This window comes from Microbacterium sp. TWP3-1-2b2, from assembly GCF_049896145.1.
In the GTDB taxonomy this organism is placed as follows: Bacteria; Actinomycetota; Actinomycetes; order Actinomycetales; family Microbacteriaceae; genus Microbacterium.
In genome coordinates, this window is sequence record NZ_JAFCTS010000001.1 from 2,343,158 (window position 1) to 2,397,712 (window position 54,555).

Below are 54,555 nucleotides of genomic sequence, written 5' to 3' on the forward strand. Positions count from 1 at the left end.
CGCCGAGGCTCCTCGCACTGCTGATCTGCAAGCCGCGGGATTTCACCGCCGACGAGCTCGACGCGATGCTGCGCGAGACTCGACCGCCGAAGGTCAACGAGTGGTTCGTCAGCTACATCGCCAAGAAGTCGCCTCTCGCGGAGGAGATGCGGATGCGGTGGTTCGATGATCCGGATCCGACGGTCGCTGCCGCTGCGTGGTCGCTGACCAGCGAGCGGGTGGCGAAGAACCCTGATGGACTCGACCTCGATGATCTGCTCGACCGCATCGAACGCGACATGAAGGATGCACCGGCACGTCTGCAGTGGTCGATGAACGAGACGCTCGCGCAGATCGGCATCTACCATCCGCATCTGCGCGCCCGCGCACTGCAGATCGGGGAGCGGCTGCAGGTGCTGGCCGACTATCCGACCGCTCCCGGTTGCACCTCCCCCTTCGCCCCGATCTGGATCGGCGAGATCGTCAGGCGCCGCGAAGGCTGATCCGCCTCACCGGGTCGAGCATCCGACGACGCGTCAGCCGTCGGAATCGTCGGTGCGAGGACCGGTCTCGAATCGCGTCAGCTTATGGGTGCCGTCGCACCACGGTTTGATCGCTGACGCGCCGCACCGGCACAGCGCCACCGTGCGGCGGGGGTTGTGGATGACCTCGCCGTCTTCTCCCACGATCTCGACCGTACCCCGGACGAGAAGCGGTCCGTCGGTGCACGCCGTGATCTGCACATCATCCGCCGCAGGCACGATCTGGGTCGCCCCGCGCTCAGACATCTTCATCGGCCTCGACACGCAGTGAACTCCTGCCGGCTTCGAACGCCGCCCTGATGTGGTCGCCGACACGGTCATCCACCATGAGGCACGCCGCAGCGCCGAAGAAGATGTCCGGGATCAGCTCTGGACGATCCTCACCGAGCGATCCGGCGAGATCTCGTGCCGCGATCTGTTCGTGCACAGCATCCGCTTCGACATGCTCGTCGAAGTACTCCGTCACGTCATCGCCGAAACCGAGCCGGCGGAAGCCCTCCGCATACGAGCGGTTCGGCAACGAGGAGGTCATCTCGAAGGCCGCGAGGTGCCCGACGATCGCGCCGAGCAGCCTCCGGTTGATGCCGAACATCGACATCGCGTTCTGAGAGGCGAGCGTCACGGCAGGAACGCGGTCGAGGTAGGCGCCGTAGCGGGAATCCAGTCCGAGCCCTCGCAGGGTCCGGGCGAAGATCTCGGCATGCATGCGCTCAGGGCGTCCTGCGCCGTACTCGTCGGATTGGATCTCCACGAGGGCCACTTTGGCCCGGCCGGTCAGGCGCGGAATCGCCCAGGAATGCGGGTCCGCCTCTCGCAGCGTGTAGATGCTGCGCTGGACGGCGAACTCCTTCGCCTGTTCCAGCGTGGCGTGCTTCGCGATGTGTCGTGCGAGCGAGGGTCCAGGAGTGGGTGCGGTGAGACGGAACAGCTCGGCGGCGATCTTCTCGCCGTCTGCCGGCGGAAGCTCGGGGACGACGACATCTCGACGCAGCTCCCGCTCGAACGCCCGCTCGATCGAGCGCCGCACACCGAGCAGCTCAGCGTTCCACTCCCATTCCGCGTCGATCCAGTCCAGCGAACCGTACGAGCAGGCGTACAGCAGGAACAGGGCGAGCTGGATGTCGTCGTCCGAAGAGACGCGGTCGGTCTCGGCCAGCACCCGCTCGGCGACATCGGCGAGTGCGCCATCCGTTGGCGAGTCCGGGTCACCGAGCTGGAGCATCTCCAGCACTCCTGCGCTGAGCGGACCTCGTGCGAGCATCGTCGCAGCGGACGTCGGGTGTTCGTCGATGACAGTCATGGAGCCCCTTCATGAATGACGACAGGCGCGGCCTGTGCCTACACCGACTCTGCCACGAGCCCGGTGAAATCGAACAGGGGTTGACGACGCCCTCGTCGGTGGCTAAACGCCTCGTTCCGGCAGCACAAGATGCGTGAGTACGCTCGAAGCATGAGCACGCACATCGCCGCTGATCCCGGTCAGATCGCCCCCATCGTCCTGTTCCCCGGCGACCCGCTTCGGGCGAAGTGGATCGCCGAGAACTTCCTCGAAGGCGCTTCGCTGTATTCCGAGACCCGCGGGATGCTGGGGTTCACCGGCACCTGGGAAGGACGCCGCATCTCGGTGCAGGGGTCGGGCATGGGACAGCCGTCGATGGCGATCTACGCCACGGAGCTGTTCAAGGAGTACGACGTGCAGACGATCGTGCGCGTCGGCTCATGCGGTGCGCTGACCGAGCGCCTTTCCGTACGCGACATCATCATCGCGAGTGGCGCGTGCACCGACTCCGGAATCAACCGCGTCAGGTTCAACGGACTCGACTACGCACCCGTCGCCGACTTCTCTCTGCTGCGCGCAGCGGTCGAGGCGAGCGAGGCCATGCCGCTGGACGCCGCCGTGCACGTCGGACTGCTCTTCTCGAGCGATCAGTTCTACAGCACCAGACCAGAGCTGACGGAACCGTTCGTCGCCCATGGTGCTCTCGGCGTCGAGATGGAGACGAGCGGGCTCTACACCCTGGCGGCGTACCACGGCCGTCGCGCGCTCAGCATCTGCACCGTCTCCGACCACATCGTCACCGGCGAGGAGACGACAGCGCAGGAGCGCGAGCAGACCTTCGGCGACATGATCGAGATCGCGCTGCGCGCGGCGACCTCCTGAGGCAGGGGCGGATGCCGCGGCATCCGCTCGTCCGTCGATCGCACTTGCTCGGTAGGCTGAATCGGATATGACAGGCGTGACGGCGACACCTCGCAGTGTGATCAGGACGCCCGGCATCATCGCGTTGATGTCGATGTCTGCGCTCGGCTTCGCCGGATTCGGCGCGCTCGTGTCGACCGTACCGCTGTGGGCGGTGCGCGGTGGCGCAGACGAAGTCGGCGGCGGACTCGTGAACGCCGTCATGATGGCCGCCACCGTCGCAGTGCAGACGACGGTTCCCGCGGCGTTGCGCCGCTTCGGCTGGACGCCCACGCTCGTGGCAGGGGTGGCCCTCCTCGGCGCCCCGTCGCTGTTGCTGCTCATGACCGATGCTCTGCCGGCGATCCTCGCGATCTCCGCCGCACGCGGTGCCGGCTTCGCGGTGATCACCGTGTGCGGATCATCGGCGGTGGCGATGCTGGTGGAGCCGGCCCGCCGTGGACGCGCCATCGGCCTCTACGGCCTGTCGATCTCCGCCCCGCAGATCCTGCTCGTGCCGACATCGGTGTGGGTCGCCGACAACGTGGGCTTCTGGGTCGTGTTCACCATCGGTGCGGCGCCGTTGATCGCCACAATCCCTGCCTTCCTGCTCGCGCGGCGCCTCGACCGCATGCCGCATGCGCCGGCCGCCGATCACCTTCCACACAGGACGAGCGCACGCGTGTGGCTGGCGCTGATCGCGCCGAGCGTCGTGCTGCTCACGATCACCGCTCCGGGCGGTGCGCTGCTGACCTTCGTGCCGCAGTTTCCCGAGGTCGGTGGATACGCGGTCGCCGGACTCTTCGCGCTCACGGCGTGCGCTGCCGTCGCCCGCTGGCTCATCGGTGGATTGGCAGACCGGTTCGGGCACCTGCCGTTCCAGCCGCCGATGCTTCTCCTCGGGGTGGCGGGGCTCGCGTTGTGCGTGTGGTCGATGGCCGGTGGAGGCGGAGCGGCTCTGGTCGGCGGGATGGCCGTCACCGGTGTCGCCTACGGCAGCCTCCAGAACGTCACACTGATCGAGTCGTTCGCCGCAGTGGGGCCACGCCATCGCGATGTCGCCAGCGCGGTGTGGAACATCGGCTTCGACTGCGGCACAGGTATCGGCGCGCTGGCGGTGGGCTTCATCGCAGCCAGGACGAGCTTCGGCGTCGCGCTGTCCACGACGTCGGCGGTCTGCCTCGTCGTCGCCGTCGCGGTTCTGGTGCGCATCCTGGTCGGCCGAGGTCGTCGTGCCGCTCGCCGCCACCCCTCAGCGCACGGGTGACAACTGCCCCGCCCCGAGCGTCTCACCTGCAGTCTTCCCGCATGACTCCGGAGAATTTTCGCCGATCGGCTCGGATCCGGCTCGGCAGAGGTCGAAACCGGCCGATTCTCCGGAGTTGTGCGGCGCCCGGACACACGTCGGGCCGGGGTGAGGGATGATCGAAGGACCATGACTTCCTCCGCGCGCCTCGATCCGACCTCCCTGCGCGACGCCGAGGGCGCTGTCGATCCGGATGCCGTGTACATGGCGTTCGTCGAATGGGCGGAGGCCACCGGCATCCAGCTCTACCCGGCACAGGACGAGGCGATCATCGAGATCGTCTCGGGGCAGAATCTGATCCTGTCGACTCCGACCGGCACCGGGAAGTCGCTCGTCGCGGTCGGCGCGCACTTCGCCGCACTCGCGGAGGGTCGGCGCAGTTACTACACCGCCCCGATCAAGGCTCTCGTGAGTGAGAAGTTCTTCGCGCTCGTCGACACGTTCGGTCCCGAGAACGTCGGCATGATCACGGGCGATTCATCGGTGAACGCGGACGCTCCGATCATCTGCTGCACGGCTGAGATCCTCGCCAATCTCGCGCTGCGTCAGGGGCCTGCCGCCGACGTCGGCCAGGTCGTGATGGACGAGTTCCACTTCTACGCCGACCCTGATCGAGGGTGGGCGTGGCAGGTGCCGCTGCTGACGCTTCCGCAGGCGCAGTTCATCCTGATGTCGGCGACGCTCGGCGATGTCACCGCGCTGGCCAGCGACCTGACCCGCCGAACCGGCCGCGAGACAGCGACAGTCACGGGCGTCGAACGACCGGTGCCGCTGCACTTCTATTACGAGCTGACGCCGATCCACGAGACGGTCGAAGACCTGCTCACCACGGGCCAGGCACCGATCTATGTCGTGCATTTCTCGCAGGCCGCAGCCATGGAGCGCGCGCAGGCGCTGTCGAGCACGAAGATCGCGACACGCGAACAGCGCGATCAGATCGCAGAGCTGATCGGCGAGTTCCGCTTCACGACCGCGTTCGGCAGGACGCTGTCGAAGTTCCTGCGTGCCGGCATCGGCGTGCATCACGCCGGCATGCTGCCGAAGTATCGACGCCTGGTCGAACAGCTCGCACAACGCGGGATGCTTCGCGTGATCTGCGGCACTGACACGCTCGGCGTCGGCATCAACGTGCCGATCCGCACGGTACTGCTCACCGCGCTGACGAAGTTCGACGGCACTCGCATGCGACAGCTCAACGCCCGTGAGTTCCACCAGATCGCCGGCCGCGCAGGCCGCGCGGGATTCGACACCGCCGGCACCGTGGTCGCCCAGGCACCGGAGCATGAGACCGAGAACGCCGCTCTGATCCGCAAGGCCGGCGACGACCCGAAGAAGAAGCGCAAGATCATCCGCAAGAAGGCACCGGACGGCTTCGTGTCGTGGGGCGAGCCGTCGTTTCGCAAGCTGATCGATGCGGAGCCGGAGACGTTGACCTCCCACATGCAGATCACGAGCGCGATGATGCTCAACGTGATCGGCCGCGGCGGCGACGTGTTCGGCAATATGCGCGCACTGGTATATGACAACCACGAACCTCGGGCAAGGCAGCGGATGCTGGCGCTGCGGGCGCTGGGAATCTATCGCACGCTGCGCGAATCGGGGATCGTCGAACAGGCCGCGGACGGCACGATCACCCTCACCGTGGATCTGCAGCCGAACTTCGCACTCAACCAGCCGCTCTCACCGTTCGCACTGGCAGCTTTCGAGCTGCTCGACCCGGCGGCCTCGACCTTCGCCCTCGACATGATCTCGATCGTGGAGTCGACGCTCGACGATCCACGCGCCGTGCTGAGTCAGCAGGAATTCCTCGCCCGAGGCGAGGCTGTCGCGGAGATGAAGCGAGAGGGCATCGAGTACGACGAGCGCATGGAGCTGCTCGAGCAGATCACCTATCCGAAGCCGCTGGAAGAGCTGCTGGGTGCCGCCTTCGACACGTACAGCGCGGCGCAGCCATGGATCCGCGACTTCGAACTGCATCCGAAGGCCGTCGTGCGCGACATGTACGAGCGGGCCATGTCGTTCGGGGAATATGTCGCGTACTACAAGATCGCCAGGTCGGAAGGGGTGGTGCTGCGATACCTGTCCGACGCGTATCGGGCAGCATCGCAGACGATCCCGGAGGACCTGAAGAACGAGGATCTCCGCGACCTCATCGAGTGGCTGGGTGAGCTCGTCCGCCAGGTCGATTCGAGCCTGCTCGACGAGTGGGAGGAACTGCGGGCTGGAACCGACAACGGCATGGTCGATCTCGACGCACTGAAGGCCGCCGAGCACCTGGAAGAGCCGATCGTGCCACCGGCGCCGAAGCGTCTCACGAGCAACGTGCGCGCGTTCCGCATCCTGGTGCGCAACGAGCTGTTCCGCCGTGTGCAGCTCGCCGCCCGCGAGGACGTGGATGCTCTTGCCGCGCTCGATCCCGCATTCGGCGAGGAGGGCTGGAACGTCGCACTCGATGCCTACTTCGCCGAGCATGACGACATCCTCACCGGCTCCGATGCACGAAGCTCGAAGCTGCTCCTCCTCACTGAGGGAGGGGTGACCTGGACTGCACGTCAGATCATCGACGACCCGGCCGGTGACCACGACTGGGGCATCTCTGCGACGATCGACCTCGCGGCATCCGATGAAGCGGGCGAAGCCGTCGTGACCGTCACCGGCGTTGACCGCCTCTAGGCGCTCGACCGATCGATCCGCGAGATGACGTGGAGCGGCGGGTCGATGGGATTGTCCGGCTCCATGTCTCCTTCGCCCACCCGCCGAAAGCCGGCCTTCTCCAAGGCGCGCCACGACGCGATGTTGCCTGCCGCCACCGGCACGATGATCGCGGGGCAGTCCGGATAGCTCGACCAGGTGTCGGTGACGAGGGCGCGGATGATCGCTGTACCGAGCCCTCGCCCTGTCTGAGACGGGTCAGCGATGAAGTAGTCGATCGTCACTGCGCCCGGCGGCACGTCGACGATCGCGCTGAGCTCTTGGAAGTCCTGGGCGTAGTCCGCGATGCGCGAGCGCTGCGCCAGCCCCACCGCCTCCCCGCCCACCGACACGAGCAGATCCTCCCCCGCTTCCTCTCCGCGGGTACCAGGCCCGAAGTCGCGTGCCACACCCTCAGGAGTGAAATCGTGATGCCAGTACCGGTGCACGTGCGGCCGGGACAGCCAGTCGGAGAGCAGAGGGAAATCTGCCGCGACGATCGGACGCCACGCGATCGACGCCGCCATCCACGCAGCGGTGCCGCTCACGACGGAGGCCGGTCGGACTCGACCGCTGTCTGCTGGTAGAGCGCGAGCCGCCACACGCCGGTGCGGCGTACGTACGTGCTGGCCATCAAGGCGACGAACGGCTCCGCTCCCGCACGAAACGCCCGCCCGGTGTACAGCAGCGTCGACGCGCCGTCCGCCAAGGCGAGCAGCCGCGGCTCGATGATCTCGTATCGCTCCCACGGGGGCGCGTCCGCCAAAGACGCGATCACCTCGGAGCGATCCATCGACAACCCAGACGCCAGCAGCATGGTGCCGTCTTCGATCATGAGCCCGCCGTAGAAGTCGCTCCCCGAACCGTCGCAGAGCGAATCCCACCCCTGGTGCTCGAGTTCCCACAGCTCCTCGATCTGCTCAGTCATGTCGCTATGCTCGCCCGAGACGCGGCAATGGGCAACCCCCGATATCGTCCCGTCCGGATCTCAGCCTTGCATCCGCGGGTCGTCGGTCGGATCGGCGAACGGAACAGGACACATCCCGCCGACGGCATCCGGTCGCAGTTCGTAGTGCCATGACTCGTTGCCGTAGGTCTGGCACAGCCCGTACTCCGCGCCGTGCTGGGCGAGCCAGTCGGTCGCCGTGAGCGGACCGATGTCGACGGCATCGCCCGACACGTGCGCTGAGGTGTGCGCAGTCGCCACCCAGCGGGCGGCCTCCTCTTCCGAGCCGTAGTCGTCGACCGCCGCCTTCAGCAGGGACGACTGGTACTCGGCAGATCGCCAGCCACTGTTGACGTCGAACTCGACACCGCCCTGCGCAGCATCCGTGGCCGCCCGACGCAGCGCATCGAGCAGGGCGGGGTTCAGCCGCGTGATGGCCGGCTTCTGCTCATCGAAGACCGACAACGCCTCGCCTGTGGCGATGTACCCGTGCTCAGTTGTCAGAACCGAGCCGGTCTGCGCCGGCGTTCCGAACGCCACCGACTGCCCGGCCCCTGCGGCGATCTCCGCGATCGAACGGGATCCGTTCGCCACCACGAGCACCAGCGCGACGACCAGCGCGATGAGGGCGACGATGAGAGCTGCGACAGCGCGACGCTGCTGGCGGCGGACCCTCGGCGACGGACCGGACGGCGGGACGATCACATGCGTGGTTCTCATGCCTCCAGCGAACTCGGCGGGCGGTTGCGAGGCCGTATGCGATTCCTCATATGCTCCCGATATGCGCGGGTGCGTAGGATCTGAGCACATGAAATCTCCGCATATGAAACCCCGGCACATGAGAGCAGAGCTGTGCGTGTTCTGATCGTCGAGGACGAGCCGTACCTCGCGGAAGCCGTGCGAGATGGATTGCGCCTTGAGGCGATCGCCGCCGACATCGCTGGCGACGGCGGCACAGCGCTGGAGCTGCTGGGGATCAACTCGTACGACCTCGCCGTGCTCGATCGCGACATCCCCGGCCCTTCCGGCGACGAGGTCGCTCGGTGGATCGTCGACTCAGGCAGCGGCATCCCGATTCTCATGCTCACCGCCGCAGACCGTCTCGACGACAAGGAGTCGGGATTCGAACTGGGTGCGGACGACTACCTCACCAAGCCGTTCGAGATGCGCGAGCTCGTGCTGCGTCTTCGTGCGCTCGACCGGCGCCGCACGCATGTCCGCCCTCCGGTGCAAGAGGTCGCCGGCATCCGTCTCGACCCGTTCCGTCGGGAGGTGTTCCGGGATGGCCGCTACGTCGCGCTGACGCGGAAGCAGTTCGCGGTTCTCGAAGTGCTCGTGAGCGCCTCGGGCGGAGTGGTCAGCGCCGAAGAGCTGCTGGAGCGCGCGTGGGACGAGAACGCCGATCCGTTCACGAACGCCGTGCGCATCACGGTCTCGTCGTTACGCAAGCGGCTGGGCGAACCATGGCTGATCCTGACCGTGCCGGGTGTGGGGTATCGGATCGACACGGGAGCCGTCGATGTCTAGGCGCAGAGGCATGAGCGCTCGGCTCAAGCTGACGCTGAGCTACGCCGGATTCCTCATGATCGCGGGTGTGCTGCTGCTGGTCGTCGTCAATCTGTTCCTGCTGCGATACGTACCGGATGCTCAGATCAACGCGGACATGCGCGTGCCCAACCGCTCCGATCTGGAACGCGCGTTCGTCCCTCGGACGATCGCCGTGCTCGTCTTCCTGCTCGTGCTCGGCCTGGTCGGGGGCTGGTTCCTCGCCGGGCGGATGCTGGCGCCACTGACCCGCCTCAATGAGGCTGCGCGCCTGGCGGCAGAAGGTTCGCTCTCGCACCGTGTCGACATGCCCGGCGCGAGGGACGAGTTCCGCGACCTGGCGGATGTGTTCGACACGATGCTCGCCAGACTCGAGGCGCACGTCGAGGAGCAACGGCGCTTCGCCGCCAACGCCTCGCACGAGCTGCGCACCCCGCTGGCGATATCTCAGGCGATGCTCGACGTGGCCAGAGACGACCCCGATCGCGACGTCGATGTGCTCATCGACCGTCTGCAGAATGTCAACGCGCGAGCGATCGCCCTGACCGAAGCACTTCTGCTGCTGGCCCGCGCGGATCGCGGCACCTTCGAACGCGAGCGGGTGGAGTTGTCGCTCCTGGCCGAAGAGGCCGTGGAGAGCCTGCATCCGTTGGCCGATCGACGCGGCGTGTCACTCGACATCCGCGGAACGACGGCCTTCGTCAATGGATCGGCGACACTGCTGCAGCAGCTCTTCGTGAACCTGGTCCACAACGCGGTCGTGCACAACATCACGACGGGAGGGAGCGTCGAGGTGCGCACCGAGATGACTCAGCAGGGCGCGGTGGCAGTGATCGAGAACACCGGTGAGGTCGTGCCCTCCCACCTCCTCGCCACGCTTCGCGAGCCGTTCCAGCGCGGCGCCGGACGATCCCGCGGCAAGGATGCCGCCCACGCGGGTGCCGGTCTCGGGCTCGCGATCGCCGACGGGATCGCACGGGCCCACGGCGGGACGCTGGAGTTGGAGCCGCGCAGCGGCGGCGGGTTGATCGTCACGGTGCGGCTGCCCGTCGAGTGAGGAGCTACACGATGGCCCGCAGCATCCGCGCCGCCACCTCACCCAGCGCCCGCCGCACCTCTTCGCCTTCGAGCACCTCGAACTCGATCCCGCTCATGCCGATGTAGAGCGCGAACTCCTCCGGCGAGCGCGACCCCGCGGTGAGGATGCTTGTGTCGTCGCCTTCGGCCTCGACCGACGCGATCGTGGCGTCGAAGCGGCGTGACACGACATCGGCCGACGCGTGCATGCGCAACCGGGCACGGTACGGATAGGGCGCGGTCGTGATGCTCCGCGTTGTGAACTCTCGCAGAGCGTCATCGGGGATGTCGCGCCGCGGGAACTCCTCGCGCAACTGGACGGGCCGGCGGATGCGGTCGACTCGCAGGGTGCGCCACGCCTCGTGCTCCGGCACCCAGGCGATCAGGTACCAGCGCTCTGCGGTGTGCACGATCCGGTGCGGCTCGAGCACGCGCTGCACCTCGGCGCCGTCATGGCGTGTGTAATCGACGCGCAGCCGCATCCGCCCGGCGATCGCCGACGCCGCAGCCGTCACGACCCCTAGGTCGATGTCCGGCCGCGCATCGCCTACGAGCGGCACCATCGCCTGTTCGACCTCGCTGATCTGCCGCCTCGTCGCCGGTGACAGCGACTGCTCGAGCTTCGCGAGCGCTCTCGCTGCGGCATCCTCCATCCCTGTCACCACACTGCCGGCCGCTGCCCGCAGGCCGACGGCGATCGCGACGGACTCATCCGGCGCGAGCACGAGCGGAGGTACCTCGGCCCCGACGCCGAGCCGGTAGCCGCCGTGCCGCCCGCGGGTGGCGTCGATGCCGTAGCCGAGCTCACGCAGGTCGTCAATGTCGCGGCGCAGCGTGCGGTCGCTGACTTCGAGGCGATCGCGCAGTTCGGCTCCGCTCCACTCCCGTCGCACCTGGAGCAGGGAGAGGAGTGCGAGGGTACGTCCGGTCGTGCGGGTCATGGCTCCAGCTTCGTTCGCTATCAGGACACATTATGGCCGTTTAGATCGAGAGGATGAAGTCATGAACACGAATGAGCAGGTCCGCCCCTTCCGCATCGAGATCGCGGATTCCGCGCTCGCCGACCTCCGCAGCCGGCTCATGAACGCCCGGTTCGCGTCTCCGCTTCCGGTCGACGACCGCAGCACCGGCATCCCTTCCTCCGAGCTGCAGACGCTCATCGCCCACTGGGCAGAGCATGACTGGCGTGCGACCGAGGCGCGCTTGAACACCCTGCCGCAGATCCTCACGAACATCGACGGGCAGAACATCCATGCCGTTCACGTGCGTTCGCCGCATCCTGGTGCGACGCCCTTACTGCTGATGCACGGCTGGCCCGGGTCGTTCCTCGAGTTCGAGAAGCTGATCGGGCCCTTGACCGATCCTGTTGCACACGGCGGCGACGCATCCGATGCATTCGATGTCGTCATCCCCTCGCATCCGGGATTCGGATTCTCGATGCCGCTGGTCGGTCGCGATTGGAAGCGCAGCGACATCGCCGTGGTGATGCTCGAGCTGATGACCAGGCTCGGATATGAGCGCTTCGCCGTGCAGGGCGGCGACATGGGTGCAGGGGTCGCTCCGGAAATGGGGCGCCTGGCACCCGAGCGCGTGATCGGCGTGCATGCGAACGGCTCGCTCGGTTCTTTCGTCGGCCAGATCGACGACGAGACCGCAGCGCGTTTGACCCCGATCGAGCAGGATCGCATGCGCCGCGTCGGCGAGTTCATGCAGAAGGAGTTCGGCTACATCGCGATTCAGTCGACGCGGCCGGCGTTGATCGGCGCGATGACCGCAGACAGCCCTGTGGCCCAGTTCGCGTGGATCCACGACAAGTTGCAGGAGTGGACGCATCCCGCGGATGTGCCGGTCGCCGACCTCATCGGCGAGCAGTTCCTGTTCGACAACGCCGCGCTGTACTGGTTCACCGCGACCGGCGGGTCGGCGGCCTATGTCGGGTATGCGCAGGATGCCGGCTGGGGCGCCGAACCCGAGAGCTCAGGGGTTCCGACCGCCGTGATCGTGTTCGCGCACGATGTCGGTCTTCGCTTCGCTGAGGAGAAGGCGAACAACATCGTCCGCTGGACGGACGTCGAGGGCCGCGGCGGACACTTCGCCGCGCTCGAGGAGCCCGATCTGCTTTTGGCCGACGTGCGGGAATTCTTCCGCGAGCTGCGCTGAGCGCGGCTCCGGTAGGCCGTCTCGGGCACGGCTCGAGCGCGGACACGCCTCGGGCACGGGCTCGGCCGCGCCGCTTCGGGCGGAGAACACGCTCATGGGCGGAGGAATCCTCGAGAATCCTCCGCCCATCGCGGTGAAGTCCGCCCCACGCGGTGGGGCTACCGAGCATCGGATGCGCGTTCGGCGATCGCCTGCCACTCCAGGAACAGCGGGTCCAGGTGCCGCGGCAGCAGCGCATAGGACTCGCGCACCGGTCGGTACGCGAGCACCCATTCCGGCTCGGGCGCAAAACTGTCAGCACCGTGGACTGTCGCGGCGACCGATTCGCTCCACGATGCGTGCACCCCCGCGCCCACGAACGCGGAGATCGCCGCGCCCATGCCCGCGGCATCCGTCAGCCTGTTGCGGCGTACCGGTCTTTCGAACACGGCGGCGAGGATGCGCATCATCAGATCTGCGCGCGAGCCCCCGCCGGACACGATCACGCTCTCGAAGCGGTGGCCGAGGGCGGCCTCCATCGCGTCGACGTGCCCGCGCATGGTGAGGGCGATGCCCTCCAGGATGGCGCGATGGACGTGGAATCGCCCCTGACGGCCGTCGAATCCCAACAGTGCCCCTCGGCGGTGCGCCGCACCGCCAGGCGCGAGCCAGTCGAGCACAGCGAACAGCCCGTCGCTGCCGGGCGCGATGCTGCTCGCCTCCACGTTGAGCTCGTCGTCGGTGATCCCCTGACCGCCGTCGAGAAGATCCCGCCACCAGCTGACCGTCCACATGCCCCGACGGATGCCGTCGCTCTCGTACAGGTACCGACCCGGCTCCGCCGCGAAGTTCGTCCAATAGCGGTCATCGGTCGCGTTCGCATCGCGCCCCACTGTCATCGCCGCGACGTATGTACCGAGCGAGAGGAGAGCCGTGCCCTCGTCGCGCAGACCTGACCCGAGGGCCTCGACGGCCTTGTCGTTCGCGGTTGCGTACACGGCCAGCCCGACGGGAAGACCGGTCGCCGCAGCCGCATCAGAGGTGACCTGTCCGAGCAGTTCGCCAGGAAGCACGAGGTCGAACAGCTGCTCCGCGCGCATGCCCGTGCGTTCGTAAGCGACCGGATCGTCGGACCACCGCCACCGCTTCTGATCTACCGGCCACATCCCCTGCTGATTGCCTACACTGTCGCGCCGCTCGCCGGTCAGCCGATGAGTCAGGTATCCGGACGAGGTCGTCACGTACCGCACGCGCTCATCCTGCTCGTGCGGCCGCGACACGCGCTCATCCATCCAGCTGAGCACCGGCTCGACGAGCGCACCGGCGGCGTCGAGCAGCGCACGGCAGAAGCGGATCGTGCACAGGCCCACTCCGACGATGTGGCGGCGATCCCCCTCGAATCGTCCGAGAGCCTCGCGGCAGGCCTCGACGATCGAGTCCCAGAGATCGTCGTCGGGATGCACCACATGACCGGGCGACGGAGACTCGGTCGGTCTCAGCCTCCGCTGCGCCGAGGCGTGGATCGTTCCGGTCTCGTCGACGACGAGCACCTTCGTCGATTGCGATCCGCCGTCGATCGCGACGACGTAGCGGGGTTCGCTCACGCCTCGAGCGGGATGATGGTGCCCGCGTTCATCACGCCGTTCGGATCGAACGCCTGCTTGAGCCGCTCCAGCATCGGGTACGCCGAACCGTGCTCCTGGCGTGTCCAGGGTGTGCGGTACTTGCCGATGCCGTGGTGATGCACCATCGAACCTCCCAGTCGCAGCGCTTCTTCCACGATGATCGCATTGAGCGGCACGTGATAGAGGTCGATCTCCTGCCGCGGCTCGCAATCGATGTCGTAGTCGTACACGAAATAGAGGTTGGTCCCGGTCTGATAGCTGTGCGAGGAGTGCGCCCCGAGCATCGTGAGGTGATCGGCACGCGGGTACTCCGAGCGGATGCGGTCGATCACCGCGTGATAGAGGCTGCTCACTCCCGACCAGTTGATCGACACCTCGGTGGTGTAACCGAGATGAGAGTCGCGGAGCATCGTCTCCTTCTCGGCGTCGATCTTGTCCTGACCCCAGTTGAGGCCCTGGAACCACTTCTCGATGTGCGCGGAGTCCACCCGCTGATGCGGTCGATCGGCGAACACCGCCTCTATGCCCGTGGCTGTCGCGGCGGCCAGCGGCTCCGGCCCTTCGGCAGTGAGCACGACGACCGACTTGCCCTCGGAGAAGTGCGCGAAGTGCTGGTTCGCGTCTTCGGGCGAGTACACCCGGCAGACCGAGGGCCGGTATCCGGCGGTGACGAGCTCTCGCAGCGCCTCGACGCTGACTTCGAACTCATCGACGAGGAAGCCGAAGAAGCGGGTGTTCTCCGGGTGGTACGGGAAGATCTTCACGGTCACCTCGGTGATCACGCACAGCGCGCCCTCGTTTCCGATGATGATGTGACGGATGTCTGGACCGGCAGCGCGACGCGGCACGTTCTTGATCCGCGTCACAGTGCCGTCGGGGAACACGGCTTCGAGACCGACGACCATGTCCTCGATCGCACCGTAGAGCGTCGAGAACTGGCCGATCGACCGGGTCGCGACCAGCCCGCCGTACTGCGCGAGCGGCTTGGACTGCGGCGAGTGGCCCGTGGTCAGGCCGCGCTCGCGGAGTTCGTCCTCGAGCTGCTGCAACGGCACGCCGCACTGCACTGTGACCGTCATGTCGGTCTCGTTCACGTCGAGGACGCTGTTCATCCGCGAGCCGTCGAGGACGATCGTGTCGTCGATGACCGTCTCGAGTCCGCCCTCGGTCGCCGTACGACCCGTCCGCGGCACGACGTTGACCAGGTTGTCGTTCGCGAAGCGCAGGACCGAGGCGACCTCTTCGGTGCTGCGGGGATAGGCGATGATCGCAGGGATCGGGCCGTCGAAGATGCCGTGCACGGACTGGTACTTCTTGAAGCGGTCGACGCTGGCGAGCTCGAGCTCGCGAGGGTCTGTGTCGACCGCATCGGCGCCGAGGAGCGCGGTGACGCGCGTGACGATCTCGTCGCGACTGAGGGCGGATCGTGATGCCGACATGGGAATGGCCTTCGCTTTCAGGAGTGGTGGTTCGAATCAGTGAGGTCAGTGAGGTCAGTGAGGTCTGTGAGCGATCGGTCAGCGGACGAGGTAGCCGCCGTCGACGACGAGCACGTGCCCGTTGACGTAGTCCGAGGCGCGGCTCGCGAGGAACACCGTCGCCCCCATGAGATCGGCCGGGTCGCCCCACCGTTCGGCGGGGATGTGCTCGAGGATCCGGCGACTCGCTTCGGGATCGGAACGAGTCGCCGCCGTGATCGCCGTCGCGAAATACCCGGGGGCGATCGCATTGACCTGGATGCCGTCGGCGGCGAGCTCGTCGCAGTACGCCTTCGTGAAGCCGACGATCCCCGCTTTCGTCGCGGCGTACGCGGGCGACTGCTTCCCTCCCAGGAACGCGAACAGGGAGGCGATGTTGATGATCTTCCCGCGGCCCTGGCTGCGCATGACCCGGCTCGCCTCGTGCGCGAGTTCGAACGGCGCCGTGAGATTGACCGCGATCATGGGGTCCCACTTGTCGCGATCGAACGCGTCGACATCGTCGAGCAGCGCGATGCCCGCCGAGTTCACGAGCACGTCGAGTGATCCGAAGCGCTCGGCGCACGCGGCGACGACCTCGGCTGGCACACCGCGCCGGGCGATGTCCGCCTCCAGGAAGGCGTACTCGCGCCCTTCGGCTTCGACGAGCCGGCGCGTGGTGCCGTCGTCGTCCGCGAGACCGGCCACGAACACGTTCGCGCCCGCCTTGGCCAGAGCCAGGCTGAATGCCCGCCCCAATCCGGTGTTACCGCCGGTGACCACGGCGGTCTGTCCCTGAAGGGAGAACAGGTCCAGGGAGAAATCGGTGATGTCCATGCTCACCTGCCCTCCGGTGCGAAGGGGTCGGCGATGTTCACGTATCGCGTCTCGAGGTACTCATCGATCCCCTCGAGCCCGCCCTCGCGGCCGAGGCCGGACTGCTTGACGCCGCCGAACGGCGCAGCCGGGTTCGAGACGACACCGGCGTTGATGCCGAACATGCCGGTCTCGAGGCGCTCCGCGAGGCGAAGACCCCTGTTGAGATCAGATGTGTACGCGAAGGAGACGAGTCCGAACGGCGTGCGGTTGGCGATCTCGACCGCCTCTTCCTCCGTGTCGAACACCACGATCGGTGCGACGGGGCCGAAGATCTCCTCGTCGAGGATCGCCGCATCCGCAGGTACGTCCGCGAGCACGGTCGGCTCGTAGAAGTACCCGGCCCCCGGAACCGCCCGTCCGCCGAGAGCGAGCGTTGCCCCGTCGGTCACCGCGCCGTCCACGAGCTCCGCGACCTTGCTCCGCGTCGCCTCGTCGACGAGAGGACCCATCGTGGTTTCGGCATCCGTTCCGCGACCGATCCGGAAACCGGCGATGCGCTCGGTGAACAGGCGCGTGAACTCGGCGGCGACTCCCCGCTGCACGAGGAAGCGGTTGGCCGCGACGCACGCCTCTCCGCCGTTGCGCATCTTGGCCAGTACTGCGCCGTCGACGGCCTTGGAGAGGTCGGCATCGTCGAAGATGAGGAACGGCGCGTTACCGCCGAGCTCCATCGAGACCCGCAGCACCTGCTCAGCGGAATCGGCGATCAGGCGCCTGCCCACCTCGGTGGACCCGGTGAAGGAGAGCTTCCTCAGCCGAGGGTCGCGGATGAGCGGACCGGTGACGGCACCTGCACTCGTGGTCGGGATGACGGTGAGCACGCCGTCGGGCAGTCCCGCTTCTCGCAGCACCTCGGCGAACAGCAGCGCCGTCAGCGGTGTGAGCGCCGCGGGCTTGAGCACCATCGTGCAGCCGGCGGCGATCGCCGGTGCGATCTTGCGCGTGGCCATCGCCAGCGGGAAGTTCCACGGCGTGATGAACAGCGACGGTCCGACCGGGGTCTTCATCACCAGCAGGCGGCTCTTCCCGTCCGGTGCCATCGCGAACCGGCCCGAGATCCGCGGTGCCTCCTCGGAGAACCAGCGCAGGAACTCCGCACCATAGGCGACCTCTCCGCGGGATTCCGCAAGCGGCTTGCCCATCTCCAGGGTCATCAGCAGAGCAAAGTCCTCTGCCCGGGCGGTGACGAGCTCGAAGGCGCGACGCAGGATCTCGCCCCGCTCACGCGGAGGAGTCGCCGCCCAGCTCTCCTGCGCGGCTGCCGCCGCGGCGAGTGCACGCTGGCCGTCCTCCGGACGGGCGTCGGCGACCTCGACGAGCACCTCGCCCGTCGAGGGATCGGTGACGGCGAACCGGCCGCCGCCCTCCGCGTCGGTCCATCCGTCTCCGAGAAGCAGCTGCGTCGGCACGCGCTCGAGCAGTTGCCGCTCGCGAGTGTCCATACTGAGATCCGTACCGGTCATGCCTGCTCCTCCGATCCGGCGAGCGCGAACTCGGGCGCGAGTCGGAGCTCGCTGTGGATGAGGTCCTCGTACAACCGGAACGGCGTCATCTCCCCTGCCTTGTCGCCGTAGGACGCCCGCGCCCGCCGGTAGACCTGCTCGACCAACGAGGAGAGCTCGACGGGGACGCCGACCGACCTCGCCAGATCGATCGACAGGCCCAGATCCTTGCAGGCGAGGGCGATGGCGAAGCCTTCGTCGTAGTCGCCGTTCTCCAGGATGGAGAGTACGTCGCGCTCCACGAAGGTGCTGTTCGCCGGGCTGGCGATGAGGGAGTCGCGCAGCACACCCAAGTCGACCCCCGCACGAACGCCGACAGCCAGCACCTCTGCGGTGGCGACCAGGTGCGAGAACCAGAGCTGGTTGATCATCAGCTTCACGGCGTAGCCGGCACCATGGCCGCCGACGTGAAGGATCCGCTCAGGGTCACCCATGGCCTCCAGCACGGGACGGACCCGTTCGACATCCGCGGCTTCCCCGCCGACGAAGATCTGCAGCATGCCCGATGCCGCTCCCTTGGCCATGCCGCTCACCGGGGCGTCGAGGATGCGCAGTCCGCGCGCACTCTCCTCGACGCGCACCCGGTCGGCCACCTCCGGCACCGATGTGGACATGTCGATCCACGTGGCACCGTCGGCGATGCCCTCCAGCATCCCGCCCGGACCGCTCACGACGTCGGTCACGTGGCGCGGCGTGGGCAGCATCGTGATGATGATGTCGCTGGCGGCAGCAACCTCGGCGGCCGTCGCAGCCCACGTGGCACCGCCTTCGACGAGCGCTTCCGCCGCTTCCGGCCGGACGTCGGTGACGACGAGGCGGTATCCCGCCTTCTGCAGGTTCGAGGACATGCCCGAGCCCATGCTGCCGAGGCCGATGAAGCCGACCGTCGGGGTAGTGACCATGCTTATCAGATCTCCAAGTAACTCAGTCGGCCGGGGCCGTGTAGAAGGGATTGCGAGGTGCCGACCGTGCGTCGAGAACCTCTTCGGTGCGCGGCAGACCCTGTGAGCCGTTGCGCAGGGCGGTGCGGGTTGCTTCGCGGTTGTTGCGGTACACGGCATCCGCGTCATCCGCTCCTGGATTCACCCAGACGGCGGTGATCACGACGTTCTCATCGACGGCATCCGCGGGGAGCGTGCCCTCCGCGACGGCGTCCGCGACGCCCGCCGCGACACCGGCCTGCGCCGGCCCCCAGATGTGGTTGCCGTGCTCGTCGTTCGCCGGTGCGGCCTTGGTGACGAACAGCGTGAGGGGTTTGACTGGCAGTGAGGTACGCAGCACCGCGACGAACGGCACGTGCCCCGGGCTCGGAGTCGCGAGAGCGGTGGCCCAGGCGGTGCCGGCGGGCCCCGAGCGAGGGCCGTAGACGCTGTTGATGTGCGCGGCGTTGACCCCCTCGCCGATGAAGCTCTCGCCGAGCTGAAGGACGTCGGTCATCAGATCAGCTCCTGCTCTTCGAGCCAGTCGATCGCCACGTCTTCGGGGTCTTCACCCTCGACGTCGACGAGGGCGTTGAGCTTCTGCATCTCCTCGGTGGTGAGAAGCGGGGCGATCTCGGCGATGATGTCGGCGATCTCCGGGTAGTCGTCGAGGACCTCCTGACGGATCGTGAAACCGCCCTGGTACGAGGGGAAGAACTCCTCGTCGTCCTCCATCACGACCAGGTCGAGAGCGGGGATCCGGCCGTCGGTCTGGAACACCTCGCCGAAGTTGCAGTCGTCACCCTTCTGCGTGGCGGTGTAGATGACACCGGTGTCGAGCATCGTGACGTTCGAGTCAGGGATGTCGATCCCGTAGGCCGTCTTGAGTCCGGGCCAGCCGTCGTCTCGCGTGGAGAACTCGCTCTCGATGCAGAACGTCTGATCCTCGGCCGGTAGCGCGGCGACGTCGCTCATCGTCTTCACGCCGAGCTCCTCGGCCTTGTCGGCGCGGACGGCGAAGGCGTAGGTGTTGTTGAGGGGAGCGGGGTCCAGCCAGACGATGTCCTTCTCGGCATCCGCTTCCTTGACGGCGTCGAACTGGGCCTCCGCGCCCTTCACCGGCGTGGTGTTGCCGTTGTAGGTGATCCACGAGGTGCCGGTGTACTCCCAGTACCCGATGAAGTCGCCGTTCTCCAGCGCCTGGCGCACATTGGCCGAGCCCACCAGTTTCACGTTCGCTTCGAGGTCGGCGCCATGAGCGTTGAGCAGCTCGGTGGTGATGTACGCGAGGATGTACTGCTCCGAGAAGTCCTTCGAGCCGACCTGGCCGGTCAGCCCCTCGAGCTCGTCGCCGGCGCTGGCGGTGCTGGCAGAGCCGGAACATCCGGAGAGGAGGAGCGCACCCGCGGCGAGCGCGGTGACTCCGGTGATGAGGTGTTTCTTCATGATTGCTCCTTGGTGTGTGAAGAGAACGTGCGTGCGGATGACGGAACGGGCTACAGCCCGCGCGGGCGGACTGCTTCCTCGACGAGACCAGCGATCCAGTCGATGAGGACGGCGATGGCGGCGACCAGCACGGCGCCGACGAGCAGCACGGGGAATCGCTGCAGCTTCAGGCCGTTGACGATCATGTCGCCGAGGCCGCCGGCGTTGATGAAGGTGGCGATGGTCGCGACGCCGACGCAGAAGACGAGGGCGGTGCGGAGTCCGGCGAGGATCACGGGCGATGCGAGTGGAAGCTCGATGCGGCGCAGCACCTGCCCCGAGGTCATACCCATCCCGCGCGCTGCTTCCTTGACTCCGGCGTCGACCTGCTCGAGGCCGACGAGCGTGTTGCGCAGCACGGGGAGGAACGAGTACGCGACGAGCGCGACGAGGGCGGTGGCGAATCCGGTCTGCCACACGATCGCCAGCAGGATCACGACGCCGACCGCCGGCGTCGCCTGGCCGATGTTCGCGAGTCCCAGTGCGATGGCGTGCACGATCTTCGAGCGACTGCGATAGACGCCGATACCGGCGGGGATCGCGAGGACGGCGACGAGCGCGGAGGCCGCCGCGGTGAGAAGCAGGTGCTCGCCCACTCGAGACAGGATGTAATCGGGATTGAGGGTGCGCTGCTCGATCGAATCCAGCGGGATCGTCGCGACCCACACGAGCGTGAGCACGAGGACGGCGCCGACGACGAGCGGTGCGGCGGATATGCGTGCGACAGAGCCGAACCGACCACGGCGGGCGACGACCGGAGTCATCTGAGTCGCGGAGACGACGGTCATCTCAGCGCATCCCCTCGACGGCGGAGGCACCCGGTGCGTCCGTGAGCACCGCGGAGATCCCCGCGTTGTCGATGGATCCGCGCACTCGACCGTCGGCATCAACCACGTTCACGACCGGCGCGCCGGTGACCATGAGCAGATCGAGCGCGTCGCGCAGTGAGACGTCGAGATCGATCTGCGGGGCTCCGTCGGATGCCGGGCGCAGCTGCGCGTCGGCCAGGGGGATGAGCGCGAGTCGCTTCAGAGCCGCGCCATGACCGATGAAGGAGGCCACATAGTCGTTCGCCGGGTTGGCGAGGATGTGCGCCGGGGTGTCGAACTGCTCGATGTGCGAGCGATCGCTGAGCACGGCGATGCGGTCTCCGAGCTTGATCGCCTCGTCGAAGTCGTGCGTGACGAAGATGATCGTCTTGCCGATGTCTGCCTGCAGACGAAGGAACTCGGCCTGCAGCTTCTCACGCGTGATCGGGTCGGTCGCGCCGAACGGCTCGTCCATGAGCATGACGGGCGGGTCTGCGGCGAGAGCACGGGCGACGCCGGCGCGCTGCTGCTGACCGCCCGAGAGCTGCTTCGGGTAGCGCTTGGCGAACTGCCCCGGATCGAGCTGCACAGTCTGCAGAAGCTCGTCGACGCGCTCGGCCGTCTTCGACTTCGACCAGCCGAGCAGACGGGGCACGACGCCGATGTTCTCGGCGATCGTCAGGTGAGGGAAGAGCCCGATCTGCTGGATGACGTAGCCGATGTGGCGACGGAGCTGATTGGGATTCATCGACAGGATGTCGGTGCCGTCGATGCGGATGGAGCCGCCGGTCGGTTCGATGATGCGGTTGATCATCTTCATCGTCGTCGTCTTGCCGCACCCGCTGGGCCCGACGAACATGACGAGCTCGCCCGGGGCGATCTGCATCGAGAAGTCTTCGACGGCCGGAGCATCCTGGCCGGGGTAGACCTTGCTGACTCCGCGGAGCTCTATGCCGACTCCGCGCTGCTTCTGCGCGATCGCGGAGAGGAAACCGGTGTCGGTGGACACCTTCTGTGTGTCAGTGGTGAGATCAGGCACGAAGACCCCTAGAGGTTGTGTATCGGGAGATGAGAACGAACGCTCCGTCGACGAGGAGCGCGAGGACGATGACTCCGACGGTGCCGGCGAGGGCGTAGTTCAACGCGTTCTTCGAACCGAGCGACGAGAGTCCTTTGAAGATGTACTGGCCGAGGCCGGGGCCGGCGACGTAGGCCGCGATCGCGGCGATGCCGAGCGAGAGCTGTGCGGCGACGCGAGTGCCGGTGAGAATCACAGGCCAGGCGAGAGGCAGCTGGGTGGTCAGCAGCACCCTGGGCCTGCTCATTCCCATGGCCGTCGCCGACTCGAGGATGTGCGCGGGGATCTCGCGGAGCCCGACCACCGTGTTGCGGATGATCGGCAGCAGTGAGTAGAAGACGAGGGCGACGATCGTCGGCCCCCAGCCGAGACCGAGGATCGGGCTGAGCAGCGCGAGCAGTGCGAGCGACGGGATCGTGATCGCGACGGATGCCGAGGTGATCGCTATCGCCCGCGGCGTCGCACGGTCCCAGACGAGCAGGCCGAGAACCACCCCGATGACGAGTGCGATGGCGAGCGAGATCACAACGACGAGCAGATGCTCGGCTGCCAGCTGAAGGATGTCTTCCCAGCGGCGTTCGAGGAACTTCGTGACGTTGTCGAGATCGAATCCTGACACGGACTTTCGCTCCTTTCTCAACGGTGAGGGGATCGCCCGAGTGACGATGACATCAGATTAGGGAACCGATGACATTCCCACAACGCATGTTGACCATATGGCAACTGCGACCTATTCTGTGGGGATGACTCCCCCACAGAGCACCGCCCGCCGCAACTCTTCGGGGCTGGGCAGGGACATCGAGATCATCGAGCTGCTGGGCAGCGATGAAGCCGTCGCTGAGGGCGGTCTGGGCGTGATGCGGATCTCACAGCTCACCGGGCGCGACAAGGCGGTGATCTCTCGGACGATGTCGACGCTCGCCGACGCCGAGCTCGTGGTCCGAGAGGAGACGACGATGAACTACCGACTCGGCAGCCGCCTGTTCGCGATCGCCGCTCGCACCACCGAGGCGTCGCTGGTCTCCCGCGCCCGCCCGCATCTTCGCAACATCGCGCAGTCGACGCGCGAGACCACCCACCTGTGCGTGCTCCGCGGCGGGAACGTGCTGACCGTGCTGAGCGAACTCAGCCCGCACGAGTTCCGCACGACAGGGTGGGAGGGCGTCACGACTGCGGCGTGGCGCACCCCATCAGGCCGCGTGCTCATCAGCGACTGGGATCGCGCCTCGCTCACGCGCTGGTACCAGGAGCACGGCCGCGATCAGCCCCTCGTCGGCCCACTGAACCCGGCGATGGCGGCAGCGGGATTCGCCGTGCTGGAGACACCGCCGGAGAACAAGGCGATCGTCAGCGACCTCGATTCTCTTCTCGTGGAGCTGCAGAGGATCCGGGATCGCGGTTACGCCACGCTCGATGAGGAGCTCGAGCTCGGCGTCGTCGGGGCGTCCGCGCCGATCACGGACTTCACCGGTCACATCGTCGCCGCCATCAATGTGAGCGCCCCCAAATCACGCATCGGCGGACAGCTCGATCGGCTCGGAGCGTACGTCGCACAGGCCGCGCGCGAGCTCTCGAGCTCGTTGGGATCGCCTACGGCGCAGGGCTGAGTGCACTTAGCTCTTTCACTCGGAGAGCACCTCAGCTCAGGAATCTCGCGACGAGGCGCTCTGACCCGTCCCGCTCCAGAAGCACGACCTGGCCATTGAGTATCCGCGGGCATGTGCCGGCGGTGAGCGCTTCGACGCCGACGCGCAGCAGGGTTCCGTGCGCCACGACGATGCTGTTCCCCTCCAGCTGCTCGATGCGGGTCAGCACCCGCCGAGCCCGCTCGATCGTCTCTGACAGCGGCTCGGCATCCGGGTAGTCGGAGTCAGGCCAGCGCTCGCGCGCCTCGCTCACCGCCATCCCCTCCGCCGTACCGTAGTCGCGTTCGATCAGGCGTTCATCGGTCATGACCTCGGCGTGCGCGAGCTTCAGCCTGATCAGCGCCGCGGTCTCGGCCGCACGGCTCAGTGGGGAGGAGAAGATGCGGTCCCAGGCGGCACGGGAGAGCAACTCGGCGGCGCTCTCCGCCTGCGCCCGACCGTGCGCGTCCAGAGGGATGTCGGCTCGCCCCTGCATGCGCCGCGCCAGGTTCCATGCAGTGCGCCCGTGTCGGACGAGAGCGACAGTCATGCGCGCGCGAACGATGTCGAACGCTCGGATGCCGCGGCATCCGGTGCTTCGTCTCGTGGCGGCGTCTCACCGAGACCTTCTTCGGGGTAGACCAGTGCCTCGCGCACCGCGACGCGCATCCGATCCCCGACCCGCGGACGCGTTCCGTGCGTGCGTGCACGCACGGCGACGCCGCTCCACTCGACCATGAGATCGCTTCCTTCAGGCGTGAACAGAGACGACCGCACGACCGCGTCTCCGCCATCGTCGGACGTGACCTCGATCGCCGAAGGCAGCAGCGATGCGAGCGCCCGCCCCGATGCGGGCATGCCGCCGGCGCGGGGAATCCGGAGCGGATGCTCGTCGGCGCGGAACCCGTCCGCGTCGACGACACCGGGGATGAGCGTGGCATCCGAGAGGAATCGCGCCACGAAACCGCTCGTGGGCCGCGACACCAGTTCGTGCGGTGTGCCGACCTGGCGTATCCGTCCCTCGTCGAGCACAGCGACACGGTCGGCGAGGCCGAGCGCCTCGGAGCGATCGTGCGTGACGTGCACCACCGTGAGCCCGAGCTCACGTGTCAGGGCATGCAGCTCCAGTCGCAGGTGATCGCGCAGCGGCTCGTCCAGGGCGGAGAGTGCCTCGTCGAGCAGCAGCACGCGTGGACGGGCGACCAGAGCTCTCGCGAGCGCCACGCGCTGGCGCTGCCCGCCCGAGAGTGTCGCCGGGTCTCGTCGCGCGTAGCCCGCGAGTCCGACGAGTTCGAGCATCGATGCGACGCGGGAGGAGCGCTCCGCCTTCGCCACTCCGGCACGGCGCAGCGGATATTCGACGTTGCGTCCGACGTTCCAGTGCGGCCAGACGGCATGCTGCTGGAAGACCATCCCGAGCTCCCGCTGCTCTGGCGGGACGAATTCCTTTCCTTCCGCCACCGTGCGGTCGCCGATCACCACTCGGCCGGTCGTGGGCGAGAGAAAGCCCGCGATCGTGCGCAGCAGCGTGGTCTTGCCGGAGCCGGAGGGCCCGACCAGCGCGATGAACTCACCATCGTCGACGTGCATGTCGATCGATTCCAGACCGACCGCCCCTGATGGGTAGCGGACCGATACCGATTCGAGATTCACGGATGCCATGACGGCTTCCTTTCAGAGAGTGCGGAGGGTTCAGGAGGGGCGGCGGGTGGCCAGCCCGATGACGGCGATGCCGAGAACGGCCACGACGAGAGACCAGGCCGCGGCGGTGCTGAACGCCCCGGCCTGCTGGAAGTTGAAGATCGCCACCCCGAGTGTCTGCGATCCGGGCGAGAGCAGCAGCACCGACAGCGTGAGCTCGCGCACCGCGGTGGCCGCGACGACGACCGCGCCGGAGATGGCAGCAGGAAGCGCCATCCGCGACGAGATGTCGATCAACGCACGAAGCCGACCTGCCCCGGAGATGCGCGCCGCTTCTTCTGCACTGGTCGGTGTGCTCGACAGCGGCGCCGTGACCGACTGCACGACCAGCGCCGTGAAGGAGGTGATGTAGGCGGCGAGGATCAGCCAGGGCGTGTTGAACAGCCCGATGCGCGGCGCGAGGATCAGCCACGCGACGGCGATCACGATGCCGGGCACGGCCTGCGGCAGCATCGCCACGGCATTCAGTCCCCTGGCGGCGCGTGCCGACGAGCGCGTGGTGAGCACACCGATCGCCAGGCCGAGCACGCCGCACACGACGGCGGCGAGTGCGGCCAGCATCACCGAGTTGGCCGCACCGGACAGTGCGGTCGACGACGACAGCGCCTTTGCGAAGTTGTCGAGTGTGAGGTTCTGCCACGTCAACGGCACGCCTGGGGCGCGCAGCAGCGACTGGGTGAGCAGCGCGAGAAGCGGCAGCAGTGTGATGGCCAGAACGATCGTCCACATCGCGATCCCCAGCGGCGTGCGCGCACGCCCGAGCGGGAGGGGCTGCGGGGGCGATGACGAGGCGTCGAGTTCCCACCCGCGGCGTCCGATCGTCGCATTCAGCAGCAGTGCGCCGACGGCGATGACCAGCAGGACCACGCCGATGGTCGCGACCACTGCGAGCGGTTCCTCCACGATTCCCGACTGCAGGTACCGGTACACGAGAGTCGCCAGCGTCACGTAGCGTTCGGGAAGTCCGATGATCGACGGGATGCCGAAATCGGCGAGGTTGCTCACTGCGATGAGCAGGAACGACGACAGCAGCGCAGGACGCAGCAGCGGCACGGTGACCGAGAACAGCGCTCGTGCCGGCCCTGCGCCGGACATGCGCGCGGCCTGCTCGAGGTCTGACGGGATGCGGCGCAGCGCTGCCGAGACGATGAGCATGGCGAGCGGGTAGCTGTGCACGGTGAGGAGGATGATGACCCCGTCCGCACCGTAGATCGACCACAGCGGACCGCCGAACATCCCCCGCCACCAGACATTGAGCGGACTCGACGGCCCCGCGATGCCGAGCCACGCGATCGCGCCGACGAACGGCGGCATGAGCAGCGGGGTGAGCGCGATCAGGCGCAGCACCCGGCGGTGACGGAGATCCGTGCGCTCGAGCACGATCGCGAACGACGCCCCTACCGCCACGGCGGCGAGCGCGGACGCCGTGGCCGAGACGAGACTGTTGACCGCGGCCTCGACGACGTCGCCCTGCACGAGCACGCCGAGCTGCGAACCGCCGGCCGTGAGCGCGACGATGGCGCCGATGGGCACGAGCACCACCGCCGCGCAGACGATCCACAGGGCGACGGTCAGCGCGTCGACGCCGTCGAGGCTCCGGGGCCGGCGAACCGCCGACCCCGGGGCCTGAACGAGAGCACTCACTACTGGAACAGCTCCCGGAAGGTCTCCACCGCACCGGCCTGCGTCGACCGGATGGTCTCGAGGTCGGGTGCGAGGATGGCGATGTCATCCAGTTCAGGGGCACCTTCCGGGGTGCCGACGTCCGAGCGCACCGGGAGGTAGGACTGCTCGACGGCGAGCTTCTGGCCATCGGCGCTGACCAGGAAGTCGACGAACGCCTCGGATGCCTCGACGTTCTCCGAGTCCGCGAAGATGCCGACCGGCTGCGAGACGAACGGCACGCCCTCGCTCGGGTACGACACCGCGATCGGCGACCCCTGCTCTGCGAGCTCGCGCACCAGGTAGTCCACGACGATGCCCACAGGCTGCGTGCCGGTGGCCACTGCCTGCGAGACCGGGCCGTTGCTGTCGGCGATCACGGGGCGGTTCGCCGCCAGTGCCGTGAGCCACTCTTCGCCGAGCTGGGGCTCGTCCAACCACACCGCGGCGTTGTACGCGGCCGCTCCCGAGACATCCGGGTTCGGCATCACGAGCCGGTCGGCGTACTCGGCGTCGGTCAGGTCGGCCCAGGACTCGGGGGCGTCATCGACCATGTCGGTGTTGTACGCGATGACCGTGGGGATGATGCGCGTGCCGACGTAGAAGCCTTCGGGGTCGACGACAGCGGGGTCGAGGGCGTCGACGTCTGCGGGCGTGTACTCCCGCAGCAGGTCGTCGGCCGCGTAGTTCTCGAAGGTGGGCGCATCCGCGGCGAGGAAGACGTCGGCCTGGATCTTGCCGGTCTCCTGCTCGGTCGCGACACGAGTGGTGAGGTCACCGGTGCCGGCGCGGAACACCTCGACCGTGATCTCCGGGTGCACCTCGTTGAAGGCTGCGACGAGCTCGTCCGCCTTCTCCTGCGGCTCGGACGTGTAGAGGGTGATGGTGGTCGGCTCGAGCGCATCGGCGGTCTCGGCGGGGCTCTCACCCGCCTCCGATGATGCGGCTGCGCAGCCGGTGAGGGTGATGGCTGCGATGCCGAAAGCGGCGACAGCTGTGGTGAGGCGTGAGCGGGACATGGCTTCCTAACTGTTCTGATGTGCGGGTACAGGAACGGAGGATGAGAAGAGGGGCGAGGGCGATTCGAGGCTCACGCTGGTGGCCGTCATGCCTTCGGAGAGCAGATGCACGATCGAGAACATCGCGCGGTCGTGTCCGCTGATGAGGTCGGGGCGCGCATCCATCACCTGGTGGTACGCGAGCGACGGGCCGACGGTGACAGGGATGCCGCGCAGATGCGCCGCAAGGGGATGGTGGAAGTGCCCGGCCAGGATGGCGCGGGTGTCCGAGCCCTCGATGACGTCGAGGAATGCGTCCGCATCCCGCAGGCCGGCCTTCGCGAGGGTCGGCAGCGGAGAGCCGAGCGGCGGGTGATGCAGGGCGATGATCGTGCCGTCGCGGTGCGGGTCTGCCAGTTCGCCCGCCAGCCACTCCCGCTGCGCGCCGCCGAGCGCACCCGAGGACGTGTCGAGGAGGATGATGCGCAGGCCGGCGACGAGCACCGTACGGTGATGGCCGTCATGGTGTCCGCGGAGGATGCGCGCAGCATCCGGTTCGTCGTGATTGCCGAGCACGGTGAGCACCGGCGTCTGAACGGTCTGTTCGAGCTCTGCAAGCGCGTCGCGCACCGCGCCGTACGCCGCGGAGTTGCCCCGCTGGATGAGGTCGCCCGTGACGATGACCGCCTCAGGGGTGATCCGCGCACGGCGGGCGTACTGCCCGACGGCCTGCAGCCGTTCGAGACCATCGACGGCGTCGTAGAGCAGACCGTGGTCGGTGGCGTGCACGTCGCTGATGTGCAGCACCGTGAGGCGTCCGCTGGCCCGGCTCACGCGGCAGCCTCTCGCTTGCGCCTCAGTGCGTGATACTGAACATCCGTCAGCCCGTTTTCGGCGAGGTACGCGACAGCTCCGCCGAGTTCGTCGATCACGGCGAGCGCGTGCTCGATCGCCTCGCGGGGGCTGGCCAGGTGAAGGCGAAGCGTCTCATCGCGCTGATCCGCGGGAAGAGCTCGGGCGAGCGCCAGAGCGTGGGGCTCGCGAACCGGCCTGACGTCGGGTTCGGACAGCACGTAGTCCGCCACGACCTGCTCGGCGGAGTCTCCGGCGGCGACGCGTGCGAGAGCCACGACCAGGCCGGTGCGGTCCTTGCCTGCCGTGCAGTGCACGAGAGCGGCACCATCGGCGTCCGCGATGAATCCGACCGCTGTGGCCAGTGCGGCGCCGCGCTCGCGCAGCAGTGTCTCGTAGACGTCCTCCAGCCGGCCGGTCTGCGGCGGCTCGACTCCGTAGATGCCCACCGAACGCACCGGGATGCCGTGCTCGGCGACGCCGATCTCACTCGGCTCACGCAGGTCGATGATGACGCTCACACCCAGTGCACGAAGTGCCGAGACACCCTCGGCACTGAGCGCCTCCGGGGCACCGGTGCGGATGAGCCACGGTGCCGATGCACTGGTCGCGCGGGCATTGAACAGCCCGTCGATTCCGATCGTCCGCATTTCCGCCCGCCTGTTACGTGTGTTTCATTCCGTTTGGAATTTCATTACACAGGCAGGCTGACCCGTCCCAGTGACAGGCAGATGACCGTAAGGCGACCGGCAGGAGAACGATCGGTGCGCTCGGCGCAGAGGCCTGGTCAGTCCTCGCTCAGGGCATCGGCGACGACATGGCGCATCTCTGCGACGTCGGCCTGCCCGGCGTCCCTCGCGAGTGCACCGTGCAGTGCGTGCAGCACGACGGTGTGTCCGAGTCGAGTCAGATACGGGTCCAGGTCGTGGGCGGAACCGACCGGCCCCGTCGCGATCACGATGTCAGCGGCTCGCCCGAGCGGCGAGCGCATGTAACTCGTGATGAGTGCGACCGTGGCGCCGCGCTCGGAGGCCGCCGTGCACGCGCGCAGCGTCTGCACGTTCGCTCCCGAGTAGCTCAGCGCCAGGCACAGATCGTCGGAGGTGAGCGAGTGCACAGCGAACTGCTGCGCGAGCGCGTCGATCGGCGCCTCGACGGGACGCCCCAGTCCGCTCAGACGCATCGCGAGATCCTGCAGCGGCGGTCCGGAGAACCCGTTGCCGACGAGCACGACACGTCGAGCCTTCCGCAACGCCTCGACCGCGGCCTCGATGCGCTCCGGCTCCACGCTCTCCTGCGCGAGGCGCAGCGCATCCACCGCGTCGTCGAAGGTGCTCGTCCCGGCGGCATCCGCCTGATCCCTTGGCACGAGGGGCGCGGAGCGGGCGAGCTCGAGGCGCAGGTGCTGGAAGCCGCGGAACCCGAGGCTCTGGCACGCGCGGATCACCGTTGCGGTCGAGGTGCCCGCCGCCGAAGCCAGTTCGGCGGCGGACCAGTCGACGACATCGTCCGGGCGTTCCATGATGACGGCGGCGACACGCCCCTCGCTCGGCCCGAGTGCGGATGCCGCGGCCCGCACCCGTGCGTGGACGCTGACATCCGGGCGGACGATGGTCATCGGCGGATCCTCACCTGGGCGCGACGCGTCACGGGCGCGCCGTCGGGGCATAGCGTACCCGCCCCGGTCGACAGGATCGTTACCCGGACGAAGGCGTCAGGCGACCTTGGTGCCGCGAGTCGCGGCGAGTTCCTGCCCGTAGACGCGCGCCGACTTCTCGGCTTCGTCCTTCAGCTCGTTCGCGACATCGGTGAAAGCATCCATCGCGGGGTTGACGCCGACGAGCGTGAACGGACGCTGCACGACACGCAGGTCGAGACCCCAGACATCCTCGAGCACGCGGCGCAGCCAACCGGTGGAGTGATCCCAGCCCTCCTTGGGCGTTCCCGGCGCGTAGTTGCCGCCGAGCACCGTGACGAGCGTTGCGGGCTTTCCGTTCAGCGCGGTGCCTTCTGGATCGATGCGAGGGTCGGTGTAGGCGAGGTCGAACCAGGTCTTGAAGTGCTGCGAGACGCCGTAGTTGTACAGCGGCACGGCGAACAGGAGCGCGTCGGCGTCGATCAGCTCGTCGGCGAAGGTCGCCGCGAGGGCGCGTGCCTCATTCTGCTGCTCGCTGCGCTGATCCTCTGCCACGAACTTCGATGTGACGGCATCCGCCCACACCGTCGCGGGGACGGGGTCGGCCGCCAGGTCGCGCCTGGTCACGATCGAGTCGGGGTGGGATGCCGTCCACTCGGCCTCAACGAGGTCGGCGAGCGAGCGGCTGGCGGACGTCGCAGGGAGGATGCTGGCGTCCAGACGGAACAGGGACATGCGTGACCTTTCGTTTTCGGAGTCACTAGGTTTTTCTTAGCGACTCGGGTTAACGTAGCACATGTATGATGGGGGCATGGCCGAGGCCGCAACAGCGATCCATCTGTGTGACACCGCTGTCACACTGGCGTTCAGCGTGCTCGGAAAACGCTGGAACGGCATGATCGTGTCGTCGCTCGGCGGGGGCCGTGCCACCTTCGTGACGCTGCGCCGTGCAGTCACCGGCATCAGCGACACCGTGCTCTCCGACCGCCTCGCGGAGCTCGCTCACACAGGACTCGTCGCCCGCACCGTCGACGCCGGGCCACCGATCACGGTCTCTTATGCACTGACCGAGAGCGGCCAGAGTCTGCTGCCGATCCTCAGCCAGCTCGGCGAGTGGGCCTCGGCGAATCTCGAGGTTCCAGCGCACTGAGTCTGAACTCAGGCGCACCCGCACGACGACGGCACACCTGCACCACGAATCCGCGCATCCGGTCGTGCATCTGCACTCCGGTCGTGCGTCTGCGCTCGGCGCCAGGCCTCACCAGGGGTTCGGCTTGTAATCCTTCAGGAACACCCCGTGAACATCGACGCCGGCCTCGCCCTGCACGATCGGGTCGTACACGCGCGCAGCGCCGTCGACGAGGTCGAGCGGGGCGTGGAAGCCCTCTTCAGCGAGGCGCACCTTGGTGTGGTGCGGGCGCTCATCCGTGATCCATCCTGTGTCGACCGCGGTCATCAGGATGCCGTCGGTCTCGAGCATCTCGCCGGCACTGGTGCGCGTGAGCATGTTGAGTGCGGCCTTGGCCATGTTCGTGTGCGGGTGTCCTGGCCCCTTGTAACGGCGCGAGAACTGCCCTTCCATCGCCGAGACGTTCACGACGTACTTCCTGTGCGCCGACGACGACGCCATCGACGCGCGAAGGCGACTGATCAGCAGGAACGGCGCGGTGGTGTTCGCCAGCTGCACCTCGAGCATCTCAAGCGGATCGACCTGCTCGATCGACTGCACCCAACTGTTGACGCGATTGATGTCCGGCACGAGTCCGCCGGCGTCGATCGCACTGCCGTCCGCGTGCTTCTCCAGCGACGACGACCCCGGTGCCATCGCGAGCCTGGCGAGGTCTTCTGCGGTGAGCGCCTGCCCGCCCTGCTCTGCGACCGTGCCGCCGAGGGCAGCGACCGAGAGCAACGGATTGGAGTCGACGGATGCCTGCAGCGCCTGCGGATGCGGATCGACCGTGTGCCCGAACGTCTCCATCTCGGGCAGCGGGCCGTCCGGCAGCGGCTGCATCTCGGCATCCGCCAGCAGAGAATATGCACCCGGCGAGCGCCTGACCGTCTGCGCGGCGTTGTTGATGAGGATGTCGAGCGGGCCCTGGGCAGCGACCGAATCGGCGAGCGCGATCACCTGGGCGGGGTCGCGCAGGTCGATACCGACGACGCGCAGACGGTGCAGCCAGTCGACCGAATCCGGCAGAGACGAGAACCGGCGCACGGCGTCGCGGGGGAAGCGCGTCGTGATGGTCGTGTGGGCGCCGTCTCGGAGCAGCCGCAGCGCGATGTGCATGCCGATCTTCGCGCGGCCGCCGGTGAGCAGCGCGCGCTTGCCGGTCAGGTCGGTGCGGGCGTTGCGCTTGCCGTGGCTGAAACGCGCGCAGTCGGGGCAGAGCTGGTGATAGAACGCGTCGACGAGCGTGTACGGCTGCTTGCAGATGTAGCAGTTGCGCGGCTTGAGCAGCTCGCCCGCGATCGGGGCATCCACCGTCGTCTTCAGATCATTGCCGCGGGTCTCGTCGTCGATGCGATCAGGCGCGCCGGTCGCGGTGTTCGCGACCACTGCCTTGTCGGCCGCGGCGATCGCGTCGCGGATCTCCTTGCGGCGCACACGCTTGACCGCCTTGAACATCGCGGCGGTCGCCCGACGGACGGCGACATAGTCCGGATGCTCTTCGCTGATCTTGTCCATCGAGGCGAGAACGCGCAGCGTGGTCTCGAGGTCTGCCGGGTCGAGGCCGTCGCCGAAGTCAGGGGTGTCGGCAGCGGGCGCATCGGTCATTGGGCTGATTTTACGCGAGCGGGCTGGGAGACCGCCGCCCCGTGACAGTGTCTCCACCCCGGCGTATCGTCGCGGTATGGACCACAGCGCATACGGCATCATCCCGGCCTACCTTCTCGCCCGTCTGGCCGAGTCAGGGCGCTTCCCCCGGGCGGCGGACGCTGCGCGCCAGACCCTGCTGGCCGGTCGTCCGACATTCCGCGCCCGCATCAACCTGTCGATCGACGAGCAGGGCGATCTCGTCGCCGAGCTGTCGGATGCCCCGAACCGCACGATCAGCGACGCGCAGAACACCGAGACGCTGCCGGGGGTCGTCGTGCGTTCGGAGGATGGCCCGGCTGTCGACGACGTCTCGGTGAATGAGGCGTTCGACGGACTCGGAGCGACGTTCGAGCTGCTGCTCGGCGCCTACGGCCGCAACTCACTCGACGGGGCCGGCGCCGCGCTGGATGCCACGGTGCACTACGGCGTCGACTACGACAACGCGTTCTGGGACGGCGAGCGCATGGTCTTCGGAGACGGCGACGGCGAAGTGTTCCGCGGCTTCACCGGCTCGATCACGGTCATCGGCCATGAGCTCGCCCACGGCGTGATCCAGCACACCGCCGGGCTCGAGTATCAGGGCCAGCCCGGGGCATTGAACGAGTCGATCGCCGATGTGTTCGGTGCTCTCACCGAGCAGTACAGCGAAGGCCAGAGCGCCGATCAGGCGACCTGGCTGATCGGCGCCGGCATCTTCACCGACGAGGTGCAGGGCACGGCTCTGCGGTCGATGCTCGAACCCGGCACCGCCTACGACGATGATGAGCTCGGCAAGGATCCGCAGCCGGCGCACATGAGCGATTTCGTGCAGACCACGGAGGACAACGGCGGAGTGCACATCAACTCCGGCATTCCGAACCGCGCGTTCGCCCTCACCGCGACCACGCTCGGCGGCAATGCGTGGGAGCGCGCCGGTCTCACGTGGTACCGCGCGCTGACCGGGGGCCTGGCGAGCACAGCGAACTTCCGAGAGTTCGCGGATGCCACGATCGCTGCCGCGGTCGACGATGAAGTGGCCACAGCCACTCGCGCGGCGTGGACCACCGTGGGAGTCTTGGGGGATGAGCGACGCAGCCCAGCCGAGTGAGCAGGATGACGACGAATCCGCCGTCCTCATCATCGTCGTCCGCAGCGGCGGCATCTCCGGCATGAGCCGGCGGTGGAAGGTCGAACCTGCACGCGATCAGGCGTCGCACTGGATCGCGCTGATCGAACGCTGCCCCTGGACCGATCCAGGGCCATCGCAGCAGGGCGCAGATCGCTATGTCTGGAGCATCCGCGCCCGCACACCCGAGGCCAAGCACGAGCGGGAGGTTCCGGAAGCCGCGCTCGACGGCCCGTGGCGTGAACTGGTCGACGCGGTCCGCGCAGCCACGACCACGACGCTCAACGACCGGATCGTTCCTCCAGCGTGACCCGCGTGACCGGCAGTGCCTCCGGGTGCTCCTGCTGCAGCCACGTCATGATCTTCTCTCGCACGAGGCAGCGCAGATCCCACTGATCATCGGAGTTCGCCGCTGAGATCATGAACCGCAGCGTGACATGGCCGCCTTCGGATCCGGTCACCAGCACGTTCGCCGAGCGCCGGTCCCATGCATCCGACGCCTCGACGATCTCCATGAACTTCTCGCGCACGGCATCCACCGGCACTCGCCAATCGAGGTCCATGTAGACGGTGCCCAGGATCTTCTCGGACCGCCTCGTCCAGCTCTCGACGGGCTGCGACGTGAAGTACGTGCACGGCAGGATCAGGCGCCGCTCATCCCAGACGTAGACGACGACGTACGACAGGTTGATCTCGCCGATGCGGCCCCACTCGTCCTCGATGACGACGACGTCTCCGACCCTGATCGCATCAGTGAAGGCGATCTGCACTCCGGCGATGAGGTTGCCGAGCGTCGACTGCGCGGCGAGTCCGGCGATGATGCTGACGACGCCGGCCGAGGCCAGGATGCTGGTGCCCACCGCCCTGACTTCGGGGAACGAGAACAGCACCGCGCCGATCGCGAGGATCGAGATCAGGACGACGACGAGACGGTTCAGGACTGTGAGCTGCGTCTGGCGCCGTCGCGCCTCCGGGCTCGTGGCGTCGCGTCTGCTGTCGTACTGCATGAGCCGTTCCATGCCGAACGTCACGACCGTCGACAGCAGCCAGGCGCCGACCAGCACGACGGCGATCAGCAGGACGCGCTGCAGCACCGGCCACCACGACAGGGTTGAGGGAGCGGTCACGGCGAGCGCGATCCACACCGCGATCAGGAACGCCAGAATCATCCCTGGCGCTCGGATGCGGCGCTCGAGATCACCGATCCACGCCGAGCGTCCACGGGCGCGACCAGCCACGAACCGGACGCTGATGACGATCGCCGCCACGATGGCGATGGCCACGAGCAGGGCGACGATCGCCTGCACCCACGAGGCCCAATCCACGTTCAGACCGACGAGAGCGTTCAGGCCGTAGAGAGAAGGCATCATTCCACCCTAGACAAGGACGCCTGCCAGCGAGAAGCCCCTTGTTTCTGTGGCATCGGCGGCGCACGCTGGATTCGATGAGGCAGATCGTGCGCCGCGTCGGATAAGCGAACCCTCGCAGCAAAGGAGCTGTCATGTCGCAGAAGGTCATCCCGAATATCTGGTTCGATCAGAACGCCGATGAGGCCGGCACGTTCTACACCGACGTCTTCCCGGGAGCAACGGCGACGGTCGGCGCACGCTATCCCGACGATGTCCCCGATTGGCAGGCGGATTTCGCCGGCAAGACCCTGACCGTCGACCTCGTGATCGACGGCTATCTGCTCACGTTCATCAATGCCGGCGACGAGTTCCGTCCGAATGCCTCCGTGTCGTTCATGCTGAACTTCGATCCGCTGCGCTTCGACGGCGATCGGGACGCCGCGCGTGCCAGACTCGACGAGACCTGGGCGAAGCTCTCAGACGGGGGCACCGTGCGGATGGAGCTGGGCGAGTACCCGTTCAGCCCTTGCTACGGCTGGGTGGAGGATCGGTACGGCGTCAACTGGCAGCTGCTGCTCGCGAACCCGGAGGGGGATCCGCGGCCGTTCCTGATCCCGCAGCTGATGTTCTGCGGCCCAGTGCAGAACAAGGCGCGCGAGGCTGCGGAGTTCTACGCGTCGTTGTTCCCCGACGGCGAGGTCGGATTCATCGCCGAGTACCCGACGCAGACGGGTCCGGCGGATGCCGGCAGCGTGATGTTCGGGGAGTTCCTCCTCGCCGGGCAGTGGTTCTCGATGATGGACTCGGCCGTCGAGCAGGACATCACCTTCGACTGCGGGGTATCGCTCGAGGTGCGCGTCGCCGATCAGGAAGAACTCGACCGCTACTGGAATGCGTTGACGAGCGCGCCGGAGGCGGAGGTATGCGGTTGGCTCGCCGACCGGTACGGGCTGAGCTGGCAGATCGTTCCGGAGAACATGGGCGAACTCATGCAGCGCCCTGGCGCGTACGGGAAGATGATGGGGATGAAGAAGCTCATCATCGCCGACTTCTGAGGATCACATGGGACTTTTCACACAGAAACCAGACGACCCCGGGCCCTGGGCATCGCTGCCGGGCGAACCCCTGGATCAGGATGCCGCCGACACTCTCGACGGCGCCGCCGCTGTCGATCCGCTCGAGGTCGGAATGGGCGCGCAGACCACGTCGATCGTGTTCCCTGTCGCCCCGGTTCTGGAGGAGGGCGCCGAGCAGACGGATGGCGAGCCGGAGTCCTGAGCGTCAGCTGATCGACTCCGGCCGAGCTCCCAAGCCGACGAACCTCCCGGTCAGGTGCGTGAGCCGGGGGTGATCGCGCAGCACCCGCAGCGGGAGCGGCAGCGGCTCGCCCGGTTCGCGTGACGCGATCAGTGGCCCCTGCAGCCGTCGCTGCACGAACTGGGTGACCCGTACCGGCCAGGTGCGGCGGCGCTGCACCCGGCGCAGGTCCTTCTCCTTCGGAGTGCGCTCGCGCAGCACGGGACCGAGGATGCGGGCAGCGGCGACGGCATCCTGAATCGCCAGGTTGATGCCGACGCCTCCGGCGGGCGACATGGCATGCGCGGAGTCGCCGATGCACAGCATGCCGTCGGTGTACCAGCGGCGCAGCCGCTCCAGCTTCACCCGCAGAAGGTGCACGTCGTCCGCCGTGACTGTGGCGACGGCATCCACCATGCGCGGTGAGATGCGCGCTATGCGCTCCCGCATGTCGGCGAGGTCAGGATCCGAGCCTGTCCAGCTGCCGGCAGGGATGACATGCGCGATCTGGAAGAAGTCCCCACGGTCGATCGTGATGATCATGCCCGCACCCGCCTGCACGAACGGGTATGTCTCGCCGACGCGTTTCGTCAGTCGGAACCACAGCACGTCCATCGCCGCTGCCTGGCCGACCGGAGCGAGTCCTGCTGCCGCCCGCACCTCCGAGTCGCGCCCCGACGCATCGACGACGAGCCGTGCCCGCACTGTGACATCTCCGTCTGGTCCTGCGCCTGTGACGCCGACGACTCGCCCCTCTTCGCGAAGCAGGTCCGTGACTCGCGTCGAACGGAGCAGGCGGAATCCCGGATGCTGTGACGCGGTGTCCGCGAGCAGGTCGAGGAAGTCCCACTGCGGCATGAACGTCATGGCCTTCCGACGCGTCGGAAGCCGGGTGAAGTCGGCGAGGGTGAGTTCGGTGCCCTGCCAGCTGAGGCGCACGCGGGGCATGTCGTCGTGCGGACGGGCGAGGAACTCGTCGAGCAGCCCCAGGTCTGAGAGCAGCTCCTGAGTGGAGGGATGGATGGTGTCGCCCCGGAAGTCGCGCAGGAAGTCGGCGTGCTTCTCGGCGACGGTGACCTGGAACCCCTGACGCAGAAGGAGCAGCGCCAACATGAGTCCGGCTGGGCCGCCGCCGACGATGACGCAGTCGGTGTCGATGTGGATGCTCATGGATTCCACGATCCCGCTGAGCATGCCAGGATGCGAGCATGGTCAATAGCCGACCCGGCCGTCCCCGAGGGGATGCCACTGCGCGTCAGCGACTGCTGGATGCCGCACACCAGCACTTCGAGGCGGGTGACCTGACCTCGATGTCTGCTCGGGCACTTGCTGCCGAGGTGGGCGTGAGTCACACCCTGGTCAATTATCACTTCGGTTCGCGGAACGCCCTGATCGCCGCCGCCGTCTCGCTGCGAGCAGCCCCGCATCAGGTGGTCGCAGCGGCGACGGACGAGCACGGGCACATCGATCTCGCCCGACTCGTGCACGGACTCGTCATGGTGTGGGAGCATCCGGACAACGGCGCGCGGCTCGTGGAGTTCGCTCGCCGTCTCGCGACCGGCGATGAACGCTCGCCGGCGCTGATGTCGTATCTGCAGAACACCGTGTTCGCGGCGCTGGCCGCGGAATTCGGGCAGGAGCGCGCCCGACGCATGGCGACTGCGATCGTCGGAGTGATCTTCGCGCGATACGTTCTGCATCTGCCGGCCCTGACCGCGCTCACGCCCGCTCAGGTCGCGACGCACCTGTTGTCGATGCTGCGGTAGCGCCTACACTGTCCCCGGAATCGACACGAGGGGGAACCATGCCGACTGCTGATGAGGCGACGCGACTGCTGGCGCTCGCGCAGACCGCCCACGCACGCGGAGATGCACTGCTGCAGTTGCAGCTCGATGTCAGCCTGCTCACGGGTCAGACATCGACATGGGGCTCGGCCGGCAACACGATGTCCGGCGACGAGAGCATCGGATACTTCCTCGGCGAGGTCGAGAAGATCGGTTGGCGGCTGGAGCACACCGGCTTCACGTTCGTCGAGAGCGGTGCGACGACATCGGCGCGGATGTTCGGCACGGGCGAGGGCGTCGTCAACCACGGCGCGGTCGCCGGTTACTACGTGTTCCGTCACGCGTGAGTCGCGCCATCCCATCGCCCGAAGCGTCACGGCAGAATGAGATCGTGACCGACTCCGATCCCGACGCCCACGTCCTCGGACCTGGATTGTTGGCGACGCCCTTCACCGCCGATGAGATCCGCGCCGCGTGCGGCAACGGCAAGACGATCCGGCTCCTGATCGAAGAGCCGAGTGGGACTCGCAGTTTCCGCGTGAACCGCTTCCGCGAGACGGATGCCGATGGCGCCACGCTCGATCGCTGGAGTTCCGGCTCGGACGGGGTCGTCCAGGGCGAGATCTCCAGTGCACGGGTGACGTGGCGTGATCTGCAGGCGCACGCCGCGTTCCCGGCGGATCGTGCCGTGCTGTCGAGCGAGACATTGTCGTTGCCGATCGGCCGGCTCGACTGTCTTCGCTATGACGTGCGCGAAAGACCGGAGGCGGCCCCTGCGACTTTCTGGTTCTCGACGAGGCACCCCGGTATGCCCGTGCGGTACGAAGCGCCGGCGGAAGGCGGCGTGCAGCGCACGACGATCGTCGCGATCGAATGGCAGTAGTCATCGCCGTTACGCTCGAAGGATGACGATCATCGCCGCCGCAGACGGCTCCGCCCTGGGCAACCCCGGACCGAACGGCTGGGCCTGGTACATCGACGACGCGAACTGGGCTGCAGGCGGATCGCCGCACGGCACCAACAATCAGGGTGAGCTGCAGGCCGTGCTCGAACTGCTGCGCGCCACCGCGGGCACCGACGAGCCGCTGCTGATCATGTGCGACAGCAAGTACGTCATCGATTCGATCACCAAGTGGATGCCGGGCTGGAAGCGTCGCGGATGGCGCAAGGCCGACGGCGCTCCTGTGCTCAACCGCGATCTGATGGAGTCGCTGGATGAGGCGATGCGCGGCCGCGACGTGAGGTTCGAATGGGTCAAGGGCCATGCCGGCCACGACCTCAACGAGGCCGCGGACGAGCGGGCGAACAGCGCGGCAAAGGCATATCAGGCGAAGCAGGAGCCGCGCCGGGGCCCCGGTTTCACGATGGGCACGGACGCTGGAGCCGCCGTCGCGGCGTCAGCCGCAGTGGCCGCCTCCGCGCCTGCCGCCACCCCGGCTGCGGCGGTGCGGGAGTCGCGAGTCGCCACGGCGCCTGCCGCGGCGCCGCTGTGGGCCGACGCATCCGATCTGCTCGACGGTCTCATCGACTCCTCCGATGTCGCGCCGGTCGAGGTCAGCCTCGCGCTGTCACCCGCCGAGCTGACGCGTCTTCGCAGCCGCGCCGAGGCGCAGGGGGTCTCGCTGGAAGAAGCGCTGCGCCGGCTGATCTGACGGTCGCCGAGTGCGGGTCAGACCTCGGCGGTCAGCCACGCCACCACGACGTCGCCGATCATGGAACGGAAGTGCTCGCGGCGGTCCTCGGCGAGGAGGTCCCGGTCGAAGAGGTACCCGAAGGTGTGCTGGTTGGCGACCTGGAAGAAGCAATACGAGCTGATCACCAGGTGCACGTCGAGCGCGTCGACATCCGCCCGTACGCTCCCCTCGGCGCGCCCACGCTCGAGCACGGTCTCGAGCACGGCGACAGCCGGCTGGTTCACGGTGCGGAGGCCATCGAGGCGCTTGATGAACTCTCCGTGGTGGATGTTCTCGATGGACACCAGGCGGATGAACTCGGTGTGATTGCGATGGTGATCGTAGGTGAGCTCGGCGATCTGCCGCAGCGCCTCCACCGGTGCCAGATCACCCGCGTGGATCGACTGCTCCTTCTCGCGGATGCCGCGGTACGCGTTCTCGAGCACGGCGAGATAGAGCTGCTCCTTGCCGCCGAAGTAGTAGTAGATCATCCGCTTCGTCGTCTTGGTGCGTTCGGCGATCTCGTCGACGCGCGTGCCGGCGTACCCGGATTCGGCGAAGGCCTCGGTGGCGACCTCGAGCAACTCGGCGCGCGTGCGCTCTGCGTCGCGCTTTCGCACGACTGGCTCGGTCACGCTGTTCGTCATCGTCTCTCGTTCCCCTCGCCGGTTCGTGGTCGAACCGGGCACTGCTCGACACGGCGAGCGTTTGGCTGTGCACACATCATGCCCCACCCGCCAGCACGCGCCGCGGATTCACCACCATCAACCGGTGCAGCGTCGCGTCATCGACACCGTCGGAACGCAACCGGGGCAGCACGGAGTCGAACAGATGGGTCATATGCCAGTTCGGAACGCGGGCGGCCCGCCACGACGGCGGCGTCACGCGGCTGAACACCGCGGCATCATGCGACAGCACGATGCGATCGACGTATCCGGCGTCGAGCAGGGCGCGCAGCATCCGCATGCGATCCTCATCGCGGCCGACATGCTCCATGCCGAATCGGTCGAAGCCCAGATACGACCCTCGATCGGCAAGGCCCCGCAGGTAGTCCAGGTCGAGCGAGTCGCCGCTGTGCCCGATCACGACGCGGTCGAGGGGGACGCCCGAGCGCGCCAGCGTGTTCTGCTGGGCGATGCCACCACGTGCTGCCGCATCGGAGTGCGTCGTGATCGGCACTCCGGTGCGCAGGTGCGCGGCAGCGGCCGCCGCGAACACCCGCTCGACATCGGGAGTCAGTCCCGCCCCCTCCGAGGCGATCTTGATCATTCCGGCTCGCACGTTCGTGCCGGCGATCCCGTCCTCGATGTCTCTGATGAACAGCCCTTCGAGCTGGTCGGGCCCGTCGACGACCAGGCCGGGACCGTTCAGCCGGAAGAACGGTGGCAGCACGGAGGACGCGTAGCATCCTGTCGCCGCCACGATCTGCACCGGTACGCGCGCCGCGACCTGGGCGACGCGACGCACATCGCGGCCGAGACCGATGACGGTCAGGTCGACGACGGTCCGCACACCACGGGCGTGCAGCTCGGTGAGAGTGGCCACGGCGCGTTCGATCATCGTCTGCTCATCCCATTCCGGATGAGGCATATTGACATCGAGCTCGGGGTCGGTGACGAAGATGTGCTCGTGGATGAGTGTCATCCCGAGCCCATCCCCGTCAACCGGACCGGTGAAGGTCGGGACCGAACGCGCCATGCAGTCAGCTCACTCCGAGGTCGACCGGATGGCCTCGTACACCGCGAGCGAGTCGCCGGTGAGGGTGCTCGAGAGGTACGCCTCGGCCTTCTCGCTGAACGCGTCGCGATCGACGTCCTCGATGACCTCCCACTCACCGCCGGTGCGCCACTCCTCGAGGACCGTCTCCTCGTCTTCGGCGACGCAGGTGGTGACCTCGGCGACGGCCTTCTCGGTCGCCGCTGTCAGCGCTTCCTGCTGGGCGTCGTCGAGCTCGTTCCAGATCGGCCCCATGATGACGAGGTTCGTGTTCAACTGGTGGGAGCTCATGCTGACGTAGTCCTGCACCTCTTTGAGGTTCGAGGCCACGATGTTGGTGATGGGGTTCTCCTGGCCGTCCACCGTGCCCTGCTGGAGAGCGAGGTACAGCTCCTCGTAAGCGACCTCGGTCGCCTCTGCTCCGAGCGCCTTGGCGTTCATGAGGAATTGCGGCGATCCGGGGAAGCGCATACGCAGACCTTCGAGATCCTCCGGCGTGCGGATGGCGGTGTTCGCGGTGAACTGACGGGCACCTGCCGACCATGCGCCGAGGGTGTGCACCCCCGATTCTTCCTCGAAGGCCTCGGTCACCGTGTCGGAGGCGTCACTCGCCATGAAGGCGGCGAGATGATCGGCGTCGTCGAACGCGTATGCGGCGTCGAGCACGCTGATCGGCTCGTAGACGGCACCGAGCGCCGAGGCGCCCTGGATGTCGATGTCGATGTCGCCGGAGGCGACGGAGGCGATGCGGTCGGCGTCACCGCCGAGCTGGCTGGACGGGAAGATCTCGATCTCCAGTCCCACATCCGCCGCGGCGACCTCGTCCGCGATCACCTGTGCGCCGCAGCGGTGCTGCGGCTGGTCCTCGTTGTAACTGTGGGCGAGGGTGAGCTTCTGCGTCGCGCCGGCATCGCCGCCGTCTGGAGCATCAGTTCCTCCGCTCGAGCAGGCGACCAGCATCATTGCCGGTGCCGCAGCCAAGGCGAGCCACATCGTTCGCCGAGTGCGTCGTGCATTCATGAGTGTTCTCCTCTTTCTGGTGCTTCTCTTTCGGGTGCCTGGGTGGCAGGGGTCAAGATCGATGTTCTGGCCGCCTCGGCGGCGACGAGGTCGTCGAGATCGGCGAGCATGGCGTGACGGTCTGCACGCTCCCCCGTGAAGATCTCGAACGCGTCGGCAGCCTGGTGCATGGCCATGCCGAGTCCCGACATCGTGCGGATGCCGCGGGCGCGAGCCGCGCGCAGCAGTGCGGTGTCGGCGGGTCGGTACACGATGTCGGCGACGCGGATGCCGGCCGGCAGCGGTGCCGTGTCGAACGGCGTGCCAGGATGGGCGGCCATGCCGACCGGTGTCGCATTGACGATCAGGTCGGTGTCCGCGATGAGGGCGCGCAGCTCGTCGACATCAGCCGCGCGCACGCTCGTCCGGGTCAACGCGCGGGCCTGATCCGCGAGCGCCTCCGCCCGCTCTCGTACCTGATCGATCAGCACGAGTTCGCCGATCGGATGCTGCGCGAGAGCTGTGGCGACGGCAGAGCCCGCGCCTCCGGCGCCGAACAGCACGACGCGCCGAAGTTCTTCGTCGCCGAAGGCGTCCTTCAGAGCGGCCGCAAACCCCGTGACGTCGGTGTTGTGACCGATGGTCCCGGCATCCGTGAACACGACCGTGTTCACCGCGCCCACGGCACGCGCGCTGTCGCTCAGCTCGTCGAGCAGCGGGATGATCGCCTGTTTGACGGGGTGGGTGATGTTCAGGCCGTTGAATCCGAGACGACGCGCGGAGGCGAGCAGTGCGCGCAGCGACTCGGTCGTGCCCTCATGTGGAGCGAGGTCGATCGTGCGATACACGTAGTGCATCCCGTGCCTGGCACCCTCCGACTCGTGCATCGGCGGTGTCAGCGACGGTGTGACACCCTCGCCGATCAGGCCGATCAGCACCGCCGGCCGGCGCTCGTCGAGTTCGGCTGACGCGGTCATAGTCCGAGCACCCCCGGCAGCCACATCACAGCGTTCGGGAAGGCGATGATGAGCACGCAGATCACGAGCAGCGGGATGACGAACGGAAGCGATCCGCGGAACACCTCGCCGATGCGCGTCTTCGACACCGCCGCCGTCACGAACAGCACCGTGCCGACCGGCGGGGTGAGCAGACCGATCATGAGCGAGAGGATCATGAGAACGCCGAGCACGATCGGGTCGACCCCGATCTGGTTGCCGATCGGCAGGATGATCGGCACCGTCAGTACGAGGATCGCCGTCGCATCGATCACAGTGCCGAGAATCAGCATGAGCACGGTGACGAGGATCAGGAAGACGGTCGGGCTGTCGCTGATCGCGAACACCAGCTCGGTGAGCATCTGCGGCAGGCGCTCCTTGGCGAGGATGTAACCGAGCAGCGACGCCGAGGCGACGATGATCATGATCGACGCCGTCGTCGTGACGGTCTCCGTGAGTGCCTTGATGAAGCTCTTCAGGCTGAGCGAGCGCTGGAGCAGGCCCACGACGATGATGTAGACGACACCGACGGCTGCGGCCTCGGTCGGGGTGAAGAAGCCGCCGAGGATACCGCCGAGGATGACGATCGGTGCGACGAGGGGCAGAATCACTCCCTTCGTCGACGCGACGAACTCGGCGCGATCGAACCGGCCCTTCTTGACGTTCGGCATTCTCCTCACGAGCGCCCAGACGACGATGCACAGGCCCGTCGCCATGAGCAGTGCCGGGATGACGGATGCCGCGAACAGTGCGCCGGTGGAGACGGCGGCGAGCCCGGCGTAGATGACGGCCGGAATGCTCGGCGGCATGACCGGGGCGATGAGTGCGGCGGTCGCTGAGATCCCGGTGGCGAACCGACGGCCGTAGCCGGCACGGATCATCGCGGGGATCTGCACCTTGCCGAGGGCCGCGGCATCCGCGACGGCGGAGCCGCTCATCCAGGCGAAGCCGACGCTGGTGCCGACCGTCACGTAACCGAGGTTGCCGCGGATGTTCGCGAGCCCAGCCTGAGCGAAGCGGAACAGACGATCGGCGATCCCGGCGTGGTTGGCGAGGGCACCGAGGAAGATGAACAGCGGCACAGCGAGCAGCGGGAAGCTGCTGGCTGCGTTGGTCACTGTACGCAGCGCCATGCCGAGCGATTGCCCCTCGACGGCCATGTAGACCAGCGACGGACCGAGGAAGGCGAAGGGCACAGGCACGCGCAGTGCCAGCAGGAGGGCGATCGCGAGGGCGAGGAGAAGAAGAGTCACAGTCCTGCCACCTCGACCTGGTCGTCTTCGATATCAGCGGCCTTCGGCCCGTGGAGGGCGATGTCGCCGGCGGAGATGAGCGCACGCACCGTCGTGCTGACCGTGCCGATGAACACCGGTATGTAGACCCACGACATCGGGATGCGCAGCACCGGGGACTTCACGATGCCCTGCGTGGAGATGAGCGCCCATGCTTCCAGCGACAGGCCGATCGCCGCTGCGGCCACCACCAGCAGTGCGAACACCTGGATGATGCGCACGGTCATGGGGTTGCGGATCGAGTCGACGAGCTCGAGGGCGATGTGGCCTCGACTCGTGACGAGCAGGCCCATGGCCGAGAAAGTCGCCCACAGCAGGGCGAAGCGGGCGAGTTCGCCGGTCCACGCCAGGCTTTCGAACGGCAGGTAGCGCTGCAGTGCCTGATAGAAGACGAGGACGAGGATCATCAGCACGGCGACCGCGCCGATGGTGAGCTCGATCACGGTGATGATGCGGGCCACCCTGCGCAGGATGCCGGTGGTCGGAGAGTGCTCTTGTTGGGTCACGAGACGCCTTTGTGCTCGGTGGTTCGGGTACTGGAGTTGAATGTACCGGTTAGTACATTGATTGGGCAACACCTCTGGGAAATTAATGTACAAACTGGTACGTTCACTGCCATGCACACCTCAATCGCTTCCGTCTGCCTGTCCGGAGGACTGGTCGACAAACTCCACGCCTGCGCTGAAGCAGGCTTCGACGGCGTCGAGATCATGGATGCCGATCTCATCGCCGCGCCCGAGTCTCCGGAGGAGATCCGCGCCCTGTGCGAACGGCTCGGACTGCGCATCGACATGTTCCAGCCGTTCCGCGACGCCGAGGGCGTCTCCGACGAGGTGTTCGAGGACACCCTGCGGCGCGCCGAGGCGAAGTTCGAGGTCATGGATCGTCTCGGCACCGATCTGATGCTGGTGTGCAGCAACGTCGGCACCGCCACGATCGACGACGACGAGGTGGCCGCGCGCCAGCTGGGAGAGCTTGCGGACAGGGCGGCGGCGCACGGCATCCGCCTTGCCTACGAGGCACTCGCCTGGGGCCGATTCGTGGATGACTACCGACGCACGTGGTCGATCGTGCAGCGCGCGGATCGGCCGAACCTCGGCATCTGTCTGGACAGCTTCCACATCCTCTCGCGCGGACACGATCCTGCCGGGATCGAAGAGATCCCCGCCGAGAAGATCTTCTTCCTGCAGCTGGCTGACGCCCCCGCGCTCGACATGGATGTGCTGTCGTGGAGTCGCCATCACCGGCTGTTCCCCGGCGAGGGCTCGTTCGATCTGGTGAACTTCATGACGCACGTGGTGCGCGCCGGATACACGGGCCCCTGGTCGCTCGAAGTCTTCAACGACACGTTCCGTCAGACCGACACCGTGCGCACCGCAGCGCACGCCCAGCGATCGCTGGTGTGGCTGGCCGATCGGACGGCGACCGCGAACGGCTGGGATGAGGGTCGGCTCGGTTCGGCCCAACCGGTCTCGGCACTCGACTTCGTGGAGGTCGCAGGCTCCGATCTCGCCGAGGTCGACGAGCTGCTCGCACAGTTGGGATTCGCGTTCGAGGGCCGGCACCGCAGCAAGCCTGTCCGGCTGTGGAGCGCAGGGTCCGCTCGGGTGATCCTGAACGAGCAGGTGCGCCACGACGAACCGCGACTGTCGGGAATCGGTCTGCAGGTTCCGGATGCCGCTGCCGCTGTCGACCGCGCCATCGCGCTGGGTTCGCAGAAGATATTCCGTCGGACGTATGAAGGCGAGCAGGATCTCCGCGGCGTCGCCGCACCGGACGGGACGCAGGTGTTCTGGAGCTCGCTGCCGGCGGAAGAATCCTGGCTTCAGGAGTTCGACGGAGGCACCGCAGTCGCCGGCGGCCTGGTCGGCGAGGTCGATCACATCAACCTGGCCTACGCGTGGCAGGACTTCGACGAGGCAGTGCTGTTCATGTCGAGCGCTCTCTCGCTGCGTGCGGAATCGCCGTCTGATGTGCCCGGCCCTCGCGGACTGATCCGCAGTCAGGTCATGCGCACCCCGGACGGCATCGTTCGGGTGCCGATCAATCTCGCACCTCCCACCGCAGCGCCGCCGGCACGGCACATCGCGGTGCGGACGGGTGACGTCTTCGCTGTCGCACGTCGGGCGAAGGAGCGCGGCATAGATCACCTGCGGATCCCCGCGAACTACTACGACGATCTGTCGGCGCGGTTCGGCCTGTCCGACCAGCTGCTCTCCTCACTGCGCGAACTCGATCTGCTGTACGACCGCGACGCCGAGGGCGAGTTCATCCACTTCTACACGCGCACGATCGGCGACGTCTTCTTCGAGGTGGTCGAACGGCGCGGAGGATACGACGGGTACGGCGGCGCGAACGCGCCGATCCGCCTCGCCGCGCAGCGGGCGATGGGGCACTGAGCTTCCGCCGTTCCGCATGACTCCGGACCCCACAGCCGAGCGGCCCCGAATCCACCGGATCCGGGGCCGCACAGTCAACGTCCGAGAAGCTACGGACGCGCGGGGCTGAGCACCTCGCGCTCGAGCCGTGCGTAAGACTCCTCCATGCCTTCGGCCATGCCGGTGGCGAGGATCATGTCGCGCGTCTCCTTGTCGGGGTACTCGATGAGCAGCGTGACGAGGGTGGCGCCGTCTTCCTCATAGAGGTTGAGGTCGTTGAGGGTCTCGGGACCCTCGGTGCCCTGCATCCGCTCGGTCGACACGGCACGACGTGGCGCGTCGACCAGCACGACCTCGCCCTCGAAGCCGAATGCCTCTCCCTCTGTGTCGCCGACGGGCGCCCACGATGTGCGGTGCTTGTCGCCGGGGGCCGTGGCGATGACGCATTCGGTCATCTCCCACCCATCGGGGCCGAGCATCCACTGCCGCATGAGTGCCTCTTCGTTGTAGGCGCGCCAGACGAGGTCACGCGGGCCGTTCACCAACCGCGTGATCCGCACGTGCGTGTCGTCGAGCAGCTCGACTCGGGTGCCCTTGCCCTGCGCGTATTCGCGGAGGTCCTGCAGCACGGCATCCAGCTGATCCATCGCCATGCGCGAGCCCTCAGCCGCACCCATCGCGACGACCTGCTCGAGAGCCTCGGACGAGTCGAAGTGGCTGGTGTTGACCATGCGACTGCCGTCGTCCGTCGACTCGAAACTGAACGTCATCCGCATCGAAGGGAAGCCTTCGAGAGGGTTGCCCTCGGCGTCGACGAATGCGTCGATGACCTCGAAGCCGCGCGGTTCGTCGATCTTCAGGAACTCCCAGGAGCCGCCCGACTTCTCACCCTGCGGGCTGGTCATGTAATAGAGCGCCTTGCCGCCGACCGTGAAGTCGAAATCGCGGAAAGTGGCGGGCCATCCGGGAGGACCCCAGAAGCGCTCGAGCTGGCCGGCGTCGGTGAACGCGTGCCAGAGCCGCTCGATCGGAGCGGCGAAGTCGGCGGTGACGGTCATCGTGCGGTCTTCAGCATTGGTGCTGACGTCGGTGACAGGCATTTCAGTTCCCTCTCTTCGGTGAATTCTTCGATGAATCTTCGTGGGGTGTTTCGGATGACAGGAGGTCGTCGAGGCGGGAGATGCGAGCCCGCCACAGCTCTTCGTAACGGGCGAGCAGCGCCCGAGCGCGCGCGATCATCTCAGGATTCGCGCGGACGAGCCGCTCGCGTCCCTCGGCGCGTTTGATGATGAGGCCGGCAGCCTCGAGGACGGCGACGTGCTTCTGCACCGCGGCGAATGACATGTCGTAGTCGCCCGCGAGGGTCGACACCGACTGCTCGTCGTTGATCGTGCGGCGCAGGATATCGCGTCGGGTCGACGTCGCCAGTGCGTGGAACACACGGTCGGTCTCCGCTTCGCTCAGTTCTCGTTGTGCAACCATTTGGTTGTACGTTACGACGAAGCGAATGCCGTGTCAAGAGGTTTGTTGTGATTTGCGTCTTTGAATCGGACTGGCCGCTTTACATCGGATTACCCGAGGTTGAATCGGACTGAGTCCGATCTAATAGTGGATTGACGGGAGCTTGACGCCGGCGGTGGTGCGCCTGTTGGCGCACGCGATGGCAATGCGTTTACCGACGCGCTCCGCCTCCCCTCGGATTGACCTTGAAGTCGTTCAGATCAAAGGGGATGGCTCTGGTCGTCAGGCTGATTCCCGAAGGCCACAGTCAACCCCGGGGGAAACCGTGACATCGACGCACTGCCTTCAACTGGCGGGGCCGCTTCTTAGCCTCAGACCGTCACTCACCCATCGTCAAGGATCGACCTAGTCACTCCATCAGGAGCAACCGGTGATCGCAGCTGACGCGTAGGGGAGCTGAATGGCAATGGAGACTATGCCCAAGGCAAACAGGTACGCCGCGATCGCGATCAGTGGGACTGCGCCGGACAGTCCGACCCCTGGCCGCACAAGTTGCCTGATCCGTTCCGGACCGGTCGCATGCAGCGCAGCCGGGTGAGAGGCGAGGGCTGTATCAGGAGAGGGCTTCGCCATTTTGAGTAGGGCCCCTACGAGAGCGGGGGTTCCGACGGTCTGTCGCGCGTGGTTGTCGGCCGCGATCTCGAGATAGTGAGGGATTGCTTCGGCGACTGCTGCGACGAGGGGTACCCATCGCAGGTGGGCAGCGATGCCGTCGACCAGTGAAGAGATCAGGTGGTGGCGCTGCCGCAGGTGAGCATGTTCGTGTTCCAGGACGGCGGCGAGTTCGTTGTGGTCGAGTGAGCGGATGGCGCCCGTGGAGAGGACGATGCCGCCATCACGCAAGGCGAATGTGAGGGCGAAGACTCTCTCGCTATCGATGACGGAGACCTCATGCCCGTGGAGACGGGTACGAACCGATCCGGATCGAACCGCTTCGGCGGTGGCACGCGCTTTACGCGCATTCCGTAGCATCCGTGCGCTCGTGGCTATACCCAAGGACAACGCGACGACCGCTGGTATGACGAGGAAGAGAATCGTCGGAACGAGCGAGCTCGTCGTTGAGTCGAGGAAGGGATTCGCCGCTGCCAAGCAACGCTGACAGACATCCGCAGCCTGCCCGGAAAGCACCACAGGTCCGGACCCGGCCCAGGCAAGCACTGGGCCGATGGCCAGCACGGATCCGATCCAGACGAGCATCCCGCCGACGATCAGTCCGATCGCTATACGAGGGATTCGAACCAGCGCCGGTGCAGCTCGACGCAACAGCCACGGGCCGAACACCGCGAAGGCCGCTCCTCCCACGAGGAGAAGAACGGCGACGGTCAGCGGCATCACGGCCGTCCAGCCTCGTCGCGGCGATCCAGGTAATCACGGAGAAGGTCGAGCTCATTCTCGGGCAGTGAATCGACGAACTGCAGGATTGATGACACGCGGTCGTGCGTACCGGCCAGGACCTGCTCGATGAGGCCTGCTGCATGCTCCTGCCTGCTCACGCGGGCGGCATATCGAGTCGACCGGTCCTGTCTTGTGATGACCAGCAGACCCTTCCGATCAAGGTTCCCCAGCACGGTCGCGATCGTGGTGTACGCAGGGTCAGTGGGGAGTCCGTCGATGACATCTCGGACTGTGGCCGAGCCGCGCTCCCAGAGCACATCCATCACCTGCGACTCGAGCGCACCGAGCCGCAACACCTCGCGGGGTCCATCTGCTGGACTTCTCATGCCGCCACCCGTGCCCGACGTCGCGATACCGGGCATGCCACCTGACCGCGCAGCCGCGCAACGAGCGCAATTCCCGTCGCAACCAGCGCAACGACGGCAAGCACAGGCTGAAAGGGCGCGAACCATGCAATGGCTCCCGTATACCCCAACGCGAGAAGCGCAAGCTTGTTGCAGACCGGGCATCCCACCGCGAACCACGTCAACAGTCCGCCGGCCACACCGAGTCGTCCACTCCGACGATCGCTGCGATCAGCAGCGGCCTCTTCTAGAGCGGGATCCGCTGCACCGGCCGATGAGTCACCCTTCACGTACGTGCCAACGAGCATTCCTGACATGGCCGCCGTGAGAAGCAGGACAGGCCAGTTCCACCACACTGGCGGGATATCGCGAGCGAACACATCGTTGGGAATCAGAACGGTGACGAACCCGATCACGAGAACGACCGGTACCGCCGTGATTATCGAGGCCAGGACCTGCCGCGGCCCCCAGCTTCGAAGCGCCTGCGCAGCGAGTATCAGGCTCTCCCGCTGCCCCCGGAAGAAGTCACTGACGGCGCGCTGCATGGAACCATCATCACACGAGGTCGACTACCTTGCATAGTCGACTATCTGACATAGTCGACTATGTTGGATAGTCGACTGTCCACTCAGCCTGCGACCAGGAGGTCCACTCATGACGAACGCACAGACGCCCCGGCCGTGGCCAGCCTGGGTGGTGCCGGTGGGCGTTCTTGCCCTCGTAGGCATCCTCATCGCGCTCGTGCTCTCGCTTGTCACTCCTTCTGAGAGCGGTTCCGAGGAGTCGAGTGGCCCCACCGTGGTGGAGAACCCGGCGGGGCCTGACCTTTCTGCGGCGGAGAGCCGTGACGAGAGCGATCTCCTCGCAGCTGGTCCAGCTGATGCTCCCGTGGTCCTCGTGATGTTCTCCGACTATCAGTGCCCGTTCTGTGCACTGTGGAGCGAGAACACATTGCCGGCGATGATGGAACACGCGGAAAATGGCGACCTGCGGATCGAAGTGAGGGATGTCAACGTCTTCGGCCCTGCCTCCGAGCGCGCCGCACGCGCCTCCTATGCAGCCGCCCTGCAGGGATCGTTCTGGGAGTATCACCACGCTCTCTTCGCAGACGGACACCACCGCACAGAGGCCAACCTCAGCGAAGAGGCGCTCATCGCTCTCGCAGGCGACGTGGGCTTGGACACGGAGAAGTTCGCGGCTGATCTGAACACCCCTGCGACAGCGGAGGTGATTGCGAAGAATCAGAATTTCGGGCTCGAGTTGGGCGCGACGTCGACGCCGATGTTCGTGCTGGGGGGAAAGCCGATCATCGGCGCGCAGCCGACCGAGGTTTTCGAAGACGCGTTCCAAGCCGCACTGGAATCGGCGCGCTGAGGCCGCCGTGGAGATCGGATTCGTTGCCGCGTTCGTCGGAGGAGTGCTTGCGCTCCTGAGCCCGTGTGCGGCACTGCTGATGCCCGCCTTCTTTGCGTCGACGATCGGCACCGGTTCTCGACTCGCACTCCACGGTGCAATCTTCTACGGAGGTCTGCTCGTCGTTCTCGTCCCGCTGGGGGTCGGGGCCGGAGCACTGGGAGCGCTCTTCGTATCGCATCGTCAGGTGGTCGTTCTCGTGTCATCTGTGGTGCTTGTCGCCCTGGGTATCGCACAGACTCTAGGCTTCGGATTCGACCCTGCCCGCCTCCTCCCCGCAGGTGCAGATCTCCACGCTCGCGCCGCTTCCAAATCGGGCATCGCGAAGACCGCGATCCTCGGCGCAGCCAGCGGCATCGCCGGCTTCTGCGCCGGCCCGATTCTGGGCGCCGTCCTGACCCTGGCGGCGACCCGCGGCAACGCCGTGGCCGCCGGAGCGCTCCTGGCTGTCTACGGTGCGGGGATGGTCGTTCCGCTGCTGCTGATCGCCGCACTGTGGCAGAAGCTCGGGACTCGCGGGAGACAGGTGCTTCGCGGCCGCACCTTCACATTTCTCGGTCGCGAGTGGCACACGACGTCAGTGATCACCGGCCTGCTCGTCACCGGCGTCGGCATCCTCTTCTGGGTGACGAACGGCCTGGTGGGTGCACCTGAACTCGTTCCCGTCGAGGCTCAAGCCTGGTTGCAGGCGAACGCGAGCATGCTGGCGAACCCGCTTGTCGACATCACTCTCATCCTGATCATCGCTGCCCTCATCCTCGCCCTGTGGAGTCGTCGCCGTAAGCGTCTCGCCGCCCCCATAAGGGATTCGAAATGACCGACAACACCCGCTCCATGTACCCCATGGGGTATATCAAGATAGCCTGGTCGCACGGCCCGTCGGAGACGAAGGAGGAGACGATGGCTCGAAAAATACCCGAGACGAATGACCCTCACGACGACTCCGGATCGGAGGCGATCGCCGCGCACGCGCGGTCAGGCCACCTCGATATGAACGACCCAGTGATTCGCCGCGAAGCGAATCGAGCGATGCGGCAGGAAACCCGATCCCACCTGTGGGGCGACAGTGCTCACCGGAAGGGGGTGCGGAGGGCGCTCTTCATTGCGCTCCTCGTCCTCGCGGTGTGGATCGCGGCACTGTTCACACCGGTCCTTCTCGGGATCACGTGACACCGCGGCCTCCGCAACGCCCCCAGATCGCACGATCACAGAAAGCGAGCCAACCATGACGGACGCAGATTCTTCTGACGCACAGACGTTCTGGGAGGCCCGATACGCGAGTTCGGAAGCCGTGTGGTCAGGGCGTGTGAATACGGTCGTCCGAGAGGTCGCCGAGTCCCTGGAACCCGGATCAGCTCTCGATCTCGGCTGCGGCGAAGGCGGCGATGCCGTGTGGTTGGCATCCCGCGGGTGGCTGACGGTGGGCGTAGATCTCTCTGAGACTGCCGTGGAGAGAGCTCGCACCGCCGCGGCGAGTGTCGGCCTGGACGCCAACGCTGTCAGTTTCGTCGCAGCCGACTTGAGCGAGTGGACGACCACGCAGACGTTCGATTTCGTCACATCGGCGTTTCTTCACTCCTGGCCGGTGAAGATCCCGAGGTCGGACATCGTGCGACGCAGCAAGGACTTCGTGGCGCCGGGCGGCTCGCTTCTTGTCGTGGCTCACGCAGCGCCGCCCCCTTGGGCAGACGCCGCATCCGCTTCCTCTGTGAGCTTCCCGACCCCGGAAAGCGATCTCGCGACCATGGAGCTTCCCGACGGTTGGCACGTCGACCGCTGCGAACTCCACGAGCGCGAGGCGATCGGGCCGGGTGGGCGCCGAGCGACGCTTATCGACAGTGTCG

General features: G+C 67.0%; 60 protein-coding genes (2 of these 60 only partly in view). 22 read left to right on the forward strand and 38 right to left on the reverse strand.

Annotated features, from left to right (window positions below; translation table 11 throughout):
- Positions 1-482, forward strand: the 3' portion of a protein-coding gene (locus ACP7AR_RS11500) for a DNA alkylation repair protein (RefSeq protein ID WP_426185815.1). The gene continues 190 nt to the left of window position 1, outside the view; the window shows 482 of its 672 coding nt (coding positions 191-672); its start codon lies beyond the left edge, outside the window; it ends in the stop codon at positions 480-482.
- Between the two features lie 33 nt (positions 483-515).
- On the opposite strand, the gene ACP7AR_RS11505 is transcribed toward ACP7AR_RS11500, so the two are convergent.
- Together ACP7AR_RS11505 and ACP7AR_RS11510 are read right to left on the reverse strand one after the other, a co-directional pair.
- Positions 516-767: a CDGSH iron-sulfur domain-containing protein gene (locus ACP7AR_RS11505; protein ID WP_426185817.1), complete on the reverse strand. Its 252-nt coding sequence runs from the start codon at positions 765-767 to the stop codon at positions 516-518.
- Complete coding sequence (locus ACP7AR_RS11510) at positions 760-1,821, reverse strand: iron-containing redox enzyme family protein (protein WP_426185819.1); 1,062 nt, start codon at positions 1,819-1,821, stop codon at positions 760-762. The genes ACP7AR_RS11505 and ACP7AR_RS11510 overlap by 8 nt, the downstream gene beginning before the upstream one ends.
- Positions 1,822-1,971: 150 nt before the next feature.
- Here ACP7AR_RS11510 and deoD point away from each other — a divergent pair, with 150 nt between their 5' ends.
- The 3 genes from deoD (at position 1,972) to ACP7AR_RS11525 (ending at position 6,679) form a co-directional block, all read left to right on the forward strand.
- Entirely contained in the window at positions 1,972-2,682 is a 711-nt protein-coding gene (gene deoD, locus ACP7AR_RS11515) for a purine-nucleoside phosphorylase (RefSeq protein WP_426185821.1), read from the forward strand.
- A gap of 67 nt (positions 2,683-2,749) precedes the next feature.
- Positions 2,750-3,967 carry an MFS transporter gene (locus ACP7AR_RS11520; protein ID WP_426185823.1) on the forward strand — a complete coding sequence of 406 codons (1,218 nt, stop codon included), beginning with the start codon at positions 2,750-2,752 and terminating at the stop codon, positions 3,965-3,967.
- Between the two features lie 168 nt (positions 3,968-4,135).
- Positions 4,136-6,679 (forward strand): DEAD/DEAH box helicase, encoded by a 2,544-nt coding sequence (locus ACP7AR_RS11525; RefSeq protein ID WP_426185825.1) that lies wholly within the window; start codon positions 4,136-4,138, stop codon positions 6,677-6,679.
- On the opposite strand, the gene ACP7AR_RS11530 is transcribed toward ACP7AR_RS11525, so the two are convergent.
- The 3 genes from ACP7AR_RS11530 to ACP7AR_RS11540 are packed head-to-tail and all read right to left on the reverse strand — an operon-like array spanning position 6,676 to position 8,363.
- Positions 6,676-7,245, reverse strand: coding sequence for a GNAT family N-acetyltransferase (locus ACP7AR_RS11530; protein WP_426185827.1), 570 nt, complete (start codon positions 7,243-7,245; stop codon positions 6,676-6,678). The two genes, ACP7AR_RS11525 and ACP7AR_RS11530, sit on opposite strands and share 4 nt — an antisense overlap.
- Entirely contained in the window at positions 7,242-7,625 is a 384-nt protein-coding gene (locus tag ACP7AR_RS11535) for a DUF4440 domain-containing protein (RefSeq protein WP_426185829.1), read from the reverse strand. The genes ACP7AR_RS11530 and ACP7AR_RS11535 overlap by 4 nt, the downstream gene beginning before the upstream one ends.
- A 60-nt stretch (positions 7,626-7,685) precedes the next feature.
- The gene (locus tag ACP7AR_RS11540) at positions 7,686-8,363 is read right to left on the reverse strand and encodes a M15 family metallopeptidase (protein ID WP_426185830.1); all 678 of its coding nucleotides are present in this window, start codon (positions 8,361-8,363) and stop codon (positions 7,686-7,688) included.
- A gap of 132 nt (positions 8,364-8,495) precedes the next feature.
- Between ACP7AR_RS11540 and ACP7AR_RS11545 the strand changes: the two genes are divergently transcribed.
- Complete coding sequence (locus tag ACP7AR_RS11545) at positions 8,496-9,170, forward strand: response regulator transcription factor (RefSeq protein ID WP_426185832.1); 675 nt, start codon at positions 8,496-8,498, stop codon at positions 9,168-9,170.
- A 10-nt stretch (positions 9,171-9,180) separates the two neighbouring features.
- Complete coding sequence (locus ACP7AR_RS11550; protein WP_426185834.1) at positions 9,181-10,245, forward strand: sensor histidine kinase; 1,065 nt, start codon at positions 9,181-9,183, stop codon at positions 10,243-10,245.
- A 4-nt stretch (positions 10,246-10,249) separates the two neighbouring features.
- Here the strand turns inward: ACP7AR_RS11550 and ACP7AR_RS11555 are convergent, their stop codons facing one another.
- Positions 10,250-11,206: a helix-turn-helix transcriptional regulator gene (locus ACP7AR_RS11555; RefSeq protein ID WP_426185836.1), complete on the reverse strand. Its 957-nt coding sequence runs from the start codon at positions 11,204-11,206 to the stop codon at positions 10,250-10,252.
- Positions 11,207-11,267: 61 nt separating this feature from the next.
- Between ACP7AR_RS11555 and ACP7AR_RS11560 the strand changes: the two genes are divergently transcribed.
- Positions 11,268-12,425, forward strand: coding sequence for an epoxide hydrolase family protein (locus ACP7AR_RS11560; protein ID WP_426185838.1), 1,158 nt, complete (start codon positions 11,268-11,270; stop codon positions 12,423-12,425).
- A 158-nt stretch (positions 12,426-12,583) separates the two neighbouring features.
- On the opposite strand, the gene ACP7AR_RS11565 is transcribed toward ACP7AR_RS11560, so the two are convergent.
- The 10 genes from ACP7AR_RS11565 to ACP7AR_RS11610 all read right to left on the reverse strand — a co-directional run bounded on the left by ACP7AR_RS11565 (position 12,584) and on the right by ACP7AR_RS11610 (position 22,778).
- Positions 12,584-14,008, reverse strand: a complete 1,425-nt coding sequence (locus tag ACP7AR_RS11565) for an FGGY-family carbohydrate kinase (protein WP_426185840.1) — start codon at positions 14,006-14,008, stop codon at positions 12,584-12,586.
- A complete protein-coding gene (locus ACP7AR_RS11570; RefSeq protein ID WP_426185842.1) occupies positions 14,005-15,468 on the reverse strand; it encodes an FAD-binding oxidoreductase in 1,464 nt (487 codons plus the stop codon). Before ACP7AR_RS11570 ends, ACP7AR_RS11565 begins: the two co-directional genes overlap by 4 nt.
- A gap of 78 nt (positions 15,469-15,546) precedes the next feature.
- Positions 15,547-16,323 (reverse strand): SDR family oxidoreductase, encoded by a 777-nt coding sequence (locus ACP7AR_RS11575; protein ID WP_426185844.1) that lies wholly within the window; start codon positions 16,321-16,323, stop codon positions 15,547-15,549.
- A 2-nt stretch (positions 16,324-16,325) separates the two neighbouring features.
- Positions 16,326-17,828 carry an NAD-dependent succinate-semialdehyde dehydrogenase gene (locus ACP7AR_RS11580; protein WP_426185846.1) on the reverse strand — a complete coding sequence of 501 codons (1,503 nt, stop codon included), beginning with the start codon at positions 17,826-17,828 and terminating at the stop codon, positions 16,326-16,328.
- The gene (locus tag ACP7AR_RS11585; RefSeq protein WP_426185848.1) at positions 17,825-18,769 is read right to left on the reverse strand and encodes an NAD(P)-dependent oxidoreductase; all 945 of its coding nucleotides are present in this window, start codon (positions 18,767-18,769) and stop codon (positions 17,825-17,827) included. Before ACP7AR_RS11585 ends, ACP7AR_RS11580 begins: the two co-directional genes overlap by 4 nt.
- Before the next feature lie 22 nt (positions 18,770-18,791).
- Positions 18,792-19,304: a formaldehyde-activating enzyme gene (gene fae, locus ACP7AR_RS11590; protein WP_426185850.1), complete on the reverse strand. Its 513-nt coding sequence runs from the start codon at positions 19,302-19,304 to the stop codon at positions 18,792-18,794.
- A complete protein-coding gene (locus ACP7AR_RS11595; RefSeq protein WP_426185852.1) occupies positions 19,304-20,233 on the reverse strand; it encodes a glycine betaine ABC transporter substrate-binding protein in 930 nt (309 codons plus the stop codon). Before ACP7AR_RS11595 ends, fae begins: the two co-directional genes overlap by 1 nt.
- A gap of 50 nt (positions 20,234-20,283) precedes the next feature.
- The gene (locus tag ACP7AR_RS11600; protein WP_426185854.1) at positions 20,284-21,060 is read right to left on the reverse strand and encodes an ABC transporter permease; all 777 of its coding nucleotides are present in this window, start codon (positions 21,058-21,060) and stop codon (positions 20,284-20,286) included.
- 1 nt (position 21,061) lies between these two features.
- Positions 21,062-22,090: an ABC transporter ATP-binding protein gene (locus ACP7AR_RS11605; protein WP_426187733.1), complete on the reverse strand. Its 1,029-nt coding sequence runs from the start codon at positions 22,088-22,090 to the stop codon at positions 21,062-21,064.
- Between the two features lie 22 nt (positions 22,091-22,112).
- Positions 22,113-22,778 (reverse strand): ABC transporter permease, encoded by a 666-nt coding sequence (locus tag ACP7AR_RS11610; protein WP_147039958.1) that lies wholly within the window; start codon positions 22,776-22,778, stop codon positions 22,113-22,115.
- 124 nt (positions 22,779-22,902) lie between these two features.
- Between ACP7AR_RS11610 and ACP7AR_RS11615 the strand changes: the two genes are divergently transcribed.
- Positions 22,903-23,766 (forward strand): IclR family transcriptional regulator, encoded by an 864-nt coding sequence (locus tag ACP7AR_RS11615; RefSeq protein WP_426185857.1) that lies wholly within the window; start codon positions 22,903-22,905, stop codon positions 23,764-23,766.
- Between the two features lie 31 nt (positions 23,767-23,797).
- On the opposite strand, the gene ACP7AR_RS11620 is transcribed toward ACP7AR_RS11615, so the two are convergent.
- From ACP7AR_RS11620 to ACP7AR_RS11655, 8 genes are all read right to left on the reverse strand, one after another.
- The gene (locus tag ACP7AR_RS11620; RefSeq protein WP_426185859.1) at positions 23,798-24,334 is read right to left on the reverse strand and encodes a histidine phosphatase family protein; all 537 of its coding nucleotides are present in this window, start codon (positions 24,332-24,334) and stop codon (positions 23,798-23,800) included.
- Positions 24,331-25,446 (reverse strand): ABC transporter ATP-binding protein, encoded by a 1,116-nt coding sequence (locus tag ACP7AR_RS11625; protein ID WP_426185861.1) that lies wholly within the window; start codon positions 25,444-25,446, stop codon positions 24,331-24,333. Before ACP7AR_RS11625 ends, ACP7AR_RS11620 begins: the two co-directional genes overlap by 4 nt.
- A 30-nt stretch (positions 25,447-25,476) precedes the next feature.
- Positions 25,477-27,129, reverse strand: a complete 1,653-nt coding sequence (locus ACP7AR_RS11630) for an ABC transporter permease (protein ID WP_426185863.1) — start codon at positions 27,127-27,129, stop codon at positions 25,477-25,479.
- The gene (locus tag ACP7AR_RS11635; protein ID WP_426185865.1) at positions 27,129-28,166 is read right to left on the reverse strand and encodes an ABC transporter substrate-binding protein; all 1,038 of its coding nucleotides are present in this window, start codon (positions 28,164-28,166) and stop codon (positions 27,129-27,131) included. Before ACP7AR_RS11635 ends, ACP7AR_RS11630 begins: the two co-directional genes overlap by 1 nt.
- Positions 28,167-28,172: 6 nt before the next feature.
- The gene (locus tag ACP7AR_RS11640; protein WP_426185867.1) at positions 28,173-28,979 is read right to left on the reverse strand and encodes a metallophosphoesterase family protein; all 807 of its coding nucleotides are present in this window, start codon (positions 28,977-28,979) and stop codon (positions 28,173-28,175) included.
- Positions 28,976-29,647, reverse strand: coding sequence for a tyrosine-protein phosphatase (locus tag ACP7AR_RS11645; protein WP_426185869.1), 672 nt, complete (start codon positions 29,645-29,647; stop codon positions 28,976-28,978). Before ACP7AR_RS11645 ends, ACP7AR_RS11640 begins: the two co-directional genes overlap by 4 nt.
- A gap of 137 nt (positions 29,648-29,784) precedes the next feature.
- Positions 29,785-30,615, reverse strand: a complete 831-nt coding sequence (locus ACP7AR_RS11650) for a MurR/RpiR family transcriptional regulator (RefSeq protein ID WP_426185871.1) — start codon at positions 30,613-30,615, stop codon at positions 29,785-29,787.
- A 96-nt stretch (positions 30,616-30,711) separates the two neighbouring features.
- Positions 30,712-31,368, reverse strand: coding sequence for an FMN-dependent NADH-azoreductase (locus ACP7AR_RS11655; protein WP_426185873.1), 657 nt, complete (start codon positions 31,366-31,368; stop codon positions 30,712-30,714).
- 76 nt (positions 31,369-31,444) lie between these two features.
- Between ACP7AR_RS11655 and ACP7AR_RS11660 the strand changes: the two genes are divergently transcribed.
- A complete protein-coding gene (locus tag ACP7AR_RS11660; RefSeq protein ID WP_426185875.1) occupies positions 31,445-31,783 on the forward strand; it encodes a winged helix-turn-helix transcriptional regulator in 339 nt (112 codons plus the stop codon).
- 108 nt (positions 31,784-31,891) lie between these two features.
- Here ACP7AR_RS11660 and ACP7AR_RS11665 read toward each other — a convergent pair whose 3' ends face one another.
- Positions 31,892-33,409 carry an SDR family NAD(P)-dependent oxidoreductase gene (locus ACP7AR_RS11665; RefSeq protein ID WP_426185877.1) on the reverse strand — a complete coding sequence of 506 codons (1,518 nt, stop codon included), beginning with the start codon at positions 33,407-33,409 and terminating at the stop codon, positions 31,892-31,894.
- A gap of 76 nt (positions 33,410-33,485) precedes the next feature.
- Between ACP7AR_RS11665 and ACP7AR_RS11670 the strand changes: the two genes are divergently transcribed.
- Positions 33,486-34,538 (forward strand): M4 family metallopeptidase, encoded by a 1,053-nt coding sequence (locus ACP7AR_RS11670; RefSeq protein WP_426185879.1) that lies wholly within the window; start codon positions 33,486-33,488, stop codon positions 34,536-34,538.
- On the forward strand, positions 34,513-34,866 hold the full coding sequence (locus tag ACP7AR_RS11675) for a protealysin inhibitor emfourin (protein ID WP_426185881.1): 354 nt from the start codon (positions 34,513-34,515) through the stop codon (positions 34,864-34,866). Before ACP7AR_RS11670 ends, ACP7AR_RS11675 begins: the two co-directional genes overlap by 26 nt.
- On the opposite strand, the gene ACP7AR_RS11680 is transcribed toward ACP7AR_RS11675, so the two are convergent.
- On the reverse strand, positions 34,838-35,923 hold the full coding sequence (locus ACP7AR_RS11680; protein WP_426185883.1) for a mechanosensitive ion channel family protein: 1,086 nt from the start codon (positions 35,921-35,923) through the stop codon (positions 34,838-34,840). The genes ACP7AR_RS11675 and ACP7AR_RS11680 overlap by 29 nt on opposite strands.
- Positions 35,924-36,057: 134 nt before the next feature.
- Between ACP7AR_RS11680 and ACP7AR_RS11685 the strand changes: the two genes are divergently transcribed.
- Both ACP7AR_RS11685 and ACP7AR_RS11690 read left to right on the forward strand, forming a co-directional pair.
- A complete protein-coding gene (locus ACP7AR_RS11685) occupies positions 36,058-36,960 on the forward strand; it encodes a VOC family protein (protein ID WP_426185885.1) in 903 nt (300 codons plus the stop codon).
- Positions 36,961-36,967: 7 nt separating this feature from the next.
- Positions 36,968-37,183 carry a hypothetical protein gene (locus ACP7AR_RS11690; protein WP_426185887.1) on the forward strand — a complete coding sequence of 72 codons (216 nt, stop codon included), beginning with the start codon at positions 36,968-36,970 and terminating at the stop codon, positions 37,181-37,183.
- Between the two features lie 3 nt (positions 37,184-37,186).
- On the opposite strand, the gene ACP7AR_RS11695 is transcribed toward ACP7AR_RS11690, so the two are convergent.
- The gene (locus tag ACP7AR_RS11695) at positions 37,187-38,371 is read right to left on the reverse strand and encodes an FAD-dependent oxidoreductase (RefSeq protein WP_426185889.1); all 1,185 of its coding nucleotides are present in this window, start codon (positions 38,369-38,371) and stop codon (positions 37,187-37,189) included.
- A 38-nt stretch (positions 38,372-38,409) separates the two neighbouring features.
- Here ACP7AR_RS11695 and ACP7AR_RS11700 point away from each other — a divergent pair, with 38 nt between their 5' ends.
- The 4 genes from ACP7AR_RS11700 to ACP7AR_RS11715 are packed head-to-tail and all read left to right on the forward strand — an operon-like array spanning position 38,410 to position 40,637.
- On the forward strand, positions 38,410-38,967 hold the full coding sequence (locus tag ACP7AR_RS11700) for a TetR family transcriptional regulator (RefSeq protein ID WP_426185891.1): 558 nt from the start codon (positions 38,410-38,412) through the stop codon (positions 38,965-38,967).
- Between the two features lie 38 nt (positions 38,968-39,005).
- Positions 39,006-39,332: a hypothetical protein gene (locus ACP7AR_RS11705; protein WP_426185893.1), complete on the forward strand. Its 327-nt coding sequence runs from the start codon at positions 39,006-39,008 to the stop codon at positions 39,330-39,332.
- Positions 39,333-39,376: 44 nt separating this feature from the next.
- Complete coding sequence (locus ACP7AR_RS11710; protein WP_426185895.1) at positions 39,377-39,868, forward strand: hypothetical protein; 492 nt, start codon at positions 39,377-39,379, stop codon at positions 39,866-39,868.
- 22 nt (positions 39,869-39,890) lie between these two features.
- Positions 39,891-40,637, forward strand: a complete 747-nt coding sequence (locus ACP7AR_RS11715) for a ribonuclease H family protein (RefSeq protein ID WP_426185897.1) — start codon at positions 39,891-39,893, stop codon at positions 40,635-40,637.
- A 17-nt stretch (positions 40,638-40,654) separates the two neighbouring features.
- Here ACP7AR_RS11715 and ACP7AR_RS11720 read toward each other — a convergent pair whose 3' ends face one another.
- The 6 genes from ACP7AR_RS11720 to ACP7AR_RS11745 all read right to left on the reverse strand — a co-directional run bounded on the left by ACP7AR_RS11720 (position 40,655) and on the right by ACP7AR_RS11745 (position 46,166).
- On the reverse strand, positions 40,655-41,305 hold the full coding sequence (locus ACP7AR_RS11720; RefSeq protein ID WP_426185899.1) for a TetR/AcrR family transcriptional regulator: 651 nt from the start codon (positions 41,303-41,305) through the stop codon (positions 40,655-40,657).
- 76 nt (positions 41,306-41,381) lie between these two features.
- A complete protein-coding gene (locus ACP7AR_RS11725; protein WP_426185901.1) occupies positions 41,382-42,356 on the reverse strand; it encodes a phosphotriesterase family protein in 975 nt (324 codons plus the stop codon).
- 9 nt (positions 42,357-42,365) lie between these two features.
- On the reverse strand, positions 42,366-43,394 hold the full coding sequence (locus ACP7AR_RS11730; RefSeq protein WP_426185903.1) for a DctP family TRAP transporter solute-binding subunit: 1,029 nt from the start codon (positions 43,392-43,394) through the stop codon (positions 42,366-42,368).
- A complete protein-coding gene (locus ACP7AR_RS11735; RefSeq protein ID WP_426185905.1) occupies positions 43,391-44,350 on the reverse strand; it encodes a shikimate dehydrogenase in 960 nt (319 codons plus the stop codon). The genes ACP7AR_RS11730 and ACP7AR_RS11735 overlap by 4 nt, the downstream gene beginning before the upstream one ends.
- A complete protein-coding gene (locus tag ACP7AR_RS11740; protein WP_426185907.1) occupies positions 44,347-45,621 on the reverse strand; it encodes a TRAP transporter large permease in 1,275 nt (424 codons plus the stop codon). The genes ACP7AR_RS11735 and ACP7AR_RS11740 overlap by 4 nt, the downstream gene beginning before the upstream one ends.
- The gene (locus ACP7AR_RS11745) at positions 45,618-46,166 is read right to left on the reverse strand and encodes a TRAP transporter small permease (protein WP_426185909.1); all 549 of its coding nucleotides are present in this window, start codon (positions 46,164-46,166) and stop codon (positions 45,618-45,620) included. Before ACP7AR_RS11745 ends, ACP7AR_RS11740 begins: the two co-directional genes overlap by 4 nt.
- Positions 46,167-46,277: 111 nt before the next feature.
- On the opposite strand from ACP7AR_RS11745, the gene ACP7AR_RS11750 reads away from it, so the two are divergent.
- Complete coding sequence (locus ACP7AR_RS11750) at positions 46,278-48,059, forward strand: TIM barrel protein (protein WP_426185911.1); 1,782 nt, start codon at positions 46,278-46,280, stop codon at positions 48,057-48,059.
- A gap of 89 nt (positions 48,060-48,148) precedes the next feature.
- On the opposite strand, the gene ACP7AR_RS11755 is transcribed toward ACP7AR_RS11750, so the two are convergent.
- From ACP7AR_RS11755 to ACP7AR_RS11775, 5 genes are all read right to left on the reverse strand, one after another.
- The gene (locus ACP7AR_RS11755; protein WP_426185913.1) at positions 48,149-49,138 is read right to left on the reverse strand and encodes an SRPBCC family protein; all 990 of its coding nucleotides are present in this window, start codon (positions 49,136-49,138) and stop codon (positions 48,149-48,151) included.
- A 1-nt stretch (position 49,139) separates the two neighbouring features.
- Positions 49,140-49,520 (reverse strand): ArsR/SmtB family transcription factor, encoded by a 381-nt coding sequence (locus tag ACP7AR_RS11760; RefSeq protein ID WP_426185915.1) that lies wholly within the window; start codon positions 49,518-49,520, stop codon positions 49,140-49,142.
- Positions 49,521-49,916: 396 nt separating this feature from the next.
- On the reverse strand, positions 49,917-50,891 hold the full coding sequence (locus tag ACP7AR_RS11765) for a M56 family metallopeptidase (RefSeq protein WP_426187735.1): 975 nt from the start codon (positions 50,889-50,891) through the stop codon (positions 49,917-49,919).
- Entirely contained in the window at positions 50,891-51,280 is a 390-nt protein-coding gene (locus ACP7AR_RS11770; protein WP_319031372.1) for a BlaI/MecI/CopY family transcriptional regulator, read from the reverse strand. The genes ACP7AR_RS11765 and ACP7AR_RS11770 overlap by 1 nt, the downstream gene beginning before the upstream one ends.
- Entirely contained in the window at positions 51,277-51,843 is a 567-nt protein-coding gene (locus ACP7AR_RS11775) for a hypothetical protein (protein ID WP_319031371.1), read from the reverse strand. Before ACP7AR_RS11775 ends, ACP7AR_RS11770 begins: the two co-directional genes overlap by 4 nt.
- Positions 51,844-51,952: 109 nt before the next feature.
- Between ACP7AR_RS11775 and ACP7AR_RS11780 the strand changes: the two genes are divergently transcribed.
- The 4 genes in view from ACP7AR_RS11780 to ACP7AR_RS11795 are tightly spaced (at most 55 nt apart) and all read left to right on the forward strand, a layout consistent with a single transcriptional unit that may run on beyond the window.
- Positions 51,953-52,672, forward strand: coding sequence for a DsbA family protein (locus ACP7AR_RS11780; protein ID WP_319031370.1), 720 nt, complete (start codon positions 51,953-51,955; stop codon positions 52,670-52,672).
- A gap of 7 nt (positions 52,673-52,679) precedes the next feature.
- On the forward strand, positions 52,680-53,528 hold the full coding sequence (locus tag ACP7AR_RS11785; protein ID WP_426185918.1) for a cytochrome c biogenesis CcdA family protein: 849 nt from the start codon (positions 52,680-52,682) through the stop codon (positions 53,526-53,528).
- Positions 53,525-53,881, forward strand: coding sequence for a hypothetical protein (locus ACP7AR_RS11790; RefSeq protein ID WP_426185920.1), 357 nt, complete (start codon positions 53,525-53,527; stop codon positions 53,879-53,881). The genes ACP7AR_RS11785 and ACP7AR_RS11790 overlap by 4 nt, the downstream gene beginning before the upstream one ends.
- Before the next feature lie 55 nt (positions 53,882-53,936).
- Positions 53,937-54,555, forward strand: the 5' portion of a protein-coding gene (locus ACP7AR_RS11795; protein WP_319031367.1) for a class I SAM-dependent methyltransferase. Its footprint extends 23 nt past the window's final position; only the first 619 of its 642 coding nucleotides appear in the window; its start codon is at positions 53,937-53,939; its stop codon lies beyond the right edge, outside the window.

Bases quoted from the DNA above. Each gene is read 5' to 3' on its own strand.
- ACP7AR_RS11505 (WP_426185817.1), bottom strand. From the start codon at position 767: ATGTCTGAGCGCGGGGCGACCCAGATCGTGCCTGCGGCGGATGATGTG.
- ACP7AR_RS11510 (WP_426185819.1), bottom strand. From the start codon at position 1,821: ATGACTGTCATCGACGAACACCCGACGTCCGCTGCGACGATGCTCGCA.
- deoD (WP_426185821.1), top strand. From the start codon at position 1,972: ATGAGCACGCACATCGCCGCTGATCCCGGTCAGATCGCCCCCATCGTC.
- ACP7AR_RS11520 (WP_426185823.1), top strand. From the start codon at position 2,750: ATGACAGGCGTGACGGCGACACCTCGCAGTGTGATCAGGACGCCCGGC.
- ACP7AR_RS11525 (WP_426185825.1), top strand. From the start codon at position 4,136: ATGACTTCCTCCGCGCGCCTCGATCCGACCTCCCTGCGCGACGCCGAG.
- ACP7AR_RS11535 (WP_426185829.1), bottom strand. From the start codon at position 7,625: ATGACTGAGCAGATCGAGGAGCTGTGGGAACTCGAGCACCAGGGGTGG.
- ACP7AR_RS11540 (WP_426185830.1), bottom strand. From the start codon at position 8,363: ATGAGAACCACGCATGTGATCGTCCCGCCGTCCGGTCCGTCGCCGAGG.
- ACP7AR_RS11550 (WP_426185834.1), top strand. From the start codon at position 9,181: ATGAGCGCTCGGCTCAAGCTGACGCTGAGCTACGCCGGATTCCTCATG.
- ACP7AR_RS11555 (WP_426185836.1), bottom strand. From the start codon at position 11,206: ATGACCCGCACGACCGGACGTACCCTCGCACTCCTCTCCCTGCTCCAG.
- ACP7AR_RS11560 (WP_426185838.1), top strand. From the start codon at position 11,268: ATGAACACGAATGAGCAGGTCCGCCCCTTCCGCATCGAGATCGCGGAT.
- ACP7AR_RS11570 (WP_426185842.1), bottom strand. From the start codon at position 15,468: ATGTCGGCATCACGATCCGCCCTCAGTCGCGACGAGATCGTCACGCGC.
- ACP7AR_RS11575 (WP_426185844.1), bottom strand. From the start codon at position 16,323: ATGGACATCACCGATTTCTCCCTGGACCTGTTCTCCCTTCAGGGACAG.
- ACP7AR_RS11580 (WP_426185846.1), bottom strand. From the start codon at position 17,828: ATGACCGGTACGGATCTCAGTATGGACACTCGCGAGCGGCAACTGCTC.
- ACP7AR_RS11585 (WP_426185848.1), bottom strand. From the start codon at position 18,769: ATGGTCACTACCCCGACGGTCGGCTTCATCGGCCTCGGCAGCATGGGC.
- fae (WP_426185850.1), bottom strand. From the start codon at position 19,304: ATGACCGACGTCCTTCAGCTCGGCGAGAGCTTCATCGGCGAGGGGGTC.
- ACP7AR_RS11595 (WP_426185852.1), bottom strand. From the start codon at position 20,233: ATGAAGAAACACCTCATCACCGGAGTCACCGCGCTCGCCGCGGGTGCG.
- ACP7AR_RS11600 (WP_426185854.1), bottom strand. From the start codon at position 21,060: ATGACCGTCGTCTCCGCGACTCAGATGACTCCGGTCGTCGCCCGCCGT.
- ACP7AR_RS11615 (WP_426185857.1), top strand. From the start codon at position 22,903: ATGACTCCCCCACAGAGCACCGCCCGCCGCAACTCTTCGGGGCTGGGC.
- ACP7AR_RS11620 (WP_426185859.1), bottom strand. From the start codon at position 24,334: ATGACTGTCGCTCTCGTCCGACACGGGCGCACTGCATGGAACCTGGCG.
- ACP7AR_RS11625 (WP_426185861.1), bottom strand. From the start codon at position 25,446: ATGGCATCCGTGAATCTCGAATCGGTATCGGTCCGCTACCCATCAGGG.
- ACP7AR_RS11635 (WP_426185865.1), bottom strand. From the start codon at position 28,166: ATGTCCCGCTCACGCCTCACCACAGCTGTCGCCGCTTTCGGCATCGCA.
- ACP7AR_RS11645 (WP_426185869.1), bottom strand. From the start codon at position 29,647: ATGCGGACGATCGGAATCGACGGGCTGTTCAATGCCCGCGCGACCAGT.
- ACP7AR_RS11650 (WP_426185871.1), bottom strand. From the start codon at position 30,615: ATGACCATCGTCCGCCCGGATGTCAGCGTCCACGCACGGGTGCGGGCC.
- ACP7AR_RS11655 (WP_426185873.1), bottom strand. From the start codon at position 31,368: ATGTCCCTGTTCCGTCTGGACGCCAGCATCCTCCCTGCGACGTCCGCC.
- ACP7AR_RS11660 (WP_426185875.1), top strand. From the start codon at position 31,445: ATGGCCGAGGCCGCAACAGCGATCCATCTGTGTGACACCGCTGTCACA.
- ACP7AR_RS11665 (WP_426185877.1), bottom strand. From the start codon at position 33,409: ATGACCGATGCGCCCGCTGCCGACACCCCTGACTTCGGCGACGGCCTC.
- ACP7AR_RS11670 (WP_426185879.1), top strand. From the start codon at position 33,486: ATGGACCACAGCGCATACGGCATCATCCCGGCCTACCTTCTCGCCCGT.
- ACP7AR_RS11675 (WP_426185881.1), top strand. From the start codon at position 34,513: ATGAGCGACGCAGCCCAGCCGAGTGAGCAGGATGACGACGAATCCGCC.
- ACP7AR_RS11680 (WP_426185883.1), bottom strand. From the start codon at position 35,923: ATGCCTTCTCTCTACGGCCTGAACGCTCTCGTCGGTCTGAACGTGGAT.
- ACP7AR_RS11685 (WP_426185885.1), top strand. From the start codon at position 36,058: ATGTCGCAGAAGGTCATCCCGAATATCTGGTTCGATCAGAACGCCGAT.
- ACP7AR_RS11690 (WP_426185887.1), top strand. From the start codon at position 36,968: ATGGGACTTTTCACACAGAAACCAGACGACCCCGGGCCCTGGGCATCG.
- ACP7AR_RS11695 (WP_426185889.1), bottom strand. From the start codon at position 38,371: ATGAGCATCCACATCGACACCGACTGCGTCATCGTCGGCGGCGGCCCA.
- ACP7AR_RS11700 (WP_426185891.1), top strand. From the start codon at position 38,410: ATGGTCAATAGCCGACCCGGCCGTCCCCGAGGGGATGCCACTGCGCGT.
- ACP7AR_RS11705 (WP_426185893.1), top strand. From the start codon at position 39,006: ATGCCGACTGCTGATGAGGCGACGCGACTGCTGGCGCTCGCGCAGACC.
- ACP7AR_RS11715 (WP_426185897.1), top strand. From the start codon at position 39,891: ATGACGATCATCGCCGCCGCAGACGGCTCCGCCCTGGGCAACCCCGGA.
- ACP7AR_RS11720 (WP_426185899.1), bottom strand. From the start codon at position 41,305: ATGACGAACAGCGTGACCGAGCCAGTCGTGCGAAAGCGCGACGCAGAG.
- ACP7AR_RS11725 (WP_426185901.1), bottom strand. From the start codon at position 42,356: ATGGCGCGTTCGGTCCCGACCTTCACCGGTCCGGTTGACGGGGATGGG.
- ACP7AR_RS11730 (WP_426185903.1), bottom strand. From the start codon at position 43,394: ATGAATGCACGACGCACTCGGCGAACGATGTGGCTCGCCTTGGCTGCG.
- ACP7AR_RS11735 (WP_426185905.1), bottom strand. From the start codon at position 44,350: ATGACCGCGTCAGCCGAACTCGACGAGCGCCGGCCGGCGGTGCTGATC.
- ACP7AR_RS11750 (WP_426185911.1), top strand. From the start codon at position 46,278: ATGCACACCTCAATCGCTTCCGTCTGCCTGTCCGGAGGACTGGTCGAC.
- ACP7AR_RS11755 (WP_426185913.1), bottom strand. From the start codon at position 49,138: ATGCCTGTCACCGACGTCAGCACCAATGCTGAAGACCGCACGATGACC.
- ACP7AR_RS11760 (WP_426185915.1), bottom strand. From the start codon at position 49,520: ATGGTTGCACAACGAGAACTGAGCGAAGCGGAGACCGACCGTGTGTTC.
- ACP7AR_RS11765 (WP_426187735.1), bottom strand. From the start codon at position 50,891: ATGCCGCTGACCGTCGCCGTTCTTCTCCTCGTGGGAGGAGCGGCCTTC.
- ACP7AR_RS11770 (WP_319031372.1), bottom strand. From the start codon at position 51,280: ATGAGAAGTCCAGCAGATGGACCCCGCGAGGTGTTGCGGCTCGGTGCG.
- ACP7AR_RS11775 (WP_319031371.1), bottom strand. From the start codon at position 51,843: ATGCAGCGCGCCGTCAGTGACTTCTTCCGGGGGCAGCGGGAGAGCCTG.
- ACP7AR_RS11780 (WP_319031370.1), top strand. From the start codon at position 51,953: ATGACGAACGCACAGACGCCCCGGCCGTGGCCAGCCTGGGTGGTGCCG.
- ACP7AR_RS11790 (WP_426185920.1), top strand. From the start codon at position 53,525: ATGACCGACAACACCCGCTCCATGTACCCCATGGGGTATATCAAGATA.